Source organism: Luteimonas changyuni, assembly GCF_039548395.1.
Taxonomy (GTDB): domain Bacteria; phylum Pseudomonadota; class Gammaproteobacteria; order Xanthomonadales; family Xanthomonadaceae; genus Luteimonas.
Genome location: NZ_JBCLUZ010000004.1, coordinates 56,474 through 113,415 on the forward strand (window position 1 = coordinate 56,474; position 56,942 = coordinate 113,415).

Annotated in this window: 50 protein-coding genes and 2 pseudogenes (2 of these 52 running past the window's edge); 28 read left to right on the forward strand and 24 right to left on the reverse strand. The window is 68.4% G+C overall.

The window, feature by feature from the left end; translation table 11 throughout:
• The 6 genes from WCD84_RS02690 to WCD84_RS02715 all read right to left on the reverse strand — a co-directional run.
• On the reverse strand, positions 1 to 326 hold the 5' portion of the coding sequence (locus tag WCD84_RS02690) for a nuclear transport factor 2 family protein (protein ID WP_024867863.1). Its footprint begins 184 nt before the window's first position; the window shows 326 of its 510 coding nt (coding positions 1-326); its start codon is at positions 324 to 326; the stop codon falls past the left edge of the window.
• A gap of 19 nt (positions 327 to 345) precedes the next feature.
• Complete coding sequence (locus WCD84_RS02695) at positions 346 to 1,116, reverse strand: c-type cytochrome (protein ID WP_343280329.1); 771 nt, start codon at positions 1,114 to 1,116, stop codon at positions 346 to 348.
• 13 nt (positions 1,117 to 1,129) lie between these two features.
• Positions 1,130 to 2,293 (reverse strand): copper resistance protein B, encoded by a 1,164-nt coding sequence (locus tag WCD84_RS02700; protein WP_343280330.1) that lies wholly within the window; start codon positions 2,291 to 2,293, stop codon positions 1,130 to 1,132.
• A 5-nt stretch (positions 2,294 to 2,298) separates the two neighbouring features.
• Complete coding sequence (locus WCD84_RS02705; protein ID WP_343280331.1) at positions 2,299 to 4,140, reverse strand: copper resistance system multicopper oxidase; 1,842 nt, start codon at positions 4,138 to 4,140, stop codon at positions 2,299 to 2,301.
• A 104-nt stretch (positions 4,141 to 4,244) separates the two neighbouring features.
• Positions 4,245 to 4,649 (reverse strand): CopL family metal-binding regulatory protein, encoded by a 405-nt coding sequence (locus WCD84_RS02710; RefSeq protein ID WP_343253950.1) that lies wholly within the window; start codon positions 4,647 to 4,649, stop codon positions 4,245 to 4,247.
• A 146-nt stretch (positions 4,650 to 4,795) separates the two neighbouring features.
• Positions 4,796 to 5,365 (reverse strand): integrase, encoded by a 570-nt coding sequence (locus WCD84_RS02715; RefSeq protein ID WP_343280332.1) that lies wholly within the window; start codon positions 5,363 to 5,365, stop codon positions 4,796 to 4,798.
• Here WCD84_RS02715 and WCD84_RS14335 point away from each other — a divergent pair.
• Positions 5,331 to 5,474: pseudogene (locus tag WCD84_RS14335) on the forward strand (hypothetical protein); the annotation flags it as partial. The gene WCD84_RS02715 and the pseudogene WCD84_RS14335 overlap by 35 nt on opposite strands.
• Positions 5,475 to 5,501: 27 nt before the next feature.
• On the opposite strand, the gene WCD84_RS02720 reads toward WCD84_RS14335, so the two are convergent.
• From WCD84_RS02720 to WCD84_RS02740, 5 genes are all read right to left on the reverse strand, one after another.
• Positions 5,502 to 8,183, reverse strand: coding sequence for an excinuclease ABC subunit UvrA (locus WCD84_RS02720; RefSeq protein WP_343280333.1), 2,682 nt, complete (start codon positions 8,181 to 8,183; stop codon positions 5,502 to 5,504).
• Positions 8,183 to 8,629 carry a Cu(I)-responsive transcriptional regulator gene (gene cueR, locus WCD84_RS02725; protein ID WP_343280334.1) on the reverse strand — a complete coding sequence of 149 codons (447 nt, stop codon included), beginning with the start codon at positions 8,627 to 8,629 and terminating at the stop codon, positions 8,183 to 8,185. Before cueR ends, WCD84_RS02720 begins: the two co-directional genes overlap by 1 nt.
• Positions 8,619 to 11,039: a heavy metal translocating P-type ATPase gene (locus WCD84_RS02730; protein WP_343280335.1), complete on the reverse strand. Its 2,421-nt coding sequence runs from the start codon at positions 11,037 to 11,039 to the stop codon at positions 8,619 to 8,621. Before WCD84_RS02730 ends, cueR begins: the two co-directional genes overlap by 11 nt.
• Positions 11,040 to 11,131: 92 nt before the next feature.
• Complete coding sequence (locus tag WCD84_RS02735; RefSeq protein WP_343280336.1) at positions 11,132 to 11,518, reverse strand: hypothetical protein; 387 nt, start codon at positions 11,516 to 11,518, stop codon at positions 11,132 to 11,134.
• A gap of 113 nt (positions 11,519 to 11,631) precedes the next feature.
• Positions 11,632 to 12,231: a hypothetical protein gene (locus WCD84_RS02740; protein WP_343280337.1), complete on the reverse strand. Its 600-nt coding sequence runs from the start codon at positions 12,229 to 12,231 to the stop codon at positions 11,632 to 11,634.
• 173 nt (positions 12,232 to 12,404) lie between these two features.
• Between WCD84_RS02740 and hemN the strand changes: the two genes are divergently transcribed.
• From hemN to WCD84_RS02815, 15 genes are all read left to right on the forward strand, one after another.
• Positions 12,405 to 13,808, forward strand: coding sequence for an oxygen-independent coproporphyrinogen III oxidase (gene hemN, locus WCD84_RS02745; protein ID WP_343280338.1), 1,404 nt, complete (start codon positions 12,405 to 12,407; stop codon positions 13,806 to 13,808).
• Positions 13,809 to 13,830: 22 nt separating this feature from the next.
• Positions 13,831 to 14,586 carry a helix-turn-helix domain-containing protein gene (locus tag WCD84_RS02750; protein ID WP_343253941.1) on the forward strand — a complete coding sequence of 252 codons (756 nt, stop codon included), beginning with the start codon at positions 13,831 to 13,833 and terminating at the stop codon, positions 14,584 to 14,586.
• A 134-nt stretch (positions 14,587 to 14,720) separates the two neighbouring features.
• Positions 14,721 to 17,003 (forward strand): nitric-oxide reductase large subunit, encoded by a 2,283-nt coding sequence (locus WCD84_RS02755; protein WP_343280339.1) that lies wholly within the window; start codon positions 14,721 to 14,723, stop codon positions 17,001 to 17,003.
• Between the two features lie 152 nt (positions 17,004 to 17,155).
• The gene (locus WCD84_RS02760) at positions 17,156 to 18,382 is read left to right on the forward strand and encodes an NnrS family protein (protein ID WP_343280340.1); all 1,227 of its coding nucleotides are present in this window, start codon (positions 17,156 to 17,158) and stop codon (positions 18,380 to 18,382) included.
• A gap of 4 nt (positions 18,383 to 18,386) precedes the next feature.
• Complete coding sequence (locus WCD84_RS02765) at positions 18,387 to 18,794, forward strand: SirB2 family protein (RefSeq protein WP_343280341.1); 408 nt, start codon at positions 18,387 to 18,389, stop codon at positions 18,792 to 18,794.
• Between the two features lie 294 nt (positions 18,795 to 19,088).
• A complete protein-coding gene (gene ccoN / locus WCD84_RS02770) occupies positions 19,089 to 20,594 on the forward strand; it encodes a cytochrome-c oxidase, cbb3-type subunit I (protein WP_343280342.1) in 1,506 nt (501 codons plus the stop codon).
• Position 20,595: 1 nt separating this feature from the next.
• Positions 20,596 to 21,276 (forward strand): cytochrome-c oxidase, cbb3-type subunit II, encoded by a 681-nt coding sequence (gene ccoO / locus WCD84_RS02775; protein ID WP_343253936.1) that lies wholly within the window; start codon positions 20,596 to 20,598, stop codon positions 21,274 to 21,276.
• A complete protein-coding gene (locus WCD84_RS02780; RefSeq protein ID WP_343253935.1) occupies positions 21,273 to 21,416 on the forward strand; it encodes a cbb3-type cytochrome oxidase subunit 3 in 144 nt (47 codons plus the stop codon). The genes ccoO and WCD84_RS02780 overlap by 4 nt, the downstream gene beginning before the upstream one ends.
• On the forward strand, positions 21,413 to 22,348 hold the full coding sequence (ccoP, locus tag WCD84_RS02785) for a cytochrome-c oxidase, cbb3-type subunit III (RefSeq protein WP_343280343.1): 936 nt from the start codon (positions 21,413 to 21,415) through the stop codon (positions 22,346 to 22,348). Before WCD84_RS02780 ends, ccoP begins: the two co-directional genes overlap by 4 nt.
• A gap of 41 nt (positions 22,349 to 22,389) precedes the next feature.
• Positions 22,390 to 22,644 (forward strand): hypothetical protein, encoded by a 255-nt coding sequence (locus WCD84_RS02790; protein ID WP_343280398.1) that lies wholly within the window; start codon positions 22,390 to 22,392, stop codon positions 22,642 to 22,644.
• On the forward strand, positions 22,641 to 24,197 hold the full coding sequence (locus WCD84_RS02795) for a 4Fe-4S dicluster domain-containing protein (RefSeq protein ID WP_343280344.1): 1,557 nt from the start codon (positions 22,641 to 22,643) through the stop codon (positions 24,195 to 24,197). The genes WCD84_RS02790 and WCD84_RS02795 overlap by 4 nt, the downstream gene beginning before the upstream one ends.
• The gene (locus WCD84_RS02800; protein ID WP_343279394.1) at positions 24,194 to 24,703 is read left to right on the forward strand and encodes a FixH family protein; all 510 of its coding nucleotides are present in this window, start codon (positions 24,194 to 24,196) and stop codon (positions 24,701 to 24,703) included. The genes WCD84_RS02795 and WCD84_RS02800 overlap by 4 nt, the downstream gene beginning before the upstream one ends.
• 1 nt (position 24,704) lies before the next feature.
• Positions 24,705 to 27,122 (forward strand): heavy metal translocating P-type ATPase, encoded by a 2,418-nt coding sequence (locus WCD84_RS02805; RefSeq protein ID WP_343280345.1) that lies wholly within the window; start codon positions 24,705 to 24,707, stop codon positions 27,120 to 27,122.
• The gene (ccoS, locus tag WCD84_RS02810; protein WP_343280346.1) at positions 27,119 to 27,403 is read left to right on the forward strand and encodes a cbb3-type cytochrome oxidase assembly protein CcoS; all 285 of its coding nucleotides are present in this window, start codon (positions 27,119 to 27,121) and stop codon (positions 27,401 to 27,403) included. The genes WCD84_RS02805 and ccoS overlap by 4 nt, the downstream gene beginning before the upstream one ends.
• The gene (locus tag WCD84_RS02815; RefSeq protein WP_343280347.1) at positions 27,393 to 28,115 is read left to right on the forward strand and encodes a sulfite exporter TauE/SafE family protein; all 723 of its coding nucleotides are present in this window, start codon (positions 27,393 to 27,395) and stop codon (positions 28,113 to 28,115) included. Before ccoS ends, WCD84_RS02815 begins: the two co-directional genes overlap by 11 nt.
• 173 nt (positions 28,116 to 28,288) lie before the next feature.
• Here the strand turns inward: WCD84_RS02815 and WCD84_RS02820 are convergent, their stop codons facing one another.
• The 5 genes from WCD84_RS02820 to ald all read right to left on the reverse strand — a co-directional run bounded on the left by WCD84_RS02820 (position 28,289) and on the right by ald (position 34,916).
• The gene (locus WCD84_RS02820; protein WP_343254033.1) at positions 28,289 to 29,563 is read right to left on the reverse strand and encodes a replication-associated recombination protein A; all 1,275 of its coding nucleotides are present in this window, start codon (positions 29,561 to 29,563) and stop codon (positions 28,289 to 28,291) included.
• Positions 29,564 to 29,730: 167 nt separating this feature from the next.
• Positions 29,731 to 30,483 (reverse strand): hypothetical protein, encoded by a 753-nt coding sequence (locus WCD84_RS02825; RefSeq protein ID WP_343280348.1) that lies wholly within the window; start codon positions 30,481 to 30,483, stop codon positions 29,731 to 29,733.
• 124 nt (positions 30,484 to 30,607) lie between these two features.
• On the reverse strand, positions 30,608 to 31,249 hold the full coding sequence (lolA, locus tag WCD84_RS02830; protein ID WP_343280349.1) for an outer membrane lipoprotein chaperone LolA: 642 nt from the start codon (positions 31,247 to 31,249) through the stop codon (positions 30,608 to 30,610).
• Between the two features lie 179 nt (positions 31,250 to 31,428).
• The gene (locus WCD84_RS02835) at positions 31,429 to 33,789 is read right to left on the reverse strand and encodes a DNA translocase FtsK (protein ID WP_343253926.1); all 2,361 of its coding nucleotides are present in this window, start codon (positions 33,787 to 33,789) and stop codon (positions 31,429 to 31,431) included.
• Positions 33,790 to 33,845: 56 nt separating this feature from the next.
• Complete coding sequence (gene ald / locus WCD84_RS02840; protein ID WP_343280350.1) at positions 33,846 to 34,916, reverse strand: alanine dehydrogenase; 1,071 nt, start codon at positions 34,914 to 34,916, stop codon at positions 33,846 to 33,848.
• A 173-nt stretch (positions 34,917 to 35,089) separates the two neighbouring features.
• On the opposite strand from ald, the gene trxB reads away from it, so the two are divergent.
• The 4 genes from trxB to infA all read left to right on the forward strand — a co-directional run bounded on the left by trxB (position 35,090) and on the right by infA (position 38,340).
• Positions 35,090 to 36,043, forward strand: a complete 954-nt coding sequence (gene trxB / locus WCD84_RS02845; RefSeq protein ID WP_343278219.1) for a thioredoxin-disulfide reductase — start codon at positions 35,090 to 35,092, stop codon at positions 36,041 to 36,043.
• 39 nt (positions 36,044 to 36,082) lie between these two features.
• Positions 36,083 to 37,219: a GNAT family N-acetyltransferase gene (locus WCD84_RS02850; protein WP_343278220.1), complete on the forward strand. Its 1,137-nt coding sequence runs from the start codon at positions 36,083 to 36,085 to the stop codon at positions 37,217 to 37,219.
• Entirely contained in the window at positions 37,216 to 37,968 is a 753-nt protein-coding gene (gene aat / locus WCD84_RS02855; RefSeq protein WP_343280351.1) for a leucyl/phenylalanyl-tRNA--protein transferase, read from the forward strand. Before WCD84_RS02850 ends, aat begins: the two co-directional genes overlap by 4 nt.
• Before the next feature lie 153 nt (positions 37,969 to 38,121).
• Positions 38,122 to 38,340, forward strand: a complete 219-nt coding sequence (gene infA / locus WCD84_RS02860; RefSeq protein ID WP_343253921.1) for a translation initiation factor IF-1 — start codon at positions 38,122 to 38,124, stop codon at positions 38,338 to 38,340.
• A 151-nt stretch (positions 38,341 to 38,491) separates the two neighbouring features.
• Here the strand turns inward: infA and clpA are convergent, their stop codons facing one another.
• The gene (gene clpA / locus WCD84_RS02865) at positions 38,492 to 40,771 is read right to left on the reverse strand and encodes an ATP-dependent Clp protease ATP-binding subunit ClpA (protein ID WP_343280352.1); all 2,280 of its coding nucleotides are present in this window, start codon (positions 40,769 to 40,771) and stop codon (positions 38,492 to 38,494) included.
• A gap of 179 nt (positions 40,772 to 40,950) precedes the next feature.
• The gene (gene clpS / locus WCD84_RS02870) at positions 40,951 to 41,271 is read right to left on the reverse strand and encodes an ATP-dependent Clp protease adapter ClpS (RefSeq protein ID WP_343253919.1); all 321 of its coding nucleotides are present in this window, start codon (positions 41,269 to 41,271) and stop codon (positions 40,951 to 40,953) included.
• 157 nt (positions 41,272 to 41,428) lie between these two features.
• On the opposite strand from clpS, the gene WCD84_RS02875 reads away from it, so the two are divergent.
• The 5 genes and pseudogenes from WCD84_RS02875 (at position 41,429) to WCD84_RS02895 (ending at position 46,490) form a co-directional block, all read left to right on the forward strand.
• Positions 41,429 to 41,908, forward strand: coding sequence for an NUDIX hydrolase (locus WCD84_RS02875; RefSeq protein ID WP_343280353.1), 480 nt, complete (start codon positions 41,429 to 41,431; stop codon positions 41,906 to 41,908).
• On the forward strand, positions 41,908 to 43,020 hold the full coding sequence (mnmA, locus tag WCD84_RS02880) for a tRNA 2-thiouridine(34) synthase MnmA (protein ID WP_343280354.1): 1,113 nt from the start codon (positions 41,908 to 41,910) through the stop codon (positions 43,018 to 43,020). The genes WCD84_RS02875 and mnmA overlap by 1 nt, the downstream gene beginning before the upstream one ends.
• A 5-nt stretch (positions 43,021 to 43,025) precedes the next feature.
• Positions 43,026 to 43,625, forward strand: coding sequence for a lysogenization protein HflD (locus WCD84_RS02885; RefSeq protein WP_449280055.1), 600 nt, complete (start codon positions 43,026 to 43,028; stop codon positions 43,623 to 43,625).
• A 223-nt stretch (positions 43,626 to 43,848) separates the two neighbouring features.
• Positions 43,849 to 45,003 (forward strand): annotated as a pseudogene (locus WCD84_RS02890) (amidohydrolase); the annotation flags it as partial.
• Positions 45,003 to 46,490, forward strand: a complete 1,488-nt coding sequence (locus WCD84_RS02895) for an MFS transporter (protein ID WP_343280355.1) — start codon at positions 45,003 to 45,005, stop codon at positions 46,488 to 46,490. The pseudogene WCD84_RS02890 and the gene WCD84_RS02895, both read left to right, overlap by 1 nt.
• Here the strand turns inward: WCD84_RS02895 and WCD84_RS02900 are convergent.
• The 4 genes from WCD84_RS02900 to WCD84_RS02915 all read right to left on the reverse strand — a co-directional run bounded on the left by WCD84_RS02900 (position 46,462) and on the right by WCD84_RS02915 (position 50,259).
• A complete protein-coding gene (locus WCD84_RS02900; RefSeq protein ID WP_343278227.1) occupies positions 46,462 to 46,809 on the reverse strand; it encodes a DUF3817 domain-containing protein in 348 nt (115 codons plus the stop codon). The two genes, WCD84_RS02895 and WCD84_RS02900, sit on opposite strands and share 29 nt — an antisense overlap.
• Before the next feature lie 125 nt (positions 46,810 to 46,934).
• Positions 46,935 to 49,529: a bifunctional aconitate hydratase 2/2-methylisocitrate dehydratase gene (gene acnB, locus WCD84_RS02905; protein WP_343280356.1), complete on the reverse strand. Its 2,595-nt coding sequence runs from the start codon at positions 49,527 to 49,529 to the stop codon at positions 46,935 to 46,937.
• 46 nt (positions 49,530 to 49,575) lie between these two features.
• Positions 49,576 to 50,004 (reverse strand): type II toxin-antitoxin system VapC family toxin, encoded by a 429-nt coding sequence (locus WCD84_RS02910; protein ID WP_343280357.1) that lies wholly within the window; start codon positions 50,002 to 50,004, stop codon positions 49,576 to 49,578.
• A gap of 9 nt (positions 50,005 to 50,013) precedes the next feature.
• Positions 50,014 to 50,259 carry an AbrB/MazE/SpoVT family DNA-binding domain-containing protein gene (locus tag WCD84_RS02915; protein WP_343275650.1) on the reverse strand — a complete coding sequence of 82 codons (246 nt, stop codon included), beginning with the start codon at positions 50,257 to 50,259 and terminating at the stop codon, positions 50,014 to 50,016.
• Between the two features lie 170 nt (positions 50,260 to 50,429).
• Between WCD84_RS02915 and acnA the strand changes: the two genes are divergently transcribed.
• Positions 50,430 to 53,189, forward strand: a complete 2,760-nt coding sequence (gene acnA / locus WCD84_RS02920; RefSeq protein ID WP_343280358.1) for an aconitate hydratase AcnA — start codon at positions 50,430 to 50,432, stop codon at positions 53,187 to 53,189.
• A gap of 9 nt (positions 53,190 to 53,198) precedes the next feature.
• On the opposite strand, the gene WCD84_RS02925 is transcribed toward acnA, so the two are convergent.
• On the reverse strand, positions 53,199 to 53,663 hold the full coding sequence (locus tag WCD84_RS02925) for a nuclear transport factor 2 family protein (RefSeq protein WP_343280359.1): 465 nt from the start codon (positions 53,661 to 53,663) through the stop codon (positions 53,199 to 53,201).
• A gap of 136 nt (positions 53,664 to 53,799) precedes the next feature.
• On the opposite strand from WCD84_RS02925, the gene WCD84_RS02930 reads away from it, so the two are divergent.
• Both WCD84_RS02930 and WCD84_RS02935 read left to right on the forward strand, forming a co-directional pair.
• Positions 53,800 to 55,479, forward strand: a complete 1,680-nt coding sequence (locus WCD84_RS02930) for a long-chain fatty acid--CoA ligase (RefSeq protein ID WP_343280360.1) — start codon at positions 53,800 to 53,802, stop codon at positions 55,477 to 55,479.
• Positions 55,480 to 55,659: 180 nt separating this feature from the next.
• Complete coding sequence (locus tag WCD84_RS02935; protein WP_343280361.1) at positions 55,660 to 56,580, forward strand: crotonase/enoyl-CoA hydratase family protein; 921 nt, start codon at positions 55,660 to 55,662, stop codon at positions 56,578 to 56,580.
• A gap of 15 nt (positions 56,581 to 56,595) precedes the next feature.
• Here the strand turns inward: WCD84_RS02935 and WCD84_RS02940 are convergent, their stop codons facing one another.
• On the reverse strand, positions 56,596 to 56,942 hold the final stretch of the coding sequence (locus WCD84_RS02940) for an ATP-binding protein (protein WP_343280362.1). Its footprint extends 1,795 nt past the window's final position; 347 of the gene's 2,142 nt are visible here — the last part of the coding sequence; its start codon lies off the right edge, out of view; its stop codon occupies positions 56,596 to 56,598.

Consider the following 56,942-nt stretch of genomic DNA (forward strand, 5'->3'; position numbering starts at 1 on the left):
TGGCGATGGGCGCCCTTGAGGAACGCCGCATCGCTGACTGCGTGATGGCCCATGTATTCCTCGCGGCTGTGTTCGGCGCCCCCGGACTCGAGGATGAGAACGTCGGCAGCGAGCAGGGCTTCGACCGTGGCCAGATCGCCGCTAGACAGGGCGCTGTTGAAACGCTCCGCTACGGCGACCGCGGCCTCTGCAGTGACTGGGACGTCGACGTCCGCAGATGCCGCGGCAGCGGGGTGATGTGCGTGCGGCTGTGTCGCCTGCGCCATTGCGGGGGACACGACGGCCAGTGCCAGTGCGAGGGTGAACGAGATTGCTGTTGCGTTCATTGCGTGGGCTCCAAGGAGATCAATGGGTGTGCGCATGGCCGTCACCGGCCACGGGCGTGTGTGGTGCAGGGTGCGACTCCACCTTGCCGTTGGGATGGCGGTGGTCCACCAACCCGACTTCCGTGTCGCTGAGTGTCGGGCCGTGGTGATCGTCGTCCACGCCCGGCGGGTGCGCATGCGGCATGGAGTTGTTGCCCGGCTCGGATGGGGCAGGGTGATCCTCGGCCTTTTCGTCGTCATGGTGGCCTTGCGTCTCGCCGCCGCCATGCGAATGGCCCTCGCTGCTGTCGACAAGTTCCTTGTACGCAGTCGCGTCGAGCGTGGGCAGCACCTGCAGGAACGCGGCCATGTTCCAGATGTACTCGTCCCCCATGTTCTTGCCCCAGGCGGGCATGCCGCTAGCCTTGATCCCGTGCTTGATCACCCAGAACGCTTTGGCCACGTCGACCTTGTGTTTGCTGAGGTCTGGAGGCGTGGGATACAGGCCTTGGCTCAACTCGGTTTCGGCCATCGACGGAGCCAAGTGGCACCCTGCGCACATGGCCGCATAATTGCCCGCGCCCTGGACGATCCGTGTGCGATCGTCCAAATCCGACGGCACGTCCAGCTGTCCCAGACGTGCCACGATGGAGCGCTCGCGTGCGGTTTCGAGCAGGAAATGCACGGGCTTCGTGTGCATGTCATCGGCGGCGACGTTGTACACGCCGCCCCAGATGAAGCCCGTCGTACCGGCCACGACAACCAGCGGAACCCCGATCAACCAAACACGCTTGCGTGTCTTCGGTTGCATGTATGTTCTCCCATCAGAACCAGATTCGAACGCCGGCGACGATCCGGGTGTCGTCGATGTCACCGGACTGCGCGCGACGTTGGTCCGCCGTGCCCCCGTAGGCACGCTCCCACACCACCCCGACGTAGGGAGCGAACTGCCGATGGAACTCGTAGCGCAGGCGGAAACCGGCTTCGACCTTGCTCAGCCCGCTGCCGATTCCAACCGCCGGATCGTCCTTGCTCCAGGCTTCGCCCTCGACCAGCCACTGGCCGATCAGCCGGTTGGTGAACAGCATTTCGTACTCGGCTTCCGCCCCGATCCCGACCTGGCCGGACTCGCCCAGGTACGCCGTGGCTGAGACTTCGAACATGTACGGTGCCAGACCGATCACGCCGAGCGCCGCATAGGTGCGGGACGGGCCGCCACCAAAGCCAAAGTCATGGCGGACACCGGCGACCGCATCCCACCAGCGGGCGATGGCGCGGCCGTACAGGACCTCCACGTCGGCGGACTCGGTGGATCCACCAACGCGCTCGCCCTCGCTGCGCAGCCAGAGCCGGTTCAAGTCGGAGCCGACCCAGCCCATCGCTTCCCAAGCCACACCGGTGCCGTCTTCATCCGCGTCCCACACCTCAAGCCGATCAAGCGCCCAATAGGAGTGGATCGATTCGCCGTGCATCAGGTGCTCGTCGAGGTCCTGGAACGCCGCGGCGCGATCAGCCGGCGTGACGACAGGAATAGGCTCGTGTGGTTCGGCCGTGGCCGGGAGATCCTGGCTGGCACCTGCCTGGTGGCCCATGGAAGCGTGGTCCATGCCCGAGTGGTCCATGTTCGATCCATCCATTCCAGAGTGATCCATCGAGGAATGGTCCATCGTGGAGTGATCGCTGCCGGCAGGGTCCGCCGCCCCCTGTTTCATGGCGCCGTGGTCCATGTTTCCGTGGGCCATGGATCCGTGATCCTGCGTTCCATGTTCCATCGGTGCCACCGGCGGCTTTGACGGGGTTGCGTGGTGCGCATGGTCGCTGGCTTGTGGGTCAACCGGCTTGGCCAGCGACTGTGTGGCAGTCGGCTTCGATGCCGGATGGTGCGAGGCGTGATCTGTCTCCTGGCCCCACGCCGGCGCGACACCGGCAGCGAGGAGCAGCACGGTGGCCAGGCCGAGGGGGAGCGGGTGGCGGCGGGACAGGGTCATGGCGTTCATTCCTCCACCCGCACTTCGCGGAACATGCCGGCTTCCATGTGATAGAGCAGGTGGCAGTGGTAGGCCCAGCGGCCGAGCGCATCGGCGCGTACCCGGTAACTGCGCTTGGTGCCTGGCGGCATGTCGATGGTGTGCTTGCGCACCATGAAGTTGCCGGACTCGTCCTCGAGATCGCTCCACAGGCCGTGTAGGTGGATCGGGTGCGACATCATCGTGTCGTTGACCAGCACGATCCGCATGCGCTCGCCATAGTTCAGCCGCAGTGGCTCTGCGTCGGCGAACTTCAGTCCGTTGAACGACCAGGCGAAGCGCTCCATGTGGCCGGTCAGGTGCAGCTCGACCGTGCGGCTGGGTTCGCGGCCGTCCGGGTCGCGGAACGTGCTACGCAGATCGGCGTAGGTCAGCACGCGTCGGCCGTTGTCGCGCAGGCCAATGCCCGGATCGGCCAGCTTGGGCACGGGTGTCATCGTCTGCATGTCGACGAGGGGGTTGCCGGCTTCGGTGGCCGGGTGCTGCTGCATTCCGCCAGCGCCGTGATCCATGCCCGCCATGCTTCCGCCGGCCATTGCGCTTCCGGCCATCGACGACATGTCGTGGCCGCTGTGGTCCATGCCAGCCATTGCGCTATTGGACATCGAGGACATGTCGTGCCCGCCGCCGCCCATTCCGCCGTGGCCCATGTCGTCCATGGTGAGGAGCGGCTTGGGGCCGACGTCGGGCACAGGCGCACGCAAACCGTCCCGGACGGCGAGGGTGCCGCTGATGTAGCCGCTACGCCCCAGGTCCTGCGCGAAGATGGTGAACGCATCCTGCCCGGTGGGTTCGACGATGACGTCGAAGGTCTCGGCGGTGGCAATGCGGAACTCGTCGACCGTGACCGGATGCACGTACTGGCCGTCGGCCGCGACCACCGTCATCTTCAGACCCGGGATGCGCACGTCGAAGTGCGTCATCGCGGAGCCGTTGATGAAGCGAAGGCGGACCTTCTCACCGGACCGGAAGAGGCCGGTCCAGTTGCCGAGCGAGGTCGTACCGTTCATGAGGAAGGTGTAGGTGTTGCCATTGACGTCCGACAGGTCGGTCGGCGTCATCCGCATCGCACCCGCCCACATCTTGCGGTCTTCGACCGTGGGGGCCCAGCCGTGCTGCTTCACGTCGTCGAAGAAGTCACCGACCGTCTGCTTGGCGTAGTTGTCGAAATCCGATCGCTTCTTGAGCCTGGCAAACAGGTGGCGCGGATCGAGGTCGGTCCAGTCCGACAGCATGACCACGTAATCGCGGTCATAGGCGAAGGGTTCGGGCTCGAGCGGCTCGATCACCAGCGGCCCATACAGGCCGGCCTGCTCCTGAAAACCGGAGTGGCTGTGGTACCAGTAGGTGCCGCCCTGCACGACGTTGAAGCGGTACTGGTAGGTTTCGCCGCGGTTGATGCCGTCGAAGCTCAGCCCGGGCACGCCGTCCATGTTGGCCGGCAGCAGGATGCCGTGCCAGTGGATCGATGTCTGGTTGCCATGGATCGAGCCGGGGGGCAGGGCATTGCGGACCCGCAGGTTGACGGTGGTGCCCTCGCGCCAGCGCAGTAGCGGCGCCGGAATCGAGCCATTGACCGTGATCGCCGGGCGCGTGGCACCGGTGAAATTCATCGGGGTCTCGCCGATGGTCAGGTCGAAGTCGGTGCCCGAGAGCACGTTGGGTACGCCTTCGGCCTTGACGGCCCAGCTGGAACGGGGCCATAGGCCGAGGGCTGCAACGGCGCCTCCGGCGGCAAGGCCTTGGACAAAGTGGCGGCGCGACGGAGCGGACAGCCCCTCGGCGCGGCCGAAAAGATCGGATGACATGGGAACTCCGGGAAAATGTCGAGGGCTCGCGAGGCGAGCGTTACCCTGTCGATGCGGAGCAGCGAACAGGGTCCATCAGCGCCTTGAAAGGCGCATAGCGACACTTAGCCGATCGGAGGTCGGAAGAGATTGGTCAGTGCAGCGGACGCGTGCACCGACAGGAACGATTCGGCAGTTTGCCGGTACCGGACGGTGAAGTCGGCGAGTGCCGACTCGGCGAGTGCTGCAGAACAATGATGCATGCACGCACAGCAGTTGTCCGTCTCACAGCAGTCGTCCAACGGCGGTGCTGTCCCGGTCTGGTCAGCGGCCTGCGGGTGATGGTCGTCGTCGGTCACCGGAGCGATCGCTCCGGCCCCGTGGCAGGCGGCCGTAGCCTCGGACACTGTCTGCGACGCCGTCACAAGGTCGGCGTCGCCCGTCGAGTCGCGCAGGTGCTCCATGTGCATGGACGCACCAGCGATGCCCGGACCGTTGGCCAGCAGGGCAACGATCAGGAACAACCGCATCAGGAGTGCGCGGAGAGGCATGCACTCAACTATACAGGCACATGTAAACTGCAGATGAATACACTCGGCAACGCGTGCGTATAGATAGCGGGTCGGCAGTATTCGTGGGATGCCGTGTTCGATAACTAAGCCGCTGGCGGCGACGTTTATTTCGCCGTCGTGCGCGGTGGCTTGCGGCGCTGCGGCTCGGCCGCCGGGCTGAAGCGCTCGAGCAGCTCTTGCGTCGCTTCCAAGCGTGCGCTGACTCGCGCGGCCTCGGCCTGGACCTGCTGCCGATGGGTGCGTTCCTGCTCCAATGCGTCGCGTGCGCCGGTTAATTCGCCCCGCAGCGTGTCCAGGCGGTGTGTGTCGTCGGCCCAGCGGGTCTGCAGCGCGGTGTGTTCGGCGGCCAGCAGCTTCAGGCCGTCCAGCGCCTGCTGCTGCCCTGTAGCGTCTTCGCGGGCTTGGCGCAGGTCCTGTTCCAGCCGCCCGTTGAGCTCGAGCAGGCGCCCGGCGTCGCGGTTGAGCTGCAGCAGCTCGTGGTTCTTTGCGGTCAGTGTCTCGTTGGCCTGGCGCAACGCGACCTGCAGTTCCTGCACCTGCTGCTCGTGCCGACGCTGCTCCTGCTCGCGCTGCTCCCGCACCGAGGTGCGGTAGTGCTCCACAACATCAAGTTTCAGCGCGCAGGCGGTTGAGTTTGCTCGATCGGTGGAGCGAATCGTGTTGGTGGATGGCACCACGCTTTCAGCGGCACTTCCTCCGCGGCAATCAAGCAGTTGGCAGAGTGCGGCCGGGATCGCTCTGTTCCACCCCCGCCCAGCACTTCGCATAATGCACATTATGTAAAGTACAGGACGGACGCCAGCGGCGCCCCTAGGCGGAGCCCTCCAACGCAGACGCCAGGTACTCCGCCGTCCGGCTGCCCCGCACCTTGGCCACATCCCGCGGCCGCCCCTCGGCGACGATCAGACCTCCGCGTTCACCCGCATCCGGGCCCATGTCGATCACCCAGTCCGCCTGCGCCACCACGCGCATCTCGTGTTCGATCACCACCACTGAATTTCCGGCCTCCACCAGCCGGTGCAGCTGCACCATCAGACGGTCGACGTCGGCGGCATGCAGGCCGGTGGTCGGCTCGTCGAGCACGTACAGGCTGCGGCCACGCTGGCTGCGCTGCAGTTCGGTGGCCAGCTTGATGCGCTGGGCCTCGCCTCCGGACAGCTCTGTGGCCGGCTGGCCCAGGCGCAGGTAGCCCAGGCCGATCTCGCGCAGCAGGTGCAGCGGGCGGGCGATGGCACCCTGCTCGCTGAAGAACTCTCCGGCCTGCTCCACCGTCATGCCCAGCACCTCGGCGATGTTGCGGCCATTCCACCGCACCTGCAGCGTGGCCTCGTTGTAACGGGCGCCATGGCAGGTGGGGCACGGCGCGTGGACGCTGGGCATGAACAGCAGCTCGACGCTGACCACGCCCTCCCCTTCGCAGGTCTCGCAGCGGCCCTTGGCGACGTTGAATGAAAACCGCCCGGCGTCAAAGCGGCGTCGGCGGGCTTCGGGCGTGGCGGCAAACAGCTTGCGCACGTGGTCGAAGAGTCCCGTGTAGGTCGCCAGGTTGGAGCGCGGCGTGCGGCCGATCGGCTTCTGGTCGACCTGCACCAGGCGCTGCACCGCATCGATGTCGCCAGCCAGATGCCCGCGCGTGCGCTCGATCGCCGACGGCGCATCGGGGGCCTCGTCGTCGCTGTCCTCGGGCTCGTGGCCCAGGTGCAGGCGGACCAGTTCGGCAAGGGCCTGTGCGATCAGGCTGGACTTGCCCGAGCCGGAAATGCCGGTGACCGCGGTCAGCACGCCCAGCGGAATGCGCGCGTCCAGCCCGTGCAGGTTGTGGCGGTGCAGGCCCTGCAGCTCCAGCCAGCCGGAGGGGGCGCGCTCATGGCTGTCCGGCGCCGGGGTGGTGCCGAACAGGTACTGCGCCGTGCGCGACGTTTCGATCGCCGCCAGCCCTTCCGGCGGTCCGCTGTACAGCACTTCCCCGCCGCGTTCGCCGGCATCGGGGCCGACATCGACCAGCCATTGCGCGCGGCGCATCAGCTCGAGGTCGTGCTCCACCACGAACACCGAATTGCCGGCGTCGCGCAGCTGCTCCAGCGCGTCGTACAGCGCCTGGCTGTCGGCCGGGTGCAGGCCGGCGGACGGCTCGTCAAGCACGTAGACCACGCCGAACAGGTGCGAGCGCAGCTGGGTGGCCAGTCGCAGGCGCTGCAGTTCGCCCGGCGACAGCGTAGGCGTGCTGCGATCCAGCGACAGGTAGCCCAGCCCCAGCGCCTGCAGGGTATGCAGGCGGCCGATGACGCCTTGCGCAAGGCGCTGTGCGGCCAGCCGTTTCTCCTCGGACATCGCCGGGGTACGGCGCACGTCGGGCGCTGCGGCATGGGTGGCCTGCTTCGCGGCGGCGCGCCTGGCCCGGTCGCGTCCGGTCGCGCTGGCGCTGGTGCTGCCCTCGTCGGCGTCGACGGGAAACGCGCCCTCCGCGATCGGCTGCAGCAGCTCCACCACCCGATCAAGCGGCAGGCGCGAGAACTCGCCGATGTCGACCCCGGCAAACGTCACCGACAGGGCCTCGCGCTTGAGCCGCTTGCCGTCGCACTCGGGGCACGGCCGGCCCTCCAGGAAGCGCGAAACGCGCTTCTTCATCAGCGCGCTCTGGGTGGTGGCAAACGTGTGCAGCACGTAGCGGCGCGCGCCGGTGTAGGTGCCCATGTAGCTGGGCTCGGCCTTGCGCTTGAGCGCGGCGCGGGTCTCGGCCGGGGTGAAGCCGGCATACACCGGCGCCGTCGGCGTCTCCTCGGTGAACAGGATCCAGTCGCGGTCCTTCTTCGGCAGCTCCTTCCACGGCTTGTCGATGTCGTAGCCGAGCGTGACCAGGATGTCGCGCAGGTTCTGCCCGTGCCACGCCGGCGGCCACGAGGCGATCGCTTTCTCTCGGATGGTCAGCGACGGATCCGGCACCATCAGCGCCTCGGTCACCTCGTACACGTGGCCGAGACCGTGGCAGCGCGGGCACGCGCCCTGCGGCGTGTTGGGCGAGAAGTCCTCGGCGTACAGCATCGGCTGCCGGGGCGGGTACGCACCGGCGCGGGAATACATCATCCGCACCAGGCTCGACAGCGTGGTCACGCTGCCGACGCTGGAGCGCGCATTGCCGGCGCCGCGCTGCTGCTGCAGGGCGATGGCGGGCGGCAGGCCCTCGATGGAGTCGACATCCGGCACGCCGGCCTGGTCGATCAGGCGCCGCGCGTACGGCGCCACCGACTCGAAGTACCGGCGCTGCGCCTCCGCATAGATGGTGCCGAACGCCAGCGACGATTTGCCCGACCCCGACACGCCGGAGAACACCACCAGCTGGTCGCGCGGTACGTCGAGGTCGACGTCCCGCAGGTTGTGTTCGCGCGCACCGCGGACGCGCACGCAGCCGTCGTCACAGGCGATGGCGGGGGCGGCAGCCCTGGCGGACGACCTGCCGGCGGCACGGGATTTGGGCGCGCGCGACGTGACCATCAGGCGCTCCCGCCCAGGTCATCCAGGATCGGACAGTCCGGCCGCTGGTTGCCATGGCACCGCCGCGCCAGCTCTTCAAGCGTCCGCTGCATGGCCTGCATCTCGGCGATGCGCTTGCCCAGATCCCGGGCATGGTCCAGCGCCAGCGACTTGACCTCGGCGCTGGCGCGCGACCGGTCCGACCACAATGCCAGCAGGACTTCGATCTGCTTCATCGAAAAGCCCAGTGCGCGCGCACGTTTGACGAAGCGGAGCCGATGCACGTCCTGGCTGCTGTAGAGGCGGTAGCCGGCCGCGGTCCGCGCTGCTTCGGGGATCAATCCGATGCTCTCGTAGTGGCGGATCATCTTGGCGGTGACTCCGGACAGGCCGGCGGCCTCGCCGATGTTGTGGAAGCCCTGCCCGCGTGCTTCGCCAAGCTCCGGCGGCGGTGGCTTACGCGACACGACCCGCCTCCCCGCCGGCCTCGGGGGACGCCGGCCGCCAGCGCTTCAACAGCAGCGTATTGCCCAGCACGCTCAACGAAGAGAACGCCATGGCCGCGCCGGCGAAGATCGGGTCGAGCAGGCCCATCGCGGCCAGCGGGATGCCGACCACGTTGTAGGCGAAGGCCCAGAACAGGTTCTGGTGGATCTTGGCGGTGGTGCGCCGGGAGACGTCGATGGCATCGGCCACGAGGGTGATCGAGGGGCGCATCAGGGTGACCGCGGCGGCGTGCATCGCCACGTCGGTGCCCGAGCCCATGGCGATGCCGACGTCGCTGGCCGCCAGTGCCGGGGCGTCGTTGATGCCGTCGCCGACCATGGCGACCACGCCCCGTGCCTTGAGCTTGCGGACCACTTCAACTTTTTGTTCCGGACGGACGTTGGCGTGTACCCCGTCGATGCCGAGGCTGCCGGCAATGCTGCGCGCCGCACCTTCGTTGTCGCCCGAGATCATGACCGTGTGGATGCCGAGCCGGTGCAGGCGCGAAACGGCGGCGCGCGCGCCGTCACGGGGCTCGTCGCGGAAGGCCAGCAGACCGATCACCCGCACCGCATCACCCTCTCCCGCTGCCAGCCAGGACAGGGTGTGGCCGCTGCGCTCCAGCTCATTCGCGCGGGTGGCGAGGTCGCCGACATCGGCCTTGATCTCTTGCATCAGCGCCAGGTTGCCAAGCCACGTTTCGCGGCCGTCGACGCGTCCCTTCAGGCCACGTCCCGGCAGGGCCCGGGTATCGGAGGCCGCGGCCACCGGCGTCGCTTCACGCAGCACGGCCCGGGCCAACGGGTGCTCGCTGCCGCTCTGCAGCGCGGCGGCCAGCGCAAGCAGCGCTTCGCGTTCGCCGATGGCGGGGATCGCTTCGACCAGGCGCGGCTCGCCTGCAGTGAGGGTGCCGGTCTTGTCGAAGGCCACGACCCCCACCTTGTGCGCAAGCTCGAGCGCTTCGGCGTCCTTGATCAGGATCCCGGAGCGTGCAGCAACGCCGGTGCCGGCCATGATTGCGGTAGGCGTGGCCAGGCCGAGCGCGCAGGGACAGGCGATCACCAGCACCGCCACGGCGTTGAGGATCGCGGCGTTCCAGTCCTGGGTCGCAAGGCCCCAGGCCAGCACGGTCACCACGGCGATGGCCACCACCACCGGCACGAAGATCGCGCTGACGCGATCGACCGCCTTCTGGATCGGGGCCTTCTTCGCCTGTGCGTCCTCGACCAGGCGGATGATGCGGGCCAGCGCGGTCTCGCTGCCGATGGCCAGGGTTTCGACCACCACGACGCCTTCGCCGTTGACGGCGCCGCCGGTGACCCGGTCGCCGGCGTCCTTGGCGACGGGAAGCGACTCGCCGGTGATCAGCGACTCGTCGGCGTGGGTGCGGCCTTCGCGCACTTCGCCATCGACGGGAAAGCGCTCGCCCGGGCGCACGACGACCATGTCCCCTACCCTCACCCGCTCGACCGCGACGTCCACGTCGCCGGCGGCGGTGCGCACGCGTGCGGTCGATGGCTTCAGCGCCTGCAGCGCGCGGATGGCTTCGGTGGTCTGGCGCTTGGCGCGCGCCTCGAGGAACTTGCCGAGCAGGATCAGGGTGATGATCGCAGCGGAGGCTTCGAAATAGAGCTCGGCGGAGCCCTGCAGCAGGTTGTGCACGCTCAGGCCGTAGCCGGCGGAGGTGCCCAGCGCCACCAGCAGGTCCATGTTGCCGGTGCCGGCGCGCAGGGCGTGCCAGCCGGCGCGGTAGAAGCGCGCGCCCAGCCAGAACTGCACCGGCGTGGCCAGCGCGAACTGCAGCCAGCCGGGCAGCATCCAGTGCTGGCCGAAGAGCATCCCGGCCATCGGCAGCACCAGCGGCGCGGTCAGGATGGCGGCGATGAGCAGGTGGCGGGCTTCCTTCGAAAGCGGCCGGCGGCCCGTGGTGGAGACGGGCTGATCCGCTGCGGCCGGCGTTGCCTGCGGAGGCTGCGCGACGTAGCCCGCGGCCTCCACGGCGGCCACGAGCTTCGCCACGTCGACTGCGCCGGCCGTGCGCACCCTGGCGCGCTCGGTGGCGAGGTTGACCGATGCCTCGATCACGCCAGGCACCTTCATCAGCGCCCGCTCGACCCGGCCCACGCAGGACGCGCAGGTCATGCCTTCGATGGCCAGTTCCGCTTCGTCCGTGGTGACGCTGTAGCCCGCCGCCTCGATCGCAGCGGCGATGTCCGCTGCGGCGGGCAGCGCCGGCCCGCGGACTTCCACGACCTCGGTGGCGAGGTTCACGCTGGCGTCTTCCACCCCCGGCAGCTGCTTCACGGCCCGCTCGACGCGACCCGCGCAGGACGCGCAGGTCATTCCTTCAACGGGGAGGCGCAGCTCGGTGCTGACTGTGGCGGTGGTCATGGACATGTCGCTCCTGGTTCGTACGCACAGCCTAATCCCTCCCACCATGGGAAGGTCAAGCGATCGCAGGGACCAGGGGTTCCAGGCAGCGCTCAACCGCCAGTCCGGGCGCACGCGGCCCAGACTTCGTCATCAAGCCGGCGCAACAGGTCGAACGTACGCTTCAAGCCGACACGGCGCAGCGTCTGCTCCCGGCGCTCGCGTGCGGCCTGGCAGCGGTCGGGTGCCGGTTTGCCGCGCGCCCGCGGCCGGGCGGGACGCGCGTTGCGCACGCCCGCGCGAACGCTCGGGCCGGCTTGCCGGGCAGCATTCACCTGTCGCGCCGCGGCGGCGGGCTCGGGAACGGCGTCATAGCGCTCCGCAAGCCGCTGCCCGTCGCCACATTCAGCGCTGGTGAGGGTGACGTGGCCGGCAGCGTCGATGCATTTCTGCACGGTCTGCGCCTGCGCAGGCCAGCCCGCGGCCGCCAGTGTTGCCATGGCCAGCAGTACCGCCAGCGATAGTCCATCCGTGGATCGATGACGCCCCATGTGGCCTCCTGCCGGTCGGGTCCCGTCGCCTCCGGCGCGCCACGTGGACGCGCCGGGCCTTGCTAATGCAGTTCGGCCTGCGCGACCGACACCGCCAGGCCTTCGCGGAAGCGCACCCTCAGCAGGTCGCCCACCTTGATCCGGCCCACGGCTTCGCGATGCTCGGGCGTCTCGGCGTGCAGCGTGCGGACGTTGCCGCTCGGGCCCTGCACGGTGAACGCCCCCGATGCCGCATCGACCTCGACCACCGCCGCCAGCACGGTCACTTCCTGTTCGCCCACCTGTCCGCCATTCGACGGATGCAGGCCTTCGCTGATGTAGGCGCCCGGCTCGGCGCTGCCGCCGGGCTGGATGTCGAACAGCACCGACCGGTGGTAGCGCACGTCGACCACGTCGCCGACACGAAGCTCATCGATTCCCGTGACGCGCGGATCGACCGGCAGCACGCGCGTCCCGGTGCCTGTGTCCAGGGTCACCAGGCGCTTCTCGACGTCGATGGCGGTGACGCTGCCGCGCACGGCGACCTCGGCCTGCACCATGGTCTCGACGTCGGACGAGGTGGCCTGCCCGGCCTCCGCGGACGGTTCGCCGGCGATCGCGGCGGAAGCCAGCGCGAGCGCCGCGGCGAGGGGAATCAGGTGGGCAAGGCGCTTGGTGTCCATGCTGGGCTCCAGGGTGCGGATGAACGGATGAATTGCGCATCGTAGCCGCTGCCAGCGTCGCGGTGCTTGAGCGCGGTCAAGGGGAGGTTCGGACTTTCCCGCGATCGCGGGCCACGCAAACCCTTGATCCGAATCAAGGCGCGCGCTCCGCGGCTGCTGCACGATCCCATCCCATGGACGCATCCCTCCCCTTCAGCGCCGAACTCCTGCGCCGCTACGACCGGCCCGGCCCGCGCTATACCTCCTACCCCACCGCGCCGCAGTTCAGCAACGCGTTTGGCGAGGAGCAACTGCGCGATGCCGCGGCCGCCAGCAATGGCGATCCCATCCCGCGCAGGCTTTCGCTGTACGTGCACGTTCCGTTCTGCGTCAGCCCCTGTTTCTACTGCGGCTGCAACCGGATCATCACCCGCGACAAATCGCGCGCCGGGACCTACCTCACGCGGCTGTATCGCGAGATCGACATGACCGCCGCGCTGTTCGATCGCGATCGTGAAGTGATCCAGCTGCATCTTGGCGGCGGCACGCCCAACTTCATGGGCCCCGACCAGATCGGCGAGCTGGTCGATGCGCTGCGCCGACAGTTCCACTTCGCACGCCCGGAAGAAAGCGACATTTCGATCGAGCTCGACCCGCGCTTTGTGTCGCCGGCCGACGTCGCCGAGCTCGGCCGGATCGGCTTCAACCGCGCCAGCTTCGGCGTGCAGGACTTCGATCCGGTGGTGCAGGAGGCGGTCAACCGCATCCAGTCGGTCGAGGAAACCCGCGCGGTGGTCGAGGCCTGCCGCTCAAGCGGCTTCCGCTCGGTCAACGTCGACCTGATCTACGGCCTGCCGAAGCAGAACCCCGAAGGCTTCGCGCGCACGCTGGATACGGTGGTCGAGATGCGCCCCGACCGGCTTGCGGTCTACGGCTATGCGCACTTGCCTGAAGTCTTCCGCCCGCAGAACCAGATCAAGTCCGGGGACCTGCCCAGCGCCGAGGAAAAGCTCGGCCTGCTGGAGCTGGCGATCACCAAACTGTCCGCCGCCGGCTACCAGTACATCGGCATGGACCACTTCGCGCTGCCCGACGACGACCTGTCCATGGCCCAGGCCCGCGGCAGCCTGCACCGCAACTTCATGGGCTACACCACCCACGCCGACAGCGACCTGGTTGGCCTGGGCGTGAGCGCGATCAGCCACATCGGCGACACCTTCAGCCAGAACCCGCGCGACCTGCCCTCCTGGCAGTTCGCGGTCGACGAAGGCCGGCTGCCGGTCTTCCGCGGCATGCAGCTGGACGAGGACGACGTGATCCGCGCCGACCTGATCCAGCAGCTGATGTGCCAGGCCGAGGTGCCGATGGACGCGCTCGAACGTCGACACGCCATTGATTTCAACGAGTATTTCTCCGAGGGGCTGGCGAAACTTGCGCCACTCGAAGCCGACGGACTGGTGCGCATCGAACCGGGCCGGATCAAGGTGACCGCGCGCGGACGGCTGCTCTTGCGTAACATTGCCATGTGCTTCGACCGCTATCTCGCCCCCGCCGCCGCCGAATCCGACACCCGGCCCCGCTTCTCCCGCGCCATCTGACGCGACGGGAGGCCTGTCCGTGGTGAACAAGATCGCGTTCCCGCGCGTCGATCCCAGCGTGCTGGCCGACGACGGCGACGCATTCCATTTCTGCTCGACCTGCGCGTTCTCCCAGGCCTGCATGGCCCAGGGCATGGACAAGGCATCGCTGGGCGAGCTGCACATGCTGGTCGAGCACGTCGGCCCGCTGCACGCCGGCGAGCACGTGTTCCGCGTCGGCGATCCCTTCGAAGCCATCGCGGCGGTGCGCGCGGGCACGGTCAAGACCTACGTCATCGATCCCAGCGGCCGCGAGCACGTGCTCGGCTTCCATTTCCCGGGCGAGGTGATCGGCCTCGACGGCATCGACGGCGACACCTATCCGTGCAACGCCGTGGCGCTCGACACGGTGATGCTGTGCCGGTTCTCGTTCCCGAAGATCTCGGTGCTGGCCGGCCGCCTGCCGGGCCTGCAGCAGCACCTGTTCCGGCTGCTCAGCCGTGACATCGGCCGCGCCGCCCTGCTTGCCGGCGACTGGACCGCCGACGAGCGCCTGGCCGCGTTCCTGGTGATGATGTCGCGCCGGCTGGCGGCACGCGGGTTCTCGCCCGACCGGTTCCAGCTGACCATGGCGCGCACCGACATCGCCAACTACCTGCGCCTGGCGCCGGAAACCGTCAGCCGCGTGCTCAAGCGCTTCCAGGCCGACGGCCTGCTGCGCGTGGATCGACGCGAACTCGAGATCATAGACCAGGCCCGCCTTGGCGCCCTGGCGACGCCGGTGCTCTGGAAACAGTAAGGCTTCTCGGGACGACTCGAAGGCCGCACGGCCGCGCATGCACCGGCCCCGCTCCACTGCTTGACCCAGGTCAGTTCCTTTTCCCACGCCAACCGCCACGATGACGCCGCCTTCACATGCGGAGAAACGTGCCAATGGATACAACCAAGCGGTTGTGGTGGGGGCTGGGTGCCCTGCTCACAGTGACGTTCGCGATCATGCTGTGGATGGGGCGCGAGATCCATCAACAGGCGCCCCCCCTGCCCACGGCCATCGTGACCGAAAGCGGCCAGACGGTGTTCACCAAAGAGGAGCTCGAAACCGGCCGCGTGGTCTGGCAGAGCTTCGGCGGCCAGCAGATCGGTTCGATCTGGGGCCATGGCGCGCTGATGGCGCCCGACTGGTCGGCCGAGTGGTTGCACAAGGAAGCCCTGGCGATTCTGGACATGCGCGCGCAGGCGCAGTACGGCAAGTCCTACGACGCACTTGCGGCGGATGACCAGGCCAGGCTCGAGGCACAGCTTCGCCCCGACCTGCGCGCCAACACCTACGACGAAGCCACCGACACGCTCGTGATCTCCGACGAGCGCGCGCGGGCGATCGACGTGGTCGCCGCGCACTACGACAGCGTGTTCTCCGGCGATCCCGCAGGCGCCGGACTACGCGAGGCCTACGCACTGCGCGAGAACCCGATCCCGGATGCAGAGCATCGCCGGCTGATGTCGGGCTTCTTCTTCTGGGCGGCCTGGGCCACGGTGACCGAGCGACCCGGCAGCGAGATCAGCTACACCCACAACTTCCCGCACGACCCCATGGTCGGCAACACGCCCACCTCCAGCAGCTTCATGTGGTCGATGTTCAGCATCCTGCTGATGATCGCCGGCATCGCGCTGCTGGTCTGGCATTACGCGGTCTGGCACGGCAAAGAGACACCGCTGGTGCCGCCCGCTACCGATCCCTCGCTGTCGATCAGGATCACTCCTTCGATGCGTGCGGTGGGCAAGTATTTCTGGCTGGTGATGGGCCTGTTCCTGGTGCAGATCCTGCTGGGTGCGACCACCGCCCACTACCAGGTGGAGGGCCAGGCGGCCTATGGCCTGCCCTTGGCCGAGATCCTGCCCTACACGCTGACCCGCACCTGGCACACCCAGCTGGCGATCCTGTGGATCGCGACGGCCTGGCTGGCCACCGGCCTGTATCTCGCGCCTGCGATTTCAGGGCATGAGCCGAAGTTCCAGCGCCTGGGGGTGAACTTCCTGTTCGTCAGCCTGATCCTGATCGTGGTGGGCTCCTTCGCCGGCCAGTGGATGGCGGTGATGAACAAGCTCGGCCTGGCCCGCAACTTCTGGTTCGGCCACCAGGGCTGGGAGTACACCGACATCGGCCGCTTCTGGCAGATCTACCTGTTCATCGGGCTGATGCTGTGGTTGGTGCTGATGGGTCGCGCCCTGTGGCCGGCGCTCAAGCGCAAGGACGAGATGTCCTCGATCGCAGGCCTGCTGTTCCTGTCGGTGGTCGCCATCGGCCTGCTGTACGCGGCCGGGCTGATGTGGCGCGAGCACTCGCACATTTCGATCATCACCTACTGGCGCTTCTGGATCGTGCACCTGTGGGTGGAAGGCTTCTTCGAGGTGTTCGCGGTCGCGGTGATCAGCTTCATCTTCGTCAAGCTGGGACTGGTGCGCGGGAGGTCGGCCACGATCGCGGTGCTGTTCGCAACCATCGTGTTCATGGCCGGCGGCGTGCTGGGCATGTTCCACCACCTGTACTTCGCCGGCACGACAACCGCGATCATTGCCGTGGGAGCAAGTATCTCGGCGCTTGAAGTGGTGCCGCTGGCGCTGATCGGCCTGGAGGCGTACGACACCTGGAAGACCGGCCGCGCCACGCCGTGGATGCAGCGCTACAAGTGGCCGATCATGTTCTTCCTGGCGGTCAGCTTCTGGAACCTGATCGGTGCCGGCCTGCTGGGCTTTCTGATCAACACCCCGATCGCGCTGTACTTCATGCAGGGCACCAACCTGACCGCGGCCCACGGCCACACCGCGCTGTTCGGCGTGTACGGCATGCTGGGCATGGGCCTGATGCTGTACTGCCTGCGCGGCCTGAAGCCCGACCTGGTCTGGCGCGAGGGCCTGATCCGCTCGGCATTCTGGTCGTTCAACATCGGCCTTGCGCTGATGGCGGTGCTGACCCTGCTGCCGATGGGGCTCCTGCAGTTGGAAGCCAACATCGAGCGTGGCTACTGGTACGCCCGTTCGGCCGAGTTCATGGGGCGTCCGATCATCGACGTGCTGGTCTGGCTGCGCACGCCGGGCGACATCGTGTTCGCGATCGGCGGGGTCCTGATGGCCATGTTCGTCGCTTCGCTGTGGCTGGCGCCGGGCCGGGCCCGCACGCCCGCCATGATCGGCGGCGAGGCGCACAACGAGGCCTGAGCAGCTTCGTGGAAGCAGCACCCGGGGGCGGACGCATGTCCGCCCCTTTTTCGTTCTGGCGGCGGCATGTCCCGCCGTGCGCGCGCCAGATGCGCGTTCGCGCTGACCTGGATCAAGGCCGTGACGCCGGCAGGCGGTCCACACTGGCCGCCATGGACACACGACCCGACCAGCACATGTCGCCGCGGCTCCTGGCCGTCGCTCCGCACCGCCTGATGTTCTTCGTCGGCGCCGGCAACGTCCTGCTGGCGATGGCCTGGTGGGCGGCGTGGCTCTTCGCGGCGCGCTGGCCCGACCTGCTGCGGATGCCGCAGCCCGATCCGTATGCCGGCTGGCTGCACGCCATCGTCATGCAGTACCAGATGCTGCCGAGCTTCATCTTCGGCTTCCTGCTGACCACATTCCCCAAATGGATGGGGCTGCCTGATGCCGCCCGCTGGCACTACCTGCCGGTGGGCGCCGGCATGTTCGGCGGCCAGCTCGCGGTGCTGCTGGGTGCGTTCGGCGCGCCCGCGGGCATCGAGGTCGGCGTGGCGATGACGCTTGCGGGCTGGGCGGCCGGCCTGTGCTTCCTCGGCGACCTCGTGCTGCGCGACCGCAACCGCACCTGGCATGCACGCTCGTGCCTCGCCGCGCTGCTGCTGGGCTGGCTGGGGCTGGCCGCATTCGGGGGCGGAATGCTGTCCGGCTCGCCGCAGTGGATGTTCGCGAGCATCAAGGTCGGCACCTTCGGACTGCTGCTGCCGGTCTACCTGACGGTGGCGCACCGCATGTTCCCGTTCTTCGCCTCCACCGTGGTGCCCGGCTACGCGCCATGGCGGCCGCTGTGGCTGCTGGCCGCGTTCTGGGCGTTCTGCCTGCTGCACCTCGGCCTGGAGCTGGTGCACGCCTACGCCTGGCTGTGGCTGGCCGACCTGCCGCTGATGGCGCTGTCGCTGCTGGCGCTGTGGCGCTGGTGGCCGCGTGGCCCCAAGCCCGGCATCCTGGCGGTGCTGTTCCTGGGCCTGGCCTGGCTGCCGGTGACCTTCGCGCTGTATGCGGTGCAGAGCCTGGTCTACTTCGCGGGCGACGGCTTCATCCTCGGCCGTGCGCCGGCGCACGCCTTGTTCGTGGGCTTTTTCGGCAGCGTGCTGGTGGCCATGGTGACCCGGGTGACGCAGGGCCATTCGGGCCGCAAGATCGAGATGCCGGCCGTGGCCTGGTTCGCCTTCGCGGCGATCCAGGTGGTCACTGTCGTGCGCATCCTGGCCGACGTCTCGGCCGACCCCGGTGCGTGGTGGGCCGTGGCCGCGACGGGCTGGCTGCTGGCGCTGGGACCGTGGGTGCTGCGGCTTGGCAGGATCTACCTCTCGCCGCGCAGGGACGGACGCCCGGGGTGAATCGATGATCGAGTTCTATCCGCAGATCAAGATGGTCCATGTGTCCACGGTGATCGCAAGCGGCCTGCTGTTCGCGCTCCGTGGCCTGCTGGTGCAGGCGGGCATGCAGCGCTGGGCGCTGGCGGCTCCCGTGCGCTATACCAGCTACGCAATCGACACCACGCTGCTCACCGCCGCGCTGATGCTGCTCACCATCCTGCCCGGCGCGATGTTCGGCAATGGCTGGCTGGCCATGAAGCTCGTATTGCTGGTGGTCTACGTGGTCCTGGGCGTGTTCGCCCTCCGGCGCGGACGCACGCCGCGCGCACGCATCGCCAGCTACGTGGCCGCGCTGGCGGTGTTCGGCTTCATCTATTCGATCGCCCGCACGCACCACCCGGGTGGAATCGCCTGGATGTTGCTTGCTGCTTGACCCGTGTCATGGGCCCGGGCGCACGATCCCGGGATACTGCATCCACGGCCCCGCGGCGCCTGCCGCGCCTGCCGCGCCGGCCGCGGGGCCGTGGACCGGCGGGTCGCGCCCCTTTCCCGATGCGGGAGCCTATAATGTGCGAATGCAGCATCCGCCGGTGCGCGGTTCCGTCCGGCCCATGCGCGCAACGCTTCGCGGTGTCAGCCGAAACAGGCCCCGGCATTGACTGTGATCAAGTCCAGGCGTGGGCGGACACCGGAAAATAGACAACCAGCAAACCAAGGTCACGTGCCCATGTCCTCGACCCCAGCCACCGCGACGGCCCCGGCCGACATCAGCGGTTCCGACGCAGCCAGGTCCGGCTTCTACAACGACAAGGTGGTGCGCCAGTTCACCATCGCCACCGTGGTCTGGGGCATCGTCGGCATGGCGGTCGGCGTGTTCATCGCCGCCCAGCTGTACTGGCCGACCCTTGGTGAAGGCATCCCGTGGCTCAGCTACGGCCGCCTGCGCCCGCTGCACACCAACGGCGTGATCTTCGCCTTCGGCGTCAGCGCGCTGTTCGCGACCAGCCTGCACGTGGTGCAGCGCACCTGCCACGTCCGCCTGATCTCGGACAAGTTGGCCTCCTTCGTGTTCTGGGGCTGGCAGGCGATCCTGGTGGCCGCGGTCATCACCCTGCCGCTGGGCATCACCCAGAGCAAGGAATACGCCGAGCTCGAGTGGCCCATCGACTGGGCGCTCGCGGTGGTATGGATCGCCTACGCTGTGCTGTATTTCGGCACGATCGTCAAACGCCGGGTGCAACATATCTACGTCGCCAACTGGTTCTTCGGCGCGTACATCATCACCATCGCCCTGCTCCACATCGTCAACAACATCGCCATCCCGTCCGGCTGGGACAAGTCGTATCCGGTCTACAGCGGCACGGTCGATGCCATGGTGCAGTGGTGGTACGGACACAACGCGGTGGGCTTCCTGCTCACCACCGCCTTCCTCGGCATGATGTATTACTTCGTGCCCAAGCAGGCCGGGCGCCCGATCTACTCCTACCGGCTGTCGATCGTGCACTTCTGGGCGCTGATCGCGGTCTACATGTGGGCCGGCCCGCACCACCTGCTCTACACCTCCCTGCCCGACTGGGTGCAGTCGGTGGGCATGGTGTTCTCGCTGATCCTGCTGGCCCCCAGCTGGGGCGGCGCGATCAACGGGATCATGACGCTCTCCGGAGTCTGGTACAAACTGCGCACCGACCCGATCCTGAAGTTCCTGATCGTGGCGCTGTCGTTCTACATGATCGCCACCTTCGAGGGCCCGATGCTCTCGATCAAGACGGTCAACTCGCTGTCGCACTACACCGACTGGACCGTGGGCCACGTGCACGCCGGCGCCCTCGGCTGGGTGGCGATGATCACCATCGGCTCGATCTACTCGCTGATGCCGCGCGTGCTTGGCCTGAAGGAGATGCATTCGGTCAAGTGGATCGACACGCACTTCTGGCTGCACACCGTCGGCGTGGTGCTGTACATCGCCTCGATGTGGATCGCCGGCGTGATGCAGGGCCTGATGTGGCGCGCCACCAACGCCGACGGCACGCTGACCTACAGCTTCGTCGAATCGCTCAACGCCACCTATCCCTACTACCTCGTGCGCTTCGGCGGCGGCCTGCTGATCCTTGCCGGCATGGGCCTGATGGCGGTCAATACATGGAAGACCTTCCAGGCGGCCAAGGACCCGGTGCCGCAGCCGGTGTTGCCGCCAGACCCCTCCGACGCCCGCGCTTCGACCCAGGCAGCCTGACATGACGGATAAAAAGACCCCGGCGCCGTCCAACGGCCACCAGAAGATCGAGAAGAACATCGGCCTCATGATCGGCCTGATCGCCGTCGCCGTGTCCTTCGGCGGCCTGACCGAAATCGTGCCGCTGATGTACCAGGCCGAGGCCATCGAGCCGCTCGAGGGCGTCGAGCCCTACCCCGCGCTGGAGCTCGCCGGCCGTGACGTCTACGTCCGCGAGGGCTGCTACAACTGCCATACGCAGATGATCCGCACCCTGCGCTTCGAGACCGAACGCTACGGCCACTATTCGCTGGCCGGCGAATCCGTCTACGACCGCCCGCACCAGTGGGGCTCCAAGCGCACCGGGCCCGACCTTGCGCGCGTCGGCGGCCGTTATTCCGACGACTGGCACCGCGTGCACCTGGTCGATCCGCGCGCGGTGGTGCCGGAATCGAACATGCCGTCCTTCCCGTGGCTGGCCACCACGCCGGTCAGCGGCGAAAAGGTCACCCGCAACATGCGCAACCTGCGCCGCATCGGCGATCCTTACAGCGACGAGGACATCGACGGCGCCGCGGCGGTGGTCGCCGGCAAGACCGAGCTCGACGCCGTGGTGGCCTACCTGCAGGGCCTCGGCCTGCACGCACCCGCGGTCACATCGGCTGCAACGCCGACCGCGGCGGACGTGGAGGGAGCGCAATGATCGGCGGGCTGGTCACGCTGTCCCTGCTGCTGCTGTTCGTGGGCGGCTGGATCTGGGTCTGGCGGCCTTCGCACAAGGCCGAGTTCGACGCAGCCGCGCAGCTGCCCCTTGAGGACGATTTCCTGGAGCCCCGGCAATGAGCACAGGTTGGAGCATTTACGTCATAGCACTTGTGCTGCTGAACATCGGCGGCCTCTGGTACCTGCTGGCCTGGACAAGCCGCCGCCGCCCGGGCGACCCCAAGCCCGAGGAAACCAGCCACGTCTGGGACGGAGACATCACCGAATACAACAAGCCGCTGCCGCGCTGGTGGATCATCGGCTTCTACCTGACCATGGTATTCGCGGTCGGCTACCTGCTGTGGTACCCGGGCTTCGGCAACTTCAAGGGCTTTGGCGGCTGGACTTCGGCGGGCGAACACGACGCCGACAAGGCGAAGCAGGACGCGATCCTCGCGGTGACCTTCCAGCCCTACGACGGCCAGCCGATTTCCACGCTTGCCGCCGACCCGCGTGCGGTCGAACTCGGGCGGGCGATCTTCGCCAACACCTGCGCGACCTGCCACGGATCCTCGGCGCAGGGCGCGGTGGGCTATCCAAACCTGACCGACGACATCTGGCACTGGGGCGGTTCGGAAGATGACATCCTCACCAGCATCCTCGACGGCCGCCAGGGCGTGATGCCCGAGTGGGGCACGGTGCTCACCGGCATGGGCGGTGACAACGCGGTGCTGTCGGTCGCCACCTATGCGCGCTCGCTTGCAGGCGAAGTGCCCGCCAGCGACTTTTTCGCCGCGCAGGGCAAGGGCCTGTACGAAGGCGTCTGCGTCGCCTGCCACGGCATCGACGGAACCGGCAACCAGGCCCTCGGCGCGCCGGACCTGACCGACGACTACGCCATGTACGGCAGCTCGGTGGAATCGATCATGGAAACCATCAACCAGGGTCGCCACGGGGTCATGCCGGCGCACCGCGAACTGCTCGGCGAGACCCGCGCCCGCCTCGTGGGTTCGTATGTCTGGTCGCTGTCGAACAATGCCGCGACCGGGGAGCCGCAGGCGGAGAACCAGTGAGCCACACCCCCACCCCCGCCTTCGACCACCCGCCGCGCCCCATGGCGCAGCGGGTGGGCGCGATCCTCTGGCCCAGCTTCTTCGCGGCCGGCGTGGCGACGATGGTGTTCTTCGCCTTCGTCGACCCGCTGGTCCTGCGCGACATCACCTTCCCCGGCGTCGAGATCAGCCGCAGCCTGGGCTATTCGATCGCCTTCTTCATGTTCTGGGTCGCCACCGCGGCCTCGAGCCTGTTCACCTGGTACCTCCTGCGGCCCTCAAGCCGCTTCAACAGGGCACTCCCCCGAGAAAAATGAGCCGTCGCATTCCCCTGGAGCTTGCCGAGGACAACGGCGGCTCGATGTACGTCAGCGAGCGCAAGGTGTATCCGCGCGAGGTGTCCGGACGCCTGAACACCCTGCGCGTGGCGGCCGTGTTCTGGCTGCTGGGCATGTTCTACGTGTTCCCCTGGCTGCGTTGGGATGATCGCCAGGCGGTGCTGTTCGACCTGCCGGCGCGCAAGTTCCACGTCTTCAGCCTGACCTTCTGGCCGCAGGACTTCCTGTTCCTGGCGCTGCTGCTGATCATCGCGGCGCTGGCGCTGTTCTTCTTCACCGCGCTGGCCGGGCGCCTGTTCTGCGGCTATGCCTGTCCACAGACGGTGTGGACCGAGGTCTTCCTGTGGATGGAGCAGTGGACCGAGGGCGACCGCAACAAGCGCATGAAGCTCGACGCCGGCCCGTGGAACCGCGAGAAGGTGCTGCGCAAGGGTGCCAAGCACGCGCTGTGGCTCGTGTTCGCGCTGTGGACGGGCTTCACCTTCGTCGGCTTCTTCACGCCCATCGGCGACCTTGCCGCACGCCTGCCGCGGCTTGAATGGGGCGGCTGGGAAACCTTCTGGGTGCTGTTCTACGCGCTCGCCACCTGGGGCAACGCCGGCTTCCTGCGCGAGCAGGTCTGCAAGTACATGTGCCCCTACGCGCGCTTCCAGAGCGCGATGTTCGACCGCAACACCCTGATCATCGCCTATGACCCGATGCGCGGCGAGCCGCGCGGCCCGCGCAAGCGCGGCCTGGGCAGCATCGCCGCGCGCGGTCGCGCCCTGCTCGACCAGATCACCGCCTACGACTACGTGTTCCGTTCCGCGCTGCACCCGACAGCGGCCGACAACCGCGTACAGGCGGCCGGCACGATCACCCTGGGCGAAGCCGGCCAGGTCGCCGAGCCGCTGCCGAAGTTCGCGCCCGACGAGTTGGGCGACTGCATCGACTGCACCATGTGCGTGCAGGTCTGCCCGACCGGCATCGACATCCGCAACGGCCTGCAGTACGAGTGCATCGCCTGCGGTGCCTGCATCGATGCCTGCGACTCGGTGATGGACAAGATGGGCTTCGAACGCGGGCTCATCCGCTACAGCACGCAGAACGCCATCGACAGCAAGCCGACGCGCGTGCTGCGCCCACGGGTGCTGATCTACGGCGTCGTGCTGGTGGCGCTGGTCATCGCCTGGGTGGTGGGCGTGAACACCCGCAGCCCGCTGATCGTGGAAGTACTGCGCGACCGCAATGCGCTCTACCGGGTGGTCGGTGGCGGCCAGGTCGAGAACGACTACACCCTGAAGGTCGTCAACAAGAGCGACGATGCCGCGACCTATCGCATCACGATCGACGGCGCCGCGCCCGGCATCGAGCTCCGCGGCGGCGGCCTTGACAGCGTGCCGGCCGCGGCGCAACAGGTGATCAGCGTGCCGGTGGTGGTGACCGCCCCGGACTCCCTTGCCGGCCGCCAGCCGCTGCAGTTCCGGGTCGAGACCGTCGATGGCGGGACCAGCGAGACGGTCGACAGCAGCTTCTTCGGGCCCATCCAATGACAGACGAAAACAACAAGCGCCCCTTCTGGCGCGAACCGATGATGTGGCTGGTGATCGGCCTGCCGCTGGCTTCGGTGATCGCGGGCTTCATCCTGCTGGGCCTCGCGGCGCGTGACTCCAGCGACGCCGTGGGCGACGTGGTCCAGCGGACCGCGCGGATGCAGGTCGCCGACCTGGGCCCGGACGCCCGCGCCCGCGACCTGCGCCTGAGCGCGATCATCCGCATCGACGAGGGCTATATCGAAGTACTGCCGGTGACCGGCGACTTCGCGCGCGATGAGCCGCTGCGCGTGGTGCTGCGCCATCCGGCCCTGGCCGCCTCCGATATCGAGCTTCGCGCCGAGCCCAGCGACAACGGCTGGCGCGCGGACGCCACGGTCGGCCTGGACAACGACTGGAAGCTCGAGCTGATGCCCGAGGGCAGGCTCTGGCGCCTGCAGGGCCGGATGCCCAAGGGACAGCGGGCGGCCCACGTGAAGCCGGCCCTCTCCGGCGAGCAGGAGTGAGGTGAACGCGGACGCGCTCGCCACGGCGGGCGCCGTGCGCGACGCGCAGGGTGCTGGCGAAGGTTGCTTCCACTGCAGCCAGGACCTTCCCGTGGACCCGGCCAGGGCCAACATCGACGGCGAGTCGCGCCGGTTCTGCTGCGATGGCTGCGCGGCTGCCGCACAATGGATCCGCGACGCCAACCTGGTCGACTACTACCGCCTGCGCACCGAGCCGGGCGGACGCGCAGCCATCGACCTCGAAGCCCAGCTGGCCGCCTTCGATCGCGATGACGTCCAGGCCGGCCACGTGCGCGAGGTGGAAGGCGGCCGCGAGATCACCGTGCTCACCGACGGCATGCGCTGCGCGGCATGCGCCTGGCTGGTCGATCGCGCGCTCGCGCGCGAGCCCGGCGTGACCGAGGTCGTGGCCAACGCCGTCACCGGTCGGATCCGCATTGCCTGGGACCCGGCGCGCACCGCGATTTCCGGCCCGCTGCAGCGCCTGGCAGGCCTGGGCTACGTGCCCTACCTCGCCTCCGGCACGAGGCTCGAACGCGAACGCCGCGCCCAGCGCAACCGCGACCTGGTGCGCATCGGCATCGCCGGCCTGGTATCGATCCAGGCCATGATGTTCGCCGAGGCCCTGTACCTCGACATCTACCAGCAGATGCCCTTGGCCACGCGCGACTTCTTCCGCTGGGTCACGCTGCTGCTGTCGACGCCGGTGGTGTTCTGGTGCGGTTGGCCGTTCATCGCCGGCATGCTGCGCGAGCTGCGCAACCGCCAGCTGGGCATGGACACGCTGATCGCCAGCTCCACCCTGCTGGCCTACTTCGCCAGCGTGTTCGAAACACTGCGCGGCGGAACCCACGTCTGGTACGACGCAGCGGTGATGTTCGTCTTCCTGCTGCTTGGCGCGCGCATGCTGGAGCAGCGCGCCCGGCGCACCGCCGTGGCCCAGGTGGACACCCTGGCGCGGGCAAGGCCGGAGCTGGCCACGCGCGAGCTGGCCGACGGCAGCCGCGAGGTCGTGCCCACTGCGGCGCTGGCGGCCAGCGACATCGCATGCATCGCCGCCGGGGACACCGTGCCGGCCGACGGCGTCCTGCTTGACGCCCCGGCGCGCTTTGAAGAAGCGCTGCTGACCGGCGAAGCGCATCCCGTGCTGCACGTGCCGGGCGACACCATTTTCGCCGGCACCGTGTGCCGCGAAGCGCCGGCGCGCATCCGCGTCGAGCAGGTCGGCGCCGGCACCCGCCTTGCGGAGCTGGAGTCGCTGGTCGAGCGTGCGCAGTCGCACCGCCCGCGTGCGGCACAGCTGGCGGATGCCGTGTCCAGTCGCTTCGTGGCCGCCATCCTGGTGGCAACGGTGCTGGTCTATATCGGCTGGCGGATCCACGACCCCTCGCGGGCACTGGAGGTCGCGATCGCCCTGCTGGTGATCAGCTGCCCCTGCGCGCTGTCGCTGGCGGTCCCGACGGCACTCACCGTCGCCAACGGCACGCTGGCCAGGCTGGGCGTCCTGTCGACCAATCCCGATGCCCTGGGCTCGCTGGCCGCGGCAACCGACATCGTCTTCGACAAGACCGGAACCCTCGGCAGCGGACGTCCGAAGGTGGCGGGCGTGGAAGCCTTCGGCAAGCTGGACATCGAAGACGCGCTCGCGATCGCCGCGGCGATCGAGCGCGACAGCCTGCATCCGATCGCGCGCGCTTTCGACGGCCAGGACACGGGCCTGGCCGTGAGTGGGGTCGAAGAGCAGCCGGGACTCGGCATCACCGGCGTGGTCGACGGCCGGCCATGGCGGCTGGGGCGCGCCGACTTCGCTGCCGGCCGCAGCGACGATGGTGCGCTGTGGCTGGGCAATGGCGACGGCGCGGCGGCGCGCTTCGTGCTGGAAGAGCCTCCGCGCGAAGACGCTGCGACGGCCGTCGCGGCGCTGCGCGGAATGGGTGTGGACGTGCACCTCTCCAGCGGAGACGCCGCGGTGTCGGTGGATGCGTTCGCCGATCGCATCGGCATCGACCACGCCGCCTCGCGGCAATCGCCCGAGGACAAGCTGCAGGGGGTGCGCAGGCTGCAGTCACTGGGCCGCACGGTGGCGATGGTCGGCGACGGCCTCAACGACGCGCCGGTGCTCGCCGGCGCCGACGTCTCGATCGCGATCGGCAGCGGTGCCGCCCTCGCCCACCGCGCCGCCAGCCTGGTGCTCACCGCGCCCTCGCTGCTGCGCATCCCCGCCGCCATCGGCCTGGCGCGCCGGACGCGCACGATCGTGCGCCAGAACCTGGCCTGGGCGCTGGGCTACAACCTGGTCGCCATCCCGCTCGCCGCCGCCGGCCTGGTGACGCCCTGGGTCGCGGCGCTGGGCATGGCGCTGTCCTCGCTCATCGTCACCTTCAACGCGCTGCGCCTTGCGCGGGTCCCCGGCCCATGAACGTCCTGCTGTTCCTGATTCCGGTGAGCATCGTGCTGCTGGGCATCGCGGTCTGGGCCTTCCGCTGGGCCGTGCGCAAGGGCCAGTTCGAGAACCTGGACGCGGCCGCGATCGATATCCTGCGCGACGACAGTACCGACCAGTTGCCCCCGGCGACGCGCAATGCGGTCGTGGTCGATGACGCCGCGACGGGCGCGACAGGCGCGACGGATCGTGCAGGCACGGACGCGTTCGGCGACGTTGGCGCGGCGCGCGAACGCAGCGACAACCATGCCGATTGACTGGCTCGCCATCGGCGCGGCGCTGCTGGCCGGCGTGCTGGGCGGCGTGCACTGCGCCGCGATGTGCGGCGGGATCGCCGGCGGCTTCTCGGCAATGGGCGGCGGCCGCAGCTGGTGGACCGCGATGCAGCCCAACCTCGGCCGCGTGGGCGGCTACGTGCTGGCCGGCGCGCTTGCCGGTGGCATCGGCGGCGGCATCCTGGCCGCGGCGCGCAGTCCCTGGCTGGCCTTCGGCGCGCGCATGCTCGTTGGCGTGGTCCTGGTGCTGGTGGCGCTGCGGCTGCTGGACCGCACGGGCCGGCTGTCCTTCCTCGGGCGCCCGGGCGTTGCGCTCTGGCAGAGGCTGCGAAAGCTCCAGGCGCCCCTGCTGCCGGCGAACACGGTGACCAGGCGCATCGCGCTCGGCGTGCTCTGGGGCTGGATGCCCTGCGGCCTGAGCACCACGATGCTTGCCGCCGCCTGGCTTCAGGCTGACGCGGCCAACGGTGCGTTGACCATGGCGGCTTTCGGTCTTGGCACGCTGCCGCTGATGGTGTCGTTGACGTGGTCGGGTGCACGCCTGGGGCAGTGGCTGCAACGCGGGCGATGGCGGATAGCGATGGGTGGGCTAGTGCTTGCGGCCGGCCTGCTGACGATCGCCGCACCCTGGCTGATGCACATCCCGGCGCTGGCCGGTCCGCTGGCCGCACTCGGCTGCCTGCCTCCGCCCTGACCGTTTTTTGTGGGAGCCGCCATGGCGGCGAATGCCCTGCCCGGAGCCACCGCTTTTGTGGGAGCCGCTATAGCGGCGAACGCTGTGCCGGCAGAGCTCACGGGGGTGAAGGTCGCAGCTATAGCTGCTCCCACAAATTTGCAGGATGCGGCAGGTCGCAGCTATAGCTGCTCCTACGGGTTTGGGGCAGCAGGCTTGTTGGCGCGGGCGGCGCGCAGTCGCTCGAGCTTCTCGCGCAGTTTGATTTCGAGGCCGCGCTCCACCGGGCGGTAGTACACGCGTTCGCCCATCGCGTCGGGGAATCCGGTCTGGCCCAGTGCGACGCCGCCTTCCGCATCGTGGTCGTACTGGTAGCCGGCGCCGTGGCCGAGCTGCTTCATCAGTTTGGTGGGCGCGTTGCGCAGGTGCATGGGCACCTCGGCGCTGCCGTATTCGGACACGTCGCGCTTCGCCTCGCCAAAGGCCTTGTAGGCGGCGTTCGACTTGGCGGTGCTTGCCAGGTAGATCGCCAGCTGCCCAAGCGCGAGATCGCCCTCGGGGCTGCCCAGGCGGTCGTAGGCGTCCCAGGCCTCCAGCGCCATGGTCAATGCGCGCGGATCCGCCAGGCCGATGTCCTCCACCGCCATCCGCGTCAGCCTGCGCGCCAGATAGCTGGCGTCCGCGCCACCGTCGAGCATGCGCGCCAGCCAGTACAGCGCGGCGTCGGGATTGGAGCTGCGCACCGACTTGTGCAGGGCCGAGATCTGGTCGTAGAAGTGGTCGCCGCCCTTGTCGAAGCGGCGGCTGCGGTCGGCCAGCACCTGGCCCAGGGTGTCGTCTGTGATGGTGCCGCCTTCGCCCGCAAGCTCGGCGGCGATCTCAAGCAGCGTAAGCGCGCGTCGCACGTCGCCGTCGGCGGCGCTGGCGATCAGTCGCAGCTGGCCTTCGCCAATGGCGATGCCGCGTCCGCCCAGGCCACGATCCCCGTCGTCGAGCGCACGCTCCAGGGCGAGGCCGATATCGTCCGGCGACACCGCTTCCATCACGTGCACGCGGCAGCGCGAGAGCAGCGCCGAGTTCAGTTCGAACGACGGGTTCTCGGTGGTCGCGCCGACGAAGATGATCGTGCCGCGCTCGATGTGCGGCAAGAACGCGTCCTGCTGCACCTTGTTGAAGCGATGGACCTCGTCGACGAAGAGCACGGTGCGGCGGCCGCCGGCGAAGGTGTGGTCGGCTTCGGCCAGCACCTTGCGCACTTCGGGCAGGCCCGAAAGCACCGCGGAGATGGCGCGGAACTCGGCGTCGGAGTATTCGGCCAGCAGCAGGGCCAGCGTGGTCTTGCCGCAGCCCGGCGGTCCCCACAGCACCATCGAATGCACGTGGCCCGACTCGACTGCACGCCGCAGCGCGGAGCCTGGCGCCAGCAGCCGCCGCTGGCCAACCATTTCGTCGAGCGTGCGCGGGCGCATGCGCTCGGCCAGGGGGCGCAGCGCGAGGGTCTCGTCATCGGCGGGAAGCAGGCCGGGGTTGCCGGTGCCATGAGTCGGTTTGCGGGACACGTCGCGTCCAGTAAAGGCAGGGCGACACGATACCAAGGCCGCCATCGCGGCGTGGCGATTCCAGTCCCGGGCGGTGGTCAGGGGCCGGCGGTGGCGCCGTCGTCGTGGACCCGGATGTTCGGCCCCAGCGCGTGCTCGATGCTCAGCCAGGCACCGGCCCGCAGGTCGTAGAGGGCGTCGACGCGCGCGCTCGTGCTGCCCCCGGGCCCGAAGTCGGCAAGGCCGCCGGCTTCGATGCGGACGAAGCGTTCGCCCGACTGCGTGCTGCTGATGTCGTCCAGTTGGAGGAAGACCCGGCCGGCGCCCGGCAAGGCCTCGAGTTCGGTGGCCACGCGCGCCTCGAGGTCGCCCAGCAACAGGGCATCGTTGGGCACGAAGCGCTCGTCATCCGCTTCGCCATCGCCGCCGAGGACAACCTCGGGATAGCCGGCGCTGCCGAACAGCGGGTCATACCGGCTGCGGTAGCGGAAGGCGAGCCAGTCGTCGCCCTCGCCGGTGAAGCGGAGGTAGCCGACGCCGTGCACCACCCGCTCCCGCGGGCCTTCGATGTCGACCAAGGGGGCATCCAGACGCAGCTCCATCATCGATTCGCCGAAGCGGTCGCCCAAGGTCGCCACGAGGACCGCGGCGACGGCGGCCTGCTCTGCATCGGTGGCGGTCGCCTGCCCGGCACCGGCATGCCGCGCACCGGGCGCGGCCGTCTGTTCGCCGCCGCTCGCCGCGTGTGGCCCCGGCAGCGGGAGCGCCTGCGCCAGCACCCACGGCGAACACGCCAGCAGCAGGAGCAGGCACAGCGAAGACGGGTGGGGGCTGCGGCGTGGGGCCGGCATCGGGATTCCGCGGAGGGGCTCACGGAGTACAACGCTGGACGCTGCCCGACGGGGCCAGCCCGCTGGGCCGGCACCAGGGGCAGCCGGTTGGCGGGCCGGCGCCTGCGCCCGGCCCGCGTTGCGGTCAGCCCTCTCCGACCACGTCCACGCCGGCCGGTGCGACGAAGCGGAAGGTCCCGCTGTCGAAGGCAGGGTTCCGCTTCCAGCCGCTGAACGTGACCTCGGTGCGCTGGCCCAGGGTATCGACCACTTCCATGCGCACCAGCGACGCGCCCTTGAAGCCCAGGCGGGCGCTGCTGAAGCTGGCCTGGTCGGCATCGCGCGGCGACAGCTGCAGCCAGGAGAGCCCTTCGGACTCGGCGCCTTCGCGGACGTTGAAGTCGCGCTCGAGCTTCGCGGGATCGACCAGCGCCGCCAGCGGGCTGTTCTGCTCTTCCGGCCCCTGCGCGCGCACGGTCACCTGCTCGAGATCGGGATCGTAGACCCAGACCTTGTCGCCATCGGCCACGATCAACTGCTCGTAGGGCGTGGCGTACTCCCAGCGGAACAGGCGCGGCGCCGACAGCGCGACGCGGCCGCTGGAGGTTTCCTTCAGGCGACCATCGAGGTCGTAAAGCTTCTGTTCGAACTGTCCGTCGAGCCCCTTGAGGCTGGTGCTGAACGCAGCGAGATCGTCGCGGGCGCCCGCGTAGGCGGTGCCGGCGATGGTGGACAGCAGGGCCAGTGCGGCCAGCCAGTAGCGCATGCGGGTCATGGGTCGCTCCATCCGGGGAATACGTCGCGAAAGTGTCGCTCGCGCAGGCTGAATGCGGGATCACGCGGGCTTCCATTGTGGGAGCTGGCTGTGGCCCGCGTTACCGGGAGTGGGCCGTGACCCGCGAGTTACCTTCGTGGGAGCGGCCATGGCCGCGATCGCCGCCATAGCGGCTCCCACAAGTCGAAGCGCTACTGCGGCGGCGGCGGCGCCAGCACGCTGCGGTCGCCATTGTGCTCCGGCGGCGTGACCACGCCCGCGGCCTCCATCGCCTCGACCAGCCGCGCGGCGCGGTTGTAGCCGATCTTGAGCCTGCGCTGCACGCCGGAGATCGAGGCGCGCCGGGTTTCGGTGACCACCCGCACGGCCTCGTCGTAGAGCGGGTCGCTCTCATCGCCGCTGCTGCTGGATTCGGGCAGGCCGGTGGCGCCGACCACGACGCCGTCGCCCATCGTCTGCACCTCTTCCAGCACGCCGGCGATGTAGTCCGGGCCGCCGCCCGACTGCTTCAGGTTCTCGACCACGCGGTGCACTTCCTCGTCGGAAACGAAGGCGCCGTGGACCCGCTCGGGCAGCGCGGTGCCCGGCGGCAGGTAGAGCATGTCGCCGTTGCCCAGCAGCGCTTCGGCGCCGCTCTGGTCGAGGATGGTGCGCGAGTCGATCTTCGACGACACCTGGAACGCGATGCGGGTCGGGATGTTGGCCTTGATCAGGCCGGTAATGACGTCAACCGACGGCCGCTGCGTGGCCAGGATCAGGTGGATGCCGGCGGCACGCGCCTTCTGCGCCAGGCGCGCGATCAGCTCTTCCACCTTCTTGCCGACGATCATCATCATGTCGGCGAATTCGTCGATGAAGATCACGATGAAGGGCAGCGTCTCCAGCGGCTGCGCGACTTCGTCGAGTTCGGGATTGGCCTTGAACAGCGGATCCAGCAGCGGCTGGCCTGCCTCCTGCGCGTCGCGCACCTTCTTGTTGAAGCCGGCCAGGTTGCGCACGCCGACCGCGCTCATCAGCTTGTAGCGGCGCTCCATCTCGGCCACGCACCAGCGCAGGCCGTTGGCGGCCTCCTTCATGTCGGTGACCACCGGCGCCAGCAGGTGCGGGATGCCCTGGTAGACGCTGAGCTCCAGCATCTTCGGGTCGATCATCAGCATCCGCAGCTCCTTTGCGGAGGCCTTGTACAACAGGCTCAGGACCATGGCGTTGACCGCCACCGACTTGCCCGAACCGGTGGTGCCGGCGACCAGCAGGTGCGGCATCCGCGCCAGGTCGGCAACCGTCGGCCGGCCGGCGATGTCCTTGCCCAGCGCAAGCGTCAGCGGGCTGGCCGCCTTGTCGTATTCCTTCGAGCGCAGGAGTTCCGACAGGTAGATCATCTCGCGGTGCGTGTTGGGCGTTTCCAGACCGATCACCGACTTGCCCGGGATCACGTCGACCACGCGCACCGACTTCACCGAAAGGCCGCGGGCGATGTCCTTGTCCAGCGAGCTGATCTGGCTGACCTTGATGCCCGCCGCGGGTTCGATCTCGAAGCGCGTGATGACCGGGCCGGGATAGGCACCGACCACCTGGGCGTCGATGCGGAAGTCCTTGAGCTTGAACTCGATCTGACGCGACAGGGTTTCCAGGGTGTCGTCGTCGTAGCCCTTGGGCTGCGGCTTGGGATCGTCGAGCAGGGCCAGCGGCGGGATCCCGCTGCCGTCGGCGACGTTGAACAGCGGGATCTGCTGCTCGCGCTTGGCGCGCTCGCTTTTCTCGACCACCGGCGCCGGCGGCGGCTCGATCCGCACCTTGCCGCGCTTGGCCCGGAGCTCGGTATCGATCTTGCGGACCTCGGTGCGCTCCTCGCGGTGGGCGCGCGCTTCCTGCCACTCGCTGGCCTGCTTGCTGCCGCGGCGGAACAGCTCCGGCAGCCGCAAGACCCAGTGACCGATGACGTCCATCACCCTGAACCAGGACAGGCCCGTGGCCAGGGTCACCGACACCAGCAGCAGCGCCAGCAGGAACAGGTTGCCGCCCACCGGCCCGAACGCCGAGTACAGCGAGTTGCCGACCAGACGCCCCAGGATGCCCCCGCTGCCGGCCGAGTAACCCTCCACCGCGCCGATGCGCAGGTACAGCAGCCCGGTCGACGACACGATGAAGCCGACGATGCCCACCAGCCGCAGCGCCGGGCCGAGGTCGGCCTCGCCATCGCCATCGGTATCCATGCCGAAGAGCGCGATCCAGGCCACGGCGCCGAGGATCAGCGGCAGCACGAAGGCGACGTGGCCGAACAGGCCCAGCAGCACGTCGGCGGTCCAGGCGCCGACCCGTCCGCCGGCGTTGTTCAGCGGCGCGGTCAGGCTGCCGGCATTGCTCCAGCCCGGATCGGAGGGCGAATACGTCGCCAGGCACACCATCAGGTACACCAGCAGCGGCGCGATCGCGATCAGCGCGATGTCGCGCAGCAGCTTCTGCCGGCGCGGATTGGGTGCCGAAGCGGCCGCGCGCGGCGCCGTCTTGCGCTGGCGCCGGGTGCCACGTTCGGATGCCGGGCGTGCTGCCACGTGTGATCAGGCCTTAAAAAGTTCCCGCAATGGGATGATTTTAATCACATTGCAGGTCAAACAGCCATGCCCAGCAGGGCGGGATGGACCAGTTGGCCCCCGGCGACGTTGATACCGCGCGCGAGCGCCGGGTCAGACGCCCAGTCGCCACCGGCGGCCAGCCGGTTCACCCAGGGGAGGATCGCGGCGCAGATCGCCTGCGAGGACGTCTGCGGCACGGCGCCGGGCATGTTGGTCACGCAGAAGTGGGTCACGCCCTCTTCGACGTAGGTCGGCTCCTTCCAGGTGGTCGGCCGCGAAGTCTCGAAGCAGCCGCCCTGGTCGATCGCGATGTCGACCAGCACGCTGCCCGGCTCCATCGTCATGAGCATCTGGCGGGTCAGCACCTTGGGCGCCCTGGCCCCGGCCACCAGCACGGCCCCGATCACCAGATCGGCCGAAGCCACCTCGCGCGCGACCACGTCCTGGTAGGGATACAGCGCGGTGACGTTGGCGCCCAGGCGCATCATTTCGTCCATGCGGTCGGAGCGCATCTCGAACACGGTGACGTTGGCGCCGCCGGCGGCCGCCAGGGCGGCTGATGCACCGCCCGCCTTGCCGGCCCCGAACACCACGACCTTGCCGCGATCGGTCGAAGGCAGTCCCCCGAGCAGCTTGCCCTTGCCGCCTTCCGGCTGGTGCAGGAGGTGCGTGCCGACCTGCACGCCAATGCGGCCGGCGACGATCGACATCGGCGCCAGCAGCGGCAGGTCGCCGTTGGGAAGCTCCACGGTCTCGAAGGCGACGGCGGTCAGGCCGATGTCGAGCAGGCTGCGGGTCAGCGCCGGCTCGGCCGCCAGGTGCAGGTAGCAGAACAGCAGGTGGTCGCGGCGCAGGTGCTCGAGGTCGCCGGCGATCGGCTCCTTGACCTTGACGATCATCTCGCCCTTTTCATACAGCGCGGCGGCGTCGGGGGCGATGTTGACGCCCAGCGCCGCGTAGTCGGCATCGGCGAAACCGGACTTCACCCCGGCATTTTTTTCCAGCCAGACTTCATGGCCACGCTCCACCAGATCGCCCGCTGCCGCGGGGACGAGCGCGACGCGGCCCTCCAGGGTCTTTGTTTCCTTGGGAACGCCGATACGCATCTGCCGCCCTCTGGAGTGATGCACAAAAAACGCCGCATTCGCGGCGCATCTCAGTCCTGCTGCGGGGAACCCTGCGTTGCAGCCACGACAGCCGCCTGCGCCTTGTCTTGCCGCCCCGGCGCCGCCAAGCTATGGGCTTCCCAACGCCGTGTTTCCATGGCCCGCGAGTATACATGACCACTTCCAAGCACTGCCGCCTGCTCATCCTCGGTTCCGGCCCCGCCGGCTGGACCGCCGCCGTCTATGCCGCCCGCGCCAACCTCAAGCCGGTGATGGTGACCGGGCTGCAGATGGGCGGGCAGCTGATGACCACCACCGAGGTCGACAACTGGCCCGGCGACGCGCACGGACTGATGGGTCCGGACCTGATGAACCGCATGCAGGCGCATGCCGAACGCTTCGACACCGAGGTGATTTTCGACCAGGTGCACAGCGCCGACCTGTCGCAGCGTCCGTTCCGGCTGAAGGGCGACAGCGGCGAATACACCGCCGATGCGCTGGTGATCGCCACCGGCGCCACCGCCAAGTACCTGGGGCTGGAGTCGGAAGAGAAGTTCAAGGGCCGCGGCGTCTCCGCCTGCGCCACCTGCGACGGCTTCTTCTACAAGGACCAGGACGTGGCCGTGGTCGGCGGCGGCAACACCGCGGTGGAAGAGGCGCTGTACCTGTCCAACATCGCGCGCACCGTCTACCTGGTACACCGCCGCGACTCGCTTCGCGCCGAGAAGATCATGCAGGACAAGCTGCAGGCCAAGATCGACGCCGGCAAGATCGTGCCGGTCTGGCACCACGTCGTCGACGAGGTGCTCGGCAACGAGGCCGGCGTCACCGGCCTGCGCCTGAAGTCGGTGCAGGACGACAGCACGCGCGAGATCGCGGTGCACGGTTTCTTCGTGGCCATCGGCCACACGCCCAACACCTCGCTGTTCGAAGGCCAGCTGGCGATGAACAATGGCTACCTCGAGATCCGCTCGGGGCTGGCCGGCGGTGCCACCGAGACCTCGGTGCAGGGCGTGTTCGCGGCCGGCGACGTCGCCGACCAGGTGTACCGGCAGGCGATCACCTCGGCCGGCTTCGGCTGCATGGCGGCGCTGGATGCCGAGCGCTTCCTCGACAAGGACGCCTGAGTCGCGGCGCGCGGCGGGCAGCCCCGGTTGAGTCCCGGCATGTCCGTCGTGCGCGTCCACGCTTCGCTTGCGGATATCCCGGCCGCGGCCTGGGACGCGCTGCATGACGGCAGCAACCCTTTTGTCGCGCATGCCTTCCTCGAAGGCATGGAGTCCGCCGGCTGCCTGCGTCCGCGCTGGGGCTGGACGCCGCGGCACGTCACGCTGTGGGACGGCGATACGCTGCTTGCCGCAGTGCCCGGCTACCTGAAGGAAAACTCGCACGGCGAGTTCGTCTTCGACCATGCATGGGCACATGCCTATGCGCGCTACGGACGTGACTACTTTCCCAAGTGGCTGGGTGCGGTGCCCTACTCCCCGGTCACCGGGCCCCGGCTGCTGGCACGCGACGATGCCGCACGCGTCGGGCTGCTTGCCGCCATCGTCGACGACGCGCAGGCGCAGGGGCTGTCTTCGGCACACGTGAATTTCCATGCGGCCGCCGAAGACGCTGCCTTCGGCGATGACTGGCTGCGGCGCAGGGACATCCAGTACCACTGGCGCAACGCGGCGGGCTGGCCGGATTTCACGGCTTTCCTCGCCGACATGGACCACCGCCATCGCAAGAACATCCGCCAGGAGCGGGCGAAGGTCGCGCGCGCCGGGGTCACGTTCCGGGTGCTGCACGGCGACGAGGCCAGCGCGACCGATCTCGCCCACATGCATGCCTTCTACCTCGAGACCTTCGCCGACTACGGCAACTCGCCGGCGCTGACTCTCGAGTTCCTGCACCATCTGGCCGCCACCATGCCGCGCGCACTGGTGCTGGTGCTTGCCGACCTCGGCGGCGAAGCCATTGCCGGCGCGCTGTGCCTGCGCGGACGCGACACGCTGTATGGACGCTACTGGGGCGCCGTGCGCCAGCTGCCCGGGCTGCACTTCGAGACCTGCTACTACCAGGGCATCGAGTACTGCCTGCGCGAAGGGCTTTCGCGCTTCGAGCCCGGCGCCCAGGGCGAGCACAAGATCGCGCGCGGCTTCCTGCCGACGGCGGTGCGCAGCCGCCACTGGATCGCCGAACCCGACTTCCGCCAGGCACTTGCGGAGTGGTGCCGGCAGGAGGAAGCCGCGGTCGACGGCATGATGCGGGCGCTGGCACAGCGCTCGCCGTTCCGCGACGCGTCGGCTGCCACGTGAGCCGCACCCTGCCCGTCCTGCTGGCGGCGGACCCGGGCGCGCCGTTCCCGGATCCGGCAAGCGCACTGCGTGAACCCGATGGCCTGCTGGCGGTGGGCGGCGACCTGGCGCCGGCGCGGCTGCTCAATGCCTATGCCAACGGCATCTTTCCCTGGTACTCGGAAGGCCAGCCCCTGCTGTGGTGGTCGCCGGATCCGCGCACGGTCTTCAACACCGACGGCGTGTACCTGTCATCGCGCTTCCGCAGGCAGCTCCGGGGCTCGGACTGGAGCGTGGTCGCCGATCGCACGTTCGACGAAGTCGTCCACGCCTGCGCCACGGCCGCCCGCGGCGACGGCCACGGCACCTGGATCACCGACGCGATGCGCGAGGCGTATTCGGCACTGCACGCCCTGGGCCACGCGCATTCCATCGAGGTCCGGGGCGGTGACGGACGGCTGGCGGGCGGGCTCTACGGCGTCGCGGTGGGCCGGATGTTCTTCGGCGAAAGCATGTTCAGCGGCCAGAGCGGCGGTTCGAAGGTCGCCCTTGCCGCACTGGCCCGCGTGCTGGATGGCTGGGGCTGGCCACTGCTGGACGCCCAGGTGGAGAACCCGCACCTGGTCCGGATGGGAGCGCAGTCGTGGCCGCGGGACCGGTTCGTCGCCGAAGTGCGGCGTCTCACCGCCCTGCCCGGCCGGGTGGGGTCGTGGGCGGGTGACTTCGGCAAGCTTTCCGCCCCCGCGCTGGCGCAGTGGGGGCGGCTATAGCCGCGATGCCCTGGGCGGGGCTCGATCGACCGGACCGGAATCGCGGCCATGGCCGCTCCCACAGGGAACTTTTGCGCTGCGCGGCCGGGCGTGCGACAATTTCGGTCTTACGGGCATCGCGCCCGGCCCCTCAGATTGGTCAGTACATACCGCATGGCGAAAGACGATGTCATTGAATTCGAAGGCGCGGTCTCCGAGACGCTTCCCAACACGGTGTTCCGTGTGAAGCTGGAGAACGGGCACGAGATCATCGCGCACATCTCCGGGCGCATGCGCAAGAACTACATCCGCATCCTGACCGGCGACCGCGTCAAGGTCGAAATGACCCCGTACGACCTGACCAAGGGTCGCATCACGTATCGCATGAAGTAAGGCGCGCCTGTCGCGCCTGAAGAAAAAAGGCGGCCCGAGGGTCGCCTTTTTCCGTTGTGTATGTATGTGGGAGCGGCCATGGCCGCGATCGCCGCCATAGCGGCTCCCACAAAGGATCCGCCGCCCCCCGGGGCCCGGGGGGCGGACCAGCTCAGTCCACGGTCAGCGGCAGCAGCTTCTCCGGCTCCGCCTGCACGTCGAGCACCAGCTCGCCTTCAACGGCGTCGAGCGAGACCTTGCCGCCGCCCGCCAGGCGCCCGAACAGGAGCTCGTCGGCCAGCGGCCGCTTCACCTTGTCCTGGATCACCCGCGACATCGGCCGCGCGCCCATCAGCGGATCGAAGCCGTGCTGGGCCAGCCATTCGCGCGCCGCCGGCGTCGCCGCCAGGCTCACGTTCTTCTCGTGCAGCTGCTCCTCCAGCTCGATGATGAACTTGTCGACCACGCGCAGGATGTGCTCGAAGCCAAGCGGCTGGAACTGCACGATCGCATCCAGGCGGTTGCGGAACTCCGGCGTGAAGCCCTTGCGGATCACCTCCATCGCATCCGTGCTGTGGTCCTGCTGCATGAAGCCGATCGTGCGCCGCGCCGCCTGCGCCGCGCCGGCATTGGTGGTCATCACCAGGATCACGTTGCGGAAATTCGCTTCGCGGCCGTTGGTATCGGTCAGGATGCCGCGGTCCATCACCTGCAGCAGGATGTTGAAGATGTCGGGGTGGGCCTTTTCCACCTCGTCGAGCAGCAGCACGCAGTGCGGCGTCTTGACGATTTTCTCGGTCAGAAGCCCGCCCTGGTCGAAGCCGACGTAGCCCGGCGGCGCGCCGATCAGGCGGCTGACCGAGTGCGATTCCATGTACTCCGACATGTCGAAGCGCACCAGTTCGATGCCGAGCTGCAGCGCCAGCTGTCGCGTGACCTCGGTCTTGCCGACGCCGGTGGGGCCGGCGAACAGGAAGTTGCCGATCGGCTTGTCGGGGTCGCCCAGGCCGGAGCGCGCGAGCTTGATCGCGGACGTCAGCGTACCGATCGCCGGATCCTGGCCGAAGATCACCATCTTCAGGTTGCGCTCGAGATGCTCCAGCACGTCCTTGTCCGAGGCGCTGACCTGCTTGGCCGGGATGCGCGCCATCTTGGCGACGATGGTCTCGACCTCTTCGACATCGATCAGCGACTTGCGCAGGTTTTCAGGCAGCAGCCGCTGGCGCGCGCCGGCCTCGTCGATCACATCGATCGCCTTGTCCGGCAGCAGGCGGTCGCCGATGTGCTTGACCGACAGGTCCACCGCCGCCTGCAAGGCCTCGTCGGCGTAGGTGACATCGTGGTGGGCTTCGTAGCGCGGCTTCAGGCCCTTCAGGATTTCATAGGTTTCGCCGACGGTGGGCTCGACGATGTCGATCTTCTGGAAGCGCCGCGCCAGCGCCCGGTCCTTCTCGAAGATGCCGCGGTATTCCTGGAATGTGGTCGAGCCGATGCAGCGCAGCTCGCCCGACGCCAGTGCCGGCTTGATCAGGTTCGACGCGTCCATGGTGCCGCCCGACGCCGAGCCGGCACCAATGATGGTGTGGATCTCATCGATGAACAGGATCGCGTTCTCGTGCTTGCCGACCGCGGCCAGCACCGCCTTCAGCCGCTTCTCGAAGTCGCCGCGGTACTTGGTGCCGGCGACCAGCGCGCCCAGGTCGAGCGAGTAGATGGTGGCGTCGGCCAGCACTTCGGGCACTTCGCCATCGACGATGCGCTTGGCCAGGCCCTCGGCGATCGCGGTCTTGCCGACGCCGGCCTCGCCGACGTAAAGCGGATTGTTCTTGCGTCGGCGGCAGAGCACCTGGATCGTGCGCTCGATCTCCTCGGCGCGGCCGACCAGCGGATCGATCTTGCCCTGGCGGGCGAGCGCGTTGAGGTCGGTGGCGAACTCCTCGAGCGCGTCGCCCTTGCCATCCCCCTCGGGGCCCTCGGCGCGGGATTCGGACTCTCCGGAATCGGGCTGCGGCTCTTCACCCGTGCGCGCGATGCCGTGCGACAGGTAATTCACCACGTCGAGCCGGCCCACGTCCTGCTGGTTGAGGAAATAGACGGCGTGCGAATCCTTCTCGCCGAAGATCGCCACCAGCACGTTGGCGCCGCTGACCTCCTTCTTGCCGGAAGACTGCACGTGATAGACCGCGCGCTGCAGGACGCGCTGGAAGCCCAGCGTGGGCTGGGTGTCGCGGCCGTCGTCATCGGCCAGCCGGGACACGGAACTGGCGATGGCCTGCTCGAGGTCGGAGCGCAGGCGGTGGAAGTCGGCGTCGCAGGCCTTCAGGACCGTCTCGGCCGAAGGGTTGTCGAGCAGCGCCAACAGCAGGTGCTCGACCGTCATGTACTCGTCGCGTGCCTCGCGGGCGCGCTTGTAGCACTGGCCGATGCTGTATTCGAGATCCTTGCTGAACATGGGGCGGAGGCCTCCTGATTCACTGCCTACCAGATGGGGATGCCCGGAGGCTTTTTCCATCCGGCGTCGGATTCCTTGTAGGCCTTGGCCTGCACCATTGGCAAGCGTCGGCCACGGGCCACAGTATCCCGGCAGGCGATGTCAGCGCAGGGTGCAGGCGACGCCCGCGGGCCGGCTGTTCAGGCCTTTTCCATCGTCGACAGCAGCGGATGCTGGTTCAGGCGTGCGTACTCATTGACCTGCGCCACCTTGGATTCGGCCACGTCGCGGGTAAACACCCCGCACACGCCGCGGCCGCGGGTATGTACGTGCAGCATGACCTGGGTGGCGCGCTCCAGGTCCAGGCCGAAAAAGCGCACCAGCACTTCCACCACGAAATCCATGGGCGTGTAGTCGTCGTTCAGCAGGAAGACGGAATACAGCGGCGGTCGCGCCAGTTCGGGGCGACCGACCTCGACGGCGACGCCGTGGTCGCGCTCGTGTCCGGAGTTGTTGCTCATGGCCATGATTATACCGGCGCGCCCGGTGGACGGGCCCCGCCTGCCGGGGGAAAATGCCCCGCCGGCCCAACGGTTCCTGCATGCATCCTGCCCAGCTCGTACCGACGATCCACGCCGACGCCCCGATGCGTCCGGACGCGCGTGGGCGCCACCGGCCGTGAGCTATCGACAGGGCCGGTTCTGGCAGCCCGACGTCACCGTTGCCACCGTGGTGGTGGACGACGGACGCCTGCTCTGCGTCGAGGAGTACTCCGCTGGCCGGCTGGTGCTGAACCAGCCGGCCGGCCACCTCGAGCCCGACGAGGACCTCGTGGATGCCGCTGTGCGCGAAACACTCGAGGAGTCCGGCTGGACCGTCGAGCCCACCGCGTTCATCGGTGCCTACCAGTGGACGTCGCCCACTCGCCCGGACGGCACGCCGGGCCGCCACTACCTGCGCTTCGCCTTCGCTGCGCGGCCGCTGTCGCATGATCCGGCACGGTCGCTGGACGAGGGCATCGTGCGCGCGATGTGGCTGACCCCCACGGAGCTCCAGGCGCAGGCGGAGCGACACCGCAGCCCCCTCGTCTGGCAGGTCGTCGCCGACTGCCTCGGCGGCAGCCGGCAGCCGCTGTCGCTGCTGCGCTCGGTGCGCTGATGGCCGCGCCGGGCATCATCGTCGGCATGTCCGGCGGCGTGGACTCTTCGGTCGCCGCCCTGCTCCTGCGCAATGCCGGTGAATCGATTGCCGGGCTGTTCATGGACAACTGGGCCGATGACGGCAGCGGTCATTGCCGCGCCGATGACGACCGCCGCGACGCCGTAGCCGTCTGCGGCCGGCTGGGGATCCCGATCCACTTCCGCGACTTTTCCGGCGAGTACTGGGCCGGCGTGTTCGAGCACTTCCTGGCCGAGTACGCCGCGGGGCGCACGCCCAACCCCGACGTGCTCTGCAACCGCGAGATCAAGTTCAAGCATTTCCTGGACGCCGCGCGCGAGCTCGGCGCCGCGCGCATCGCCACCGGCCACTACGCGCGCGTGGACCACGACGGCGGACACTGGCGCCTGCTGCGCGCCGCCGACCGCGGCAAGGACCAGAGCTATTTCCTGCACCAGCTCGGGCAGGCGCAGCTCGCAGCCACGGTGTTTCCACTCGGCGATCTGCAGAAGGGCGACGTGCGCGCGATGGCTGCCGCAGCCGGGCTGCCGACGGCGGCAAAAAAGGACTCGACCGGCATCTGCTTCGTCGGCGAGCGCGATTTCCGCGAGTTCCTCGGCCAGTACCTGCCAGCGCGGGCGGGTGAAATCCGCACGCCCGGCGGCCAGGCCGTGGGCGAACACCAGGGCGTGTTCTACTACACGCTGGGCCAGCGCGAGGGCCTGCACATCGGCGGCCGTCGCGGTTTTGAAGACAAGCCGTGGTACGTGGTGGGCAAGGACGTGGCGTCCAACGTGCTCACGGTTGACCAGGGGCATGACAGCCCATACCTCATGTCACAGATCCTGCAGAGCGAGGCCGCGCACTGGATCGCCGGCGCGCCGCCATCCACCCGTTTCAGCTGCACGGCGCAGACGCGCTACCGGCAGCAAGAGGAGCCATGCCAAGTGACAGTCGATGATTCTGGTGCCCTGCGGGTCGCATTCCAGCGCCCGCAGCGCGCGGTGACGCCCGGCCAGTCCGTGGTGCTGTACGACGGCGAGGCCTGCATGGGCGGCGCCGTGATCGCGACGACCGACGCGCCGGCCGGCACGTTGGAGGCATCGGCATGAGCGACATGCACGAGCGCATGCTGGCCCTCGCCGGCCTCGCCCAGGCGCTGCGCCAGGTGCGCCGCGTGGCAGAGACCGGACAGGCCGAGGGCACGGTGCTGGAAACCGCGCTCGGCAGCGTGTTCCGTATCGACGCCGACTCACCCGCCGACGTTTACGACGGCGTCCCCAACGTGCGCCCGGGCCTGATGCTGGTGCGCGACTACCTGGCCAACAAGGGCCAGGATCCGCTGCTGCCGAAGCTTGCGCTTGCGGTGACCCAGCTCGAGCGCCGCTTCGTGCAGGACGACGACATCGCCGGGCGCGTGCACGAGGGCATCCTCGCCGCGCGCATCGACGCCGAACGCCTGGGAACGGCCCATCCCGAGGTGCTGGCGAAGCTCGGCAGCCTGTATGCGGATACCGTCAGCCACCTGCGCCCGCGCGTTCTGGTGCAGGGCAACCCGCACTACCTGGGCCAAGCCGCGATTGTGGCCGAGATCCGCGCGATGCTGCTGGCGGCGCTGCGCTCGGCGGTGCTGTGGCGGCAGTTCGGCGGCAGTCCGTGGGACTTCCTGCTGCGCCGCGGAGCGATGGCGCAGGCGGTGGAGGATCTGCTCGGCTAGGCCCGCAGTCCGGGACCGGCCCGCAAAACCTGCACTGCGGGAGTGGGCTTGCCAGGGTGTCACGGGATAGGGATAGGATGGCCTGGCGTGGCCGGGCAGCGGTGATCCGCCGGCCTGACCCGCGCTCCCTCCCCTATCGGAATGCCCCATGTCGATCCAGTCCATCCTGGCCGATCTTGATTCCACGCGTGACGCGCGCGAGGCGCTTTAAAAGCACTTCCATCGCAACCCCGAACTGTCGCTGCAGGAATACCGGACCGCGGACAGGATCGAGGCGGAGCTCGCGGGCTACGGCATCGACGAGATCCTGCGCATCGGCAAGACCGGCGTGGTCGCCATCCTCCGCAACGGCGACGGCCCGGTGGTCGCGATGCGCGGCGACACCGACGGCTTGCCGATGGCCGAACGCTCCGGCGTGGACTACGCCGCCGAGGGCGTGACCCAGGTCGACGAGGCCAGCGGCCAGGCGATCCCGGTCGCGCACACCTGCGGCCACGACTTCCATATCGTGTGCCTGCTGGGTGCCACGCAGGCGCTGCACGACCACCGCGACGACTGGTCCGGCACGTTCGTGGCGGTGTTCCAGCCCGGCGAGGAAAACGCCGCCGGCGCGAAGGCGATGGTCGCCGCCGGTATCGTCGACAAACTGCCCAGGCCCGACGTCTACCTGGGCCAGCACGTGCTCGGCTCGCTGCCCGGTGGCGCGGTCGGCATCCGCAGCGGCCCGCTGTTCTCGGCCGCGGCCTCGATCGAGATCACCCTGCACGGCAAAGGCTCGCACGGCTCGATGCCGAACCTGGGCGTGGATCCCATCGTGCTCGGCGCCGCCATCGTCAGCCGCCTGCAGACCATCGTCTCGCGCGAAGTTGCCCCGAGGGAGACCGCGGTGGTGACCGTGGGCAGCTTCCACGCGGGCACCAAGTCCAACATCATCCCCGAATCCGCGGTGCTGCAGCTCAACACCCGCGCCTTCGACAAGGACGTGGAGAAGCACCTGCACGAGGCGATCGAGCGCATCGTCCACGCCGAGTGCGGGGCCGCGCGCTCGCCCAAGCCGCCGGAATTCCGCTATTACGACCAGTACCCGCTGACCTCGAACCACGAAGAGCCCACGGTGCGGGTGCGCGCCGCCTTCGACGCGTACTTCGGCGACGACTCGGTGGACATGTCACCGGTGCCGGCCTCGGAGGACTTCTCGGTCATCCCGGATGCCTTCGGCTGCCCGTACACGTATTGGGGGCTGGGCGGCTTCGAAGACTGGAAGAACGCGACCGGCAACCACTCGCCCTTCTTCGCGCCCGACATCCATCCCACGCTTGACCGCGGCACCCAGGCGATCGTGGTCGCCGCGTCGCCCTGGCTGATCGGGAGCAAGTGATGAACGCCACCATCGCTGACCCATCCGCCAACAACACTGGCTTCAAGGGCAACGACTCCGCGCTGCTGGGCATCGTGCTCGCCGTCGTCACCTTCTGGCTGTTCGCGCAGACCACGATGAACATCGGGCCGCTGATGGCCGACGATGTCGGCATGCCGATGCCGGTGATGAACATCGCCATCTCGCTGTCGGCGCTGTTCTCGGGGATGTTCATCGTGGTGCTGGGCGGCCTGGGCGACAGGTTCGGCCGGGTCAAGGTGGTCTTCCTTGGCAACATCCTCAACATCGCCGGCTCGCTGCTGATCGCGTTCGCGATCGACGGCGCGCTGGCGACGCCGATGATCCTGCTGGGCCGCATCCTGCAGGGCCTGGCCGCTGGCGCGATCATGCCCTCGACGATGGCGCTGCTGAAGGTCTACTGGGATGGTGCCCAGCGGCAGCGCGCGGTGTCGATGTGGTCGATCGGTTCCTGGGGCGGCTCCGGCCTGACCGCGATCTTCGGCGGCTTCATGGCATCCACCATGTTCGGCTGGCGCTCGATCTTCATCATCTGCGCGCTGGTGTCGGTGGCCTCGATCCTGCTGATGCGCCAGATCCCGGAGTCCGCACCGCTCCCCGGGCGCCCCGGAAAGACCGACTGGGCCGGCATCATCTCGATGGCAGTGGGGCTGGCGGCGCTGCTGATCGTGGTCACGCAGGGTTCGAAGATCGGCTGGGCCAACCTGCTTACCTGGGGGCTGTTCGCGGTGTTCCTGGTGGCCTTCGGGGTCTTCATCAACGCGGAACTGAAGGCGCCCTACCCCCTGGTCGACTTCAAGCTGTTCAAGAACACCGTATTCACCGGTGCGACGATCTCGAACTTCCTCATCAACGGCACCGCCGGCGCGTTGACGGTGTCGCTGTGGGTGCTGCAGGGCGCGGCGGGCATGTCGGCGGCGACCGCCGGCTATTTCACCGTCGGCTACGCGGTTTTCATCATCGCCTTCATCCGGGTGGGCGAGAAGCTGCTGCAGCGGTTCGGCCCGCGCCGGCCCACGCTCTGGGGCTGCCTGATCGTGTTGCTCTCGATCCTCTTGCTCATGGCGACGCATACGCTGCAATCGCAGTACACGATGCTGGCCATGGTCGCGTACTCGCTGTTCGGTCTGGGCCTTGCGTTCTATGCCACACCGTCCACGGACGCCGCGCTCGCCAACCTGCCGGGCGACCGGGCGGGTGCGGGCTCGGGCATTTACAAGATGGCGTCTTCGCTGGGCGCCGCGTTCGGCGTGGCCATCGCCGCCGCCATTTTCACCGCGCTGTCGGATGCCGGGCTTGCGGCGGTGGGCGCGGTGATCGAATTCAGCGGACGCCAGGACAACCTGGCGGTACGCGAAGCCGGCATGGTGGGGCTGGCGTTCACCGCGCTGATGGCGATCGCGGCGCTGGTCTCCATCACCATCTTCATTCCGGAGCAGATCAAGGATCACCCAGCGGCCGGGGCGTGACCGCCGGCGCCGACAGCAGGCCGCGGCGGCGGTACCAGAGCTCAAGCGGCAGGGTCACCAGCGGCGGGATTGCGGCCAGTACCGCCATCAGCAAGGCCCACATCGGCCAGCGCAGGCGCGCGCCCGCCACGATGGCCACGACCAGGTACAGCAGGAAGGCGCCGCCGTGGAGGCGGCCGAACAGCCAGACCACGGCGTCCGTGCTGCCGCTGACGTACTTCAGGTACATGCCGACAAGCAGGCCGGCCCAGGTGAAGGCTTCGATCAGGGCGACGATGGAGAAGAGCAGGCCGGCGGGTGACAGGGGGCGTGGGTGCATGGGTGGTCCGGGTTTGGCGGGGATATCGCGGCTGTAGCCGCTCCCACAAGGACCGGGCAACCGGGGTGCAAGGCAACGCCCGGCGTTTGCCGGGCGTTCCGTGTCGACGATAGCGGTCGGGTGGATCAGGCGACCGGTGCGGCCTCCGCGACCTCCTGGTACTCCTCGATCTGGTCGAAGTTCATGTAGCGGTAGATCTCGGCGCCCTTGTCGCTGATGACGCCGACGTCGATGAGGTACTCCTCGCGGGTCGGGATGCGGCCCAGGCGTGAGCAGATCGCCGCCAGCTCCGCCGAACCCAGGTAGACGTTGGCGCCACGGCCCAGGCGGTTGGGGAAGTTGCGGGTCGAGGTCGACATGACCGTCGCGCCCTCGCGCACCTGCGCCTGGTTGCCCATGCACAGCGAGCAGCCCGGCATCTCCATGCGCGCGCCTGCAGCGCCGAAGGTGCCGTAGTGGCCTTCCTTGGTGAGCTCGCTGGCGTCCATCCTGGTCGGCGGCGCGACCCACAGGCGCGTGGGTATGTCGCGCTTGCCTTCCAGCAGCTTGGCCGCCGCGCGGAAGTGGCCGATGTTGGTCATGCACGAGCCGATGAACACTTCGTCGATCGTGCTGCCGGCGACGTCGGACAGGGTCCTGGCATCGTCCGGGTCGTTAGGGCAGCACACGATCGGTTCGACGATCCCGGCGAGGTCGATCTCGATCACCGCCGCGTACTCGGCGTCGGCATCGGGCTCCAGCAGCTGCGGGTTGGCCAGCCACTGCTCCATCTTGTCGATGCGACGCTGGATGGTGCGGGCGTCCGAGTAGCCTTCGGCGATCATCCACTTCAAGAGCGTGATGTTGCTGGTCAGGTATTCGATGATCGGCGCCTTGTCCAGCTTCACCGTGCAGCCGGCGGCGGAGCGCTCGGCCGAAGCGTCGGCCAGCTCGAAGGCCTGCTCGATCTTGAGCTCCGGCAGGCCCTCGATCTCGAGGATGCGGCCGGAGAAGATGTTCTTCTTGCCCTGCTTGGCGACGGTCAGCAGGCCCGCCTTGATCGCGTACAGCGGGATCGCGTGCACCAGGTCGCGCAGCGTGACACCGGGCTGCATACGGCCCTTGAAGCGCACCAGCACCGACTCGGGCATGTCCAGCGGCATCACGCCGGTCGCGGCCGCGAAGGCCACCAGGCCGGAGCCGGCCGGGAACGAGATGCCGATCGGAAAGCGGGTGTGCGAATCGCCGCCGGTGCCGACGGTGTCGGGCAGCAGCATGCGGTTGAGCCAGCTGTGGATGATGCCGTCGCCCGGGCGCAGCGAGATGCCGCCGCGGGTGGAGATGAACTCCGGCAGTGTGTGGTGGGTCTTCACGTCCACCGGCTTCGGATAGGCCGCGGTGTGGCAGAAGGACTGCATCACCAGGTCGGACGAGAAGCCCAGGCAGGCCAGGTCCTTCAGCTCGTCGCGGGTCATCGGACCGGTGGTGTCCTGCGAACCCACGGTGGTCATCTTCGGCTCGCAGTAGGTGCCCGGGCGCACGCCCTGCCCTTCCGGCAGGCCACAGGCGCGGCCGACCATCTTCTGCGCGAGGGTGAAGCCCTTGCCGGTGTCGGCGGGCGCCGCCGGCTGGCGGAACAGCGTGGTCGCGGGCAGGCCCAGCGACTCGCGCGCACGCGCGGTCAGGCCGCGGCCGATGATCAGCGGGATGCGGCCACCGGCACGCACTTCGTCGAACAGGACCTCGCTCTTGACCTCGAACCCGGCGATCACCTCGCCGTCCTTCAGCGCCTTGCCCTCGTAGGGACGCAGCTCGACCACGTCGCCGTGCTCCATCTTCGACACGTCGAGTTCGATCGGCAGTGCGCCGGCGTCCTCCATGGTGTTGTAGAAGATCGGCGCGATCTTCGAGCCCAGGCAGACGCCGCCGAAGCGCTTGTTCGGGATGAAGGGGATGTCCTCGCCCGTCCACCACAGCACGCTGTTGGTGGCCGACTTGCGGCTGGAGCCGGTGCCGACCACGTCGCCGACGTAGGCGACCAGGTGGCCCTTGGCCTTGAGATCGGCGATGGCCTGGATCGGGCCGCGCTTGCCGTCCTCTTCCGGCTCGAAGGGCGCGTCGGGGCGCCTGTTCTTCAGCATCGCCAGCGCATGCATCGGGATGTCCGGGCGCGTGGTCGCATCCGGCGCCGGCGACAGGTCGTCGGTATTGGTTTCGCCGGGCACCTTGAACACGGTGATGGTCATGCTCGCGGCCACTTCGGGCCTGGAGGTGAACCATTCGGCATCGGCCCAGCTCTGCAGCACGGCCTGCGCATGGGCATTGCCGGCCCTGGCCTTCTCTTCCACGTCGTGGAAGGCGTCGAACACCAGCAGCGTGTGCTTCAGGCCCTCGGCCGCGACTGCGCCGAGCGCGGCATCGTCCAGCAGTTCGACCAGCGGCGCGACGTTGTAACCGCCCAGCATCGTGCCGAGCAGCATGGTCGCGCGCTCGCGGCTGATCAGCGCGTTCTGCTCGCCGCCGAAGGCGAGCGCGGCGAGATAGGAGGCCTTGACCTTGGCGGCGTCGTCCACGCCGGCGGGCACGCGATGGGTCAGCAATTCGACCAGCGCGACATCCTCGCCGGCCGGCGGGCTCTTCAGCAGTTCAATGACCTCGGCGGTCTGCTGCGGCGTGAGCGGCAGCGGCGGGATGCCGAGCGCGGCGCGTTCGGCCACGTGATGGCGATAGGCTTCCAACATGGGGGTACTCCGGAAATGTCGCGGTGGAAATGAAGCGTGGATTGGATCAGGGAGCCTTGGGCACGATGACCTTGAGTCCCTTGAAGTAGTCGCGGAAAAAGCCCGCGTCGCGGGTGATCAGGCCCGCGCACTGAAGCAGCGCGTGCGCGCCGACGATGAAATCGGGCACGGTGCGCGGTGAAGCCTGGCCGCCCTGCCCCGCGGCGCGGCGGCGCTGGTTGAAGCGGCGCTGCATTTCGCCGGCGCGGATCGCGGAGCGGCGTTCGACGGGCACGTAGCGCATGCCCATCTCCTCCACCACGTCCATGATGTCGGTGCCGTGGCCAAGGCCTGCGGTGATCTCGCTGACCACCACGTCGCACAGCACTACCGGCCCCTGCGCGAGCGCGTCGCGCACGCAGCGTTCGGCGGCGTCGGCCATGCCGGTATCGTCGCCGAGCAGGTCGATCAGGACGGAGGTGTCGATCGCGATCATCGGCGGCGGTCAGGGCTCGACGGGATCGCCCGGCGCGCGGCCGCGCAGCTCGCGCATGACGTCGTCGGTGCTCACGCCTTCGGGCAGCTTGAAGCGGCCGCGGGCGCGGGAAATCGCATCGTCGACGTTCTTGCGCAGGATGATGCGGCCACCTTCGAGCTCGACCTTGAGCAGGGTGCCCTTGGTCAGCCCCAGGGCGTCGCGCACCGCCTTGGGCAGTGTGATCTGGCCGCGTTCGGCGACTGTGGCTTCCATGGCGCGCTCCTCCGCCCTGCACTGACGGAGCGGTATGCGCACATTATACATACTTTCCAATACGTACTGGTGGCCGCATACTGGGTTGCCGCGAACGCATCGCTTACACATCCCTCCGTACACTAGGTGGCTGCCTGCCCGCCACGACATCCACACAAGGAGCCCCAGCCATGGCCGATTCCTTCTCCACCCGCGACCGTCTCGAGGTCAACGGCAAGTCCTACACCTACGCCAGCCTCGCGAAGCTCGGTACGCAGTTCGACCTCGCCCGCCTGCCCTACTCCATGAAGATCCTGCTGGAGAATCTGCTCCGCCACGAGGACGGCGGGATCACGGTGGGCAAGGAGCACATCGAGGCCGTGGCGCGCTGGGACGCGACCGCCGAGCCCGATACCGAGATCGCCTTCATGCCGGCGCGGGTGGTGCTGCAGGACTTCACCGGCGTGCCCTGCGTGGTCGACCTCGCCGCGATGCGCGATGCCGTGGCGCGCCTGGGCGGCAGCCCGGAGCAGATCAACCCGCTGATTCCTTCCGAGCTGGTGATCGACCATTCGGTGCAGGTCGACGTGTTCGGCCGCCCGGATGCGCTGGACCTCAACGGCAAGATCGAATTCGAGCGCAACAAGGAGCGCTACGGCTTCCTGCGCTGGGGCCAGAACGCGTTCGGCAACTTCAAGGTGGTGCCGCCCAACACCGGCATCGTGCACCAGGTGAACCTCGAGAACCTCGCCCGCGTGGTGATGGAGCGCGAGCTGGAGGGCGAGACCTGGGCGTTCCCGGACACCGTGTTCGGCACCGACAGCCACACCACGATGATCAACGGCATCGGCGTGCTTGGCTGGGGCGTGGGCGGCATCGAGGCCGAGGCGGCGATGCTGGGCCAGCCTTCGTCGATGCTGATCCCGCAGGTGGTGGGCTTCAAGCTCGTCGGCAGGATGCCCGAAGGCGCCACCGCCACCGACCTGGTGCTCACCGTCACCCAGATGCTGCGCAAGCACGGCGTGGTCGGCAAGTTCGTCGAGTTCTTTGGCGAAGGCCTGCAGCACCTGCCGCTGGCCGACCGCGCCACCATCGGCAACATGTCGCCGGAATATGGCGCCACCTGCGGCATCTTCCCGGTCGATGCCGAAGCCGTGCGCTACCTGCGCCTGTCCGGGCGCAGCGAAGAGCAGATCGCGCTGGTCGAGGCCTATGCCAGGGCGCAGGGCCTGTGGCATGAGCCCGCTCAGGCCGAGGCGAGCTATTCGTCGGTGATGGAGCTCGACATGGCGACGGTCAAGCCCTCGCTCGCCGGCCCCAAGCGCCCGCAGGACCGGGTGCTGCTCGAGGACATGAAGCGGAACTTCAACGACAACGTCGGCCCGATGACCGCCCAGCGCGAAAAATCGCGCGACGTGCAGGTCAACCGCTTTGAAAAGGAAGGCGGCGGCCAGCCGCAGGCCGAGCGCCTGGCGGCCAAGCCGGTCTCCACGATCAGCATCGATGACTGCGACCACCAGCTGACCGATGGTTCGGTGGTGATCGCGGCCATCACGTCCTGCACCAACACGTCCAACCCGGCGGTGATGCTGGGCGCAGGCCTGGTGGCGCGCAACGCCGTGGCCAAGGGCCTGAAGGCCGCGCCGTGGGTGAAGACGTCGCTCGGCCCGGGCTCACTGGTGGTCACCGACTACCTGGAGAAGGCCGGCGTCATGGACGACCTGGAGAAGCTCGGCTTCTACGTGGTCGGCTACGGCTGCACCACCTGCATCGGCAACTCGGGGCCGCTGCCGGCAGCGGTATCCAAGGGCATCGCCGAGAACGACCTCGCCGCGGCCGCCGTTCTGTCGGGCAACCGCAACTTCGAGGGACGCATCCACGCCGAGGTGAAAATGAACTACCTCGCGTCGCCGCCGCTGGTCGTCGCGTACGCGATCGCCGGCACCGTCGACATCGACCTCACCACCGAGGCGCTGGGCCAGGACCAGGACGGCAACGACGTCTACCTGCGCGACATCTGGCCGAGCAACAGGGAAATCGGCGACATGATCGCTGCCACCGTGGGCCCGGAACTGTTCGCGAAGAACTATGCCGACGTGTTCAAGGGCGATGCGCGCTGGAACTCGATGGATTCGCCGGAAAGCGAGCTCTATCCCTGGGACGAAGCATCGACCTACATCAAGAACCCGCCCTACTTCGACGGCATGACCATGGAGGTCGGCAGCATCGACGACATCCATGGCGCGCGCGTGCTCGGCCTGTTCGGCGATTCGATCACCACCGACCACATCTCGCCGGCGGGCGCGATCAAGAAGGACTCGCCGGCGGGCCTGTTCCTGCAGTCGCGCGGCGTGCAGCCGGCGGATTTCAACAGCTACGGTTCGCGCCGCGGCAACGACGACGTGATGGTGCGTGGCACCTTCGCCAACATCCGCATCAAGAACCAGTTCTTCGGCGGCGAGGAAGGCGGCAACACGCTGTACTTCGGCAGCACCCCGCCGGAGAAGATGCCCATCTACGACGCGGCGATGAAGTACAAGGCCGACGGCACGGCGCTGGTGGTGATCGCGGGCAAGGAATACGGCACCGGTTCGTCGCGCGACTGGGCGGCCAAGGGCACCAGCCTGATGGGCGTGAAGGCGGTGATCGCCGAGAGCTTCGAGCGCATCCACCGCTCCAACCTGGTCGGCATGGGCGTGCTGCCTCTGCAGTTCATCGAGGGCGAAGGGGCGGCGTCACTGGGCCTTGACGGTACCGAGACCTTCGCCATCACCGGCCTGCAGGACGGTGCCGCGAGGCGCGCCACCGTGACCGCCACCGCAGGCGACGGCAGCAGCAAGGAGTTCCAGGCCGAGGTCATGCTGCTGACGCCCAAGGAGGTGGAGTACTTCCGCAACGGCGGACTGCTGCATTACGTGCTGCGGCAGCTGGCGGGGCAATACGCCGCCTGACATCGCGGATCAGCGCAGCGCCGGCGACCAGTCGGCGCTGGCCATCCGCCAGTCGCCGTCGACCAGGCGCCAGCCGGTGTCGACCTGCCAGGCGCGAGCGCTGTCGGGCAGCAGGCGCCCGCTGCCGCCACCCGAGAGCACGGCGCCAAAGCGGACCCGGGCGTTGTTGTCCTGCAGTTCGACATCCAGCGGGCCGGGCAAGACGCCCACGTCGGCGTGGCGCAGGAAATGAAGCGCGGCCAGGCGCCGCGCGCCGTCACGGTCAAGGCCGCCCGGGCCGATAAAGTCTTCGGCAAGGAACGATGCGACATCGCCCGCGTCTCGTGCCTCGATGGCCGCCTGCAGCCCCTCGAAGGCTTCCCGAAGGGCCTGTTCCGGCGGCGGGCGCGTGCAGCCGATCGCGGCCATGCAGAGCAGCACCAGCAGGGCAGCGGCGCGCCAGGCGGGCGTGTCCCCGCGTCCGTGACTGGGCATGGCTCATCCTCCGGTCAATCGAGCGAGTGCCAGCATAGCTGCACCGCGCCTTGCCGCGCTGCGGAGGCCTGTGCTCCAATCGAGACGATACGCCGAGGCATGGAGCATGCCGGCACAACAGCCCGAGGGGGAATGAATGAGCAGTACTGAACGGCCGTGGCTGGCGAACTATCCGGAAGGGATCCCCTCGGAAATCGATGCCGACGAGTACAACTCGATCCCGGCCCTGCTCCAGGAAGCGATCGACAAATACCGCGACCAGCCCGCGTTCTCCAACATGGGCGTCTCGATCACCTACGGCGAACTCGACGCGCTCAGCAACCAGTTCGCTTCCTACCTGCTCGAGGTGCTCAGGCTCAAGAAGGGCGATCGCCTCGCGATCATGATGCCCAACTGCCTGCAGTACCCGATCGCGACCTTCGGCGCGCTGCGCGCGGGACTCGCGGTCGTCAACACCAACCCGATGTATACCGCGCGCGAGCTCCGCCACCAGCTGGTGGACTCGGGCGCGCGGGCGATCCTGGTGCTCGACAACTTCGGCCACGTCGTGCAGAAAGTGCTCGCCGACAGCAAGGTCGAAACCGTCATCACCACCGGCCTGGGCGACATGCTCGGCTTCCCCAAGGGCGCGATCGTCAACTTCGTCGTCAAGCACGTGAAGAAGATGGTGCCCGACTATTCCATCCAGGGCGCGGTCCGCTTCCGCGACACGCTCAAGGCCGGCGCCAGGCACGAAACGCCGAAGGTCGAAATCGACCGCGAGGACATCGCCTTCCTTCAGTACACCGGCGGCACGACGGGCGTCGCCAAGGGCGCGATGCTCACCCACCGCAACCTGGTGGCGAACATGCAGCAGGCTTCGGCCTGGGTCAGCAAGCAGGCCAAGCCCGGCCAGGAAGTCATCATCACCGCGCTGCCGCTGTACCACATCTTCGCGCTGACGGCGAACGGGCTGGTGTTCACCAAGTTCGGCGCCAAGAACATCCTGATCACCAACCCGAGGGACATGCCGGGCTTCATCAAGGAGCTCAAGCGCGAGCCCTTCACCGCGATCACCGGCGTCAACACGCTGTTCAACGGCCTGCTCAACACCCCCGGCTTCGAGGACGTGGACTTCTCGCAGCTGCGGTTGACCCTGGGTGGCGGCATGGCCGTGCAGCGCTCGGTGGCCGAGCGCTGGAAGAAGGCTACCGGCGTCACCCTGGTCGAGGCCTACGGACTCACGGAGACTTCGCCGGCGGCCTGCATCAATCCGATGGACCTGGTCGAGTACAACGGCGCCATCGGCCTGCCGATCCCGTCCACCGACGCCTGCGTCAAGGACGAGGAAGGCCGCATGCTGCCGGTCGGCGAAGTCGGCGAGCTGTGCATCAAGGGGCCGCAGGTGATGCGCGGCTACTGGCAGCGTCCGGAAGACACGGCGGCGGCGATCGATGCCAATGGCTGGCTGCATACCGGCGACATGGCACGCATGGACGAAGGCGGCTTCTTCTACATCGTCGACCGCAAGAAGGACATGATCCTGGTCTCAGGCTTCAACGTGTATCCCAACGAGATCGAGGACGTGATCGCGATGATGCCCGGGGTGCTGGAAGTGGCGGCGGTTGGCGTTCCCGACGAGAAGTCGGGCGAGGTGGTGAAGCTGGTGATCGTGAAGAAGGATCCTTCCCTGACCGCCGAGCAGGTGAAGGCGCATGCGCGCAATGAACTCACCGGCTACAAGCAACCGCGCATCATCGAGTTCCGCGACGAGCTTCCGAAAACCAACGTCGGGAAAATCCTGCGCCGGGAGCTCCGCGACGAATCCCCGGCCTGAAACGTGACCTAGCTCACACTTCTACTGAAACAAGGGTCACCCTGGACCCTGCTGCCTTCTCCCCGCTTGCCCAAGCGGGGCAAACAGCGCATAGATGCCTGCAAACGGGCATTCATCATCTTTCCAGGACTCCGCCGGCGGGCCCGGCCGGAGGCGTCCTGCATGTCAGGGGACCTCCACATGAACGTCGAAATGTTGCACCGCAATACCGCCACCGACCTGGCCACGATCCGCATCTCCCACGACCCGTCCAACGCCTCGCACTGGTGCCATATGCACGCCGCCGAGGCCTTCCGCGATGCCTCGTACCGCCCCTGTTTCTCGCCCCGGCTGCTGCGCGAGCTGCGCCTGTTCGCACGCGAGGCCATCGAGGGCTGCCAGGCCACGGCCGACGCGGCAACCGGGTCCGGCCCATCGCTCTCGCATATCGTCATCGGTTCCGATGCGCACGTGTTCAACCTTGGCGGCGATCTCGACCTGTTCGCGCGCCTGATCCGCGAGCGTGACCGCGACGGCCTGTTGCGCTATGCGACCGAATGCGTCGACAGCATCCACCTGCTGCATACCCGCCTGCACCCCGATGCGCACACCATCGCGCTGGTCGAGGGCGACGCGCTGGGAGGCGGTTTCGAGCTCGCCCTCGCCTGCCAGACCATCGTTGCCGAACGCGGCGTGCAGATGGGCTTCCCGGAAGTGCTCTTCGGCCTGTTCCCCGGCATGGGCGCCTACTCGCTGCTCTCGCAGCGCATCGGGCCAAGGCGCGCCGAGGCGATGATGCTGGACGGCGTGATGTACAGCAGCGAACGGCTCCACGAGATGGGTATCGTCGACGTGCTGGTCGAGCCCGGCGAAGGCGTGCGCGGCGTCAACGAAGTCATCCGCCAGAACCGCCGCATCGCCGCGGCCAGGCTGGCCCTGCACCGGGTGCGCGACGCCATCGACCCGATTTCCCACGAAGACCTGATGGAGGTCACCCGCATCTGGGTGGACACCGCGCTGCAGCTCGGCGACCGCCAGCTGCGGATGATGGAACGACTGGTGCGGGCCCAGCTGCAGCGGCCCGAATCGCACGGCGCCGCGGCGCGCGTCCACGGCCACTGACCGGCCTGCGGGGTTTCAGGCGCTGTCCGGACCCGCTGCGGTGTCGCCGCGCGCGAGATCGCCACGCGCGCGCAGCGCCGCCAGCGCCTGTTCCAGCTGCTGACGGAGCAGGCGCACCATGCCCGGCCACTCGCGGGTGAGCTCGTCGCTGTGCATGCCCATGCCCTGCGAGGCGCTGTCTGACAGGCGGACCGCGCCCATGTTGCCCGCCGCGCCCTTCAGGGCGTGGCAGGCATCGCGGAACCCTTCCCACTGCCCGGCCACGCCGGCAAGCTCAAGCTCGGCCACGCACTTGCGGGCATCCCGCGCGCATTCGCCCAGGAAGCGGTGCACGAATTCCTCGCCCAGCCCCATCTCGCGCA

Coding starts and splice junctions, on each gene's coding strand:
- WCD84_RS02695 (WP_343280329.1), bottom strand. CDS start 1,116: ATGCAACCGAAGACACGCAAGCGTGTTTGGTTGATCGGGGTTCCGCTG.
- WCD84_RS02700 (WP_343280330.1), bottom strand. CDS start 2,293: ATGACCCTGTCCCGCCGCCACCCGCTCCCCCTCGGCCTGGCCACCGTG.
- WCD84_RS02705 (WP_343280331.1), bottom strand. CDS start 4,140: ATGTCATCCGATCTTTTCGGCCGCGCCGAGGGGCTGTCCGCTCCGTCG.
- WCD84_RS02710 (WP_343253950.1), bottom strand. CDS start 4,649: ATGCGGTTGTTCCTGATCGTTGCCCTGCTGGCCAACGGTCCGGGCATC.
- WCD84_RS02720 (WP_343280333.1), bottom strand. CDS start 8,183: ATGGTCACGTCGCGCGCGCCCAAATCCCGTGCCGCCGGCAGGTCGTCC.
- WCD84_RS02730 (WP_343280335.1), bottom strand. CDS start 11,039: ATGACCACCGCCACAGTCAGCACCGAGCTGCGCCTCCCCGTTGAAGGA.
- WCD84_RS02735 (WP_343280336.1), bottom strand. CDS start 11,518: ATGGCAACACTGGCGGCCGCGGGCTGGCCTGCGCAGGCGCAGACCGTG.
- WCD84_RS02740 (WP_343280337.1), bottom strand. CDS start 12,231: ATGGACACCAAGCGCCTTGCCCACCTGATTCCCCTCGCCGCGGCGCTC.
- hemN (WP_343280338.1), top strand. CDS start 12,405: ATGGACGCATCCCTCCCCTTCAGCGCCGAACTCCTGCGCCGCTACGAC.
- WCD84_RS02755 (WP_343280339.1), top strand. CDS start 14,721: ATGGATACAACCAAGCGGTTGTGGTGGGGGCTGGGTGCCCTGCTCACA.
- WCD84_RS02760 (WP_343280340.1), top strand. CDS start 17,156: ATGGACACACGACCCGACCAGCACATGTCGCCGCGGCTCCTGGCCGTC.
- WCD84_RS02765 (WP_343280341.1), top strand. CDS start 18,387: ATGATCGAGTTCTATCCGCAGATCAAGATGGTCCATGTGTCCACGGTG.
- ccoN (WP_343280342.1), top strand. CDS start 19,089: ATGTCCTCGACCCCAGCCACCGCGACGGCCCCGGCCGACATCAGCGGT.
- ccoO (WP_343253936.1), top strand. CDS start 20,596: ATGACGGATAAAAAGACCCCGGCGCCGTCCAACGGCCACCAGAAGATC.
- WCD84_RS02780 (WP_343253935.1), top strand. CDS start 21,273: ATGATCGGCGGGCTGGTCACGCTGTCCCTGCTGCTGCTGTTCGTGGGC.
- ccoP (WP_343280343.1), top strand. CDS start 21,413: ATGAGCACAGGTTGGAGCATTTACGTCATAGCACTTGTGCTGCTGAAC.
- WCD84_RS02790 (WP_343280398.1), top strand. CDS start 22,390: ATGGCGCAGCGGGTGGGCGCGATCCTCTGGCCCAGCTTCTTCGCGGCC.
- WCD84_RS02795 (WP_343280344.1), top strand. CDS start 22,641: ATGAGCCGTCGCATTCCCCTGGAGCTTGCCGAGGACAACGGCGGCTCG.
- WCD84_RS02800 (WP_343279394.1), top strand. CDS start 24,194: ATGACAGACGAAAACAACAAGCGCCCCTTCTGGCGCGAACCGATGATG.
- ccoS (WP_343280346.1), top strand. CDS start 27,119: ATGAACGTCCTGCTGTTCCTGATTCCGGTGAGCATCGTGCTGCTGGGC.
- WCD84_RS02815 (WP_343280347.1), top strand. CDS start 27,393: ATGCCGATTGACTGGCTCGCCATCGGCGCGGCGCTGCTGGCCGGCGTG.
- WCD84_RS02820 (WP_343254033.1), bottom strand. CDS start 29,563: ATGCGCCCGCGCACGCTCGACGAAATGGTTGGCCAGCGGCGGCTGCTG.
- WCD84_RS02825 (WP_343280348.1), bottom strand. CDS start 30,483: ATGCCGGCCCCACGCCGCAGCCCCCACCCGTCTTCGCTGTGCCTGCTC.
- lolA (WP_343280349.1), bottom strand. CDS start 31,249: ATGGAGCGACCCATGACCCGCATGCGCTACTGGCTGGCCGCACTGGCC.
- ald (WP_343280350.1), bottom strand. CDS start 34,916: ATGCGTATCGGCGTTCCCAAGGAAACAAAGACCCTGGAGGGCCGCGTC.
- trxB (WP_343278219.1), top strand. CDS start 35,090: ATGACCACTTCCAAGCACTGCCGCCTGCTCATCCTCGGTTCCGGCCCC.
- WCD84_RS02850 (WP_343278220.1), top strand. CDS start 36,083: ATGTCCGTCGTGCGCGTCCACGCTTCGCTTGCGGATATCCCGGCCGCG.
- infA (WP_343253921.1), top strand. CDS start 38,122: ATGGCGAAAGACGATGTCATTGAATTCGAAGGCGCGGTCTCCGAGACG.
- clpA (WP_343280352.1), bottom strand. CDS start 40,771: ATGTTCAGCAAGGATCTCGAATACAGCATCGGCCAGTGCTACAAGCGC.
- clpS (WP_343253919.1), bottom strand. CDS start 41,271: ATGAGCAACAACTCCGGACACGAGCGCGACCACGGCGTCGCCGTCGAG.
- mnmA (WP_343280354.1), top strand. CDS start 41,908: ATGGCCGCGCCGGGCATCATCGTCGGCATGTCCGGCGGCGTGGACTCT.
- WCD84_RS02885 (WP_449280055.1), top strand. CDS start 43,026: ATGCACGAGCGCATGCTGGCCCTCGCCGGCCTCGCCCAGGCGCTGCGC.
- WCD84_RS02895 (WP_343280355.1), top strand. CDS start 45,003: ATGAACGCCACCATCGCTGACCCATCCGCCAACAACACTGGCTTCAAG.
- WCD84_RS02900 (WP_343278227.1), bottom strand. CDS start 46,809: ATGCACCCACGCCCCCTGTCACCCGCCGGCCTGCTCTTCTCCATCGTC.
- acnB (WP_343280356.1), bottom strand. CDS start 49,529: ATGTTGGAAGCCTATCGCCATCACGTGGCCGAACGCGCCGCGCTCGGC.
- WCD84_RS02910 (WP_343280357.1), bottom strand. CDS start 50,004: ATGATCGCGATCGACACCTCCGTCCTGATCGACCTGCTCGGCGACGAT.
- WCD84_RS02915 (WP_343275650.1), bottom strand. CDS start 50,259: ATGGAAGCCACAGTCGCCGAACGCGGCCAGATCACACTGCCCAAGGCG.
- acnA (WP_343280358.1), top strand. CDS start 50,430: ATGGCCGATTCCTTCTCCACCCGCGACCGTCTCGAGGTCAACGGCAAG.
- WCD84_RS02925 (WP_343280359.1), bottom strand. CDS start 53,663: ATGCCCAGTCACGGACGCGGGGACACGCCCGCCTGGCGCGCCGCTGCC.
- WCD84_RS02930 (WP_343280360.1), top strand. CDS start 53,800: ATGAGCAGTACTGAACGGCCGTGGCTGGCGAACTATCCGGAAGGGATC.
- WCD84_RS02935 (WP_343280361.1), top strand. CDS start 55,660: ATGAACGTCGAAATGTTGCACCGCAATACCGCCACCGACCTGGCCACG.